The organism is Streptomyces humidus (assembly GCF_014649655.1).
Classification (GTDB): Bacteria; Actinomycetota; Actinomycetes; order Streptomycetales; family Streptomycetaceae; genus Streptomyces; species Streptomyces humidus.
Window position 1 is genome coordinate 1 of record NZ_BMTL01000024.1, and the last position, 56,651, is coordinate 56,651.

Genomic DNA, 56,651 nt, shown 5'->3' on the forward strand with positions numbered 1-56,651 from the left:
ATCTTCGCCGAAGTCATCCGCCCGCCACCAGCACGAGCATCCCGAACCCTACGCACACCAGGCCCGTGACCAGCAATTTCACGATGCACAGTGCTCATTAATGCCAGCTACCTGGCGAGGCATCCGCCTATGCTCGGCTCGTGCAGCCGCTTTCCGACCGCAGCAATCTGTTGATCACGGCGTTCCCAGCCGAGCTTGCAAGCGATGCCGAGGCAGTCCTGGCGGTGATGCCTGATTCTCGGCTCCAGCCGCATGCCTCGTTCTCGGTCGTTGTAGAGGGCCAGCAGGTTTTGATCCCCGGGCGCCTCTATAACGACGAGCCGTCAACTGACAGGGTGGCGTCGCTTTCGTCGCGCCAACAGCAGCTTCTGCACTGCCTGTACTCAAGGCACTGCGACGGGGTGGTCAGGCAGCGACACCTGGAGAAGGTCGTTGGTTCCACGGACCCGTGGGCCGTCCCCTTCGTGGTGCAGCTGGTTGGCGAGTACGTCTTGGAGATCCTGGTCGTCACCTGCGATGAGCTCCGTGATCTCGCCACGCCCGGCACCTGCGGCCACCTCGCTTACGGGCAGTTCCTCGTGGACAACCCTGCCTTCTTCGCGCGCACTCAACGGCGGGTTGTGAGCTACTGGAGCTGCTACTACCGCGGCACCTACGCGAGTTTTCGGGGCTACCCGGGGTGCACGATTCTTGACCTCCTACGGTCTGCTGCCTCCGACAGAGCAGGACATCCCTGGCCCAACCTCGCTCCAGCCGGCGCCAGGGTGAACGGCTACTGCTAGGACCCGGCCGGGCAAGGTCGCCGGGCTGGTCAAGCGGCATCGGCGAGGGGACGTCCGCCCCAACGGATGCCCTTCTCACTGCGGATGCGAGCGCGCTCGCGGCGCTGGGCTGCCAGCACGTCGGGGTGACGGGCATTCGCGTTGCGCCAGCGCAGATAGGCGTGCAGGGCGCGGGTCTGCACGGTGTGGTTGCGGTGGTTGGAGTTGGCGATAGTGAACTGCCGCAGCGGCCCGAAGTGCGCCTCGATTGGGTTGGCCCAGGACGCGTAGGTCGGCGTGAAGCACAGCTCGACACGGTTCTTCTTCGCCCAGCGGCGGATCGTCTCGCCCTTGTGGGCGGACAGGTTGTCCAGGATGACGTAGATGGGGGCGCCGTCCGGTCGGGCAGCCCGGACCGATCTGAGCGCGGCCAGCGTGTTCGCGGCGCCCTTCTTCCGGCGGTTGACGCCCCAGAGCGTGTCGTCACCGACCGAATAGCAGCCGTGGAAGTACCTGACGCCATGCGTGCGGTGGTAGGTCGCCGGGTGCCGCTCGGGGTGACTGGCCGGGGCCCAGCCCGCACCGCCGGTGGGGCGGATGCCGAGGGGGCCGAACTCGTCGATCGCGAAGACCCGGTCCGGGAAGCGGTCCAGGACCTCCTCGATCCGGTCCAGCTTTGCCTCGCGGTCGGGGTCCGGGGACTCCTTCCACGTCTTGGTGCGCTGGAAGGTGATGCCGCGGCGGGCGAGCAGACGGCGTAACGCCTCGCGGCCGATGCGGATGACCCGCCCATGGACTTTCCGCAGGTGGGCCAGCAGTTTGCGGATGGACCAGCGAGTGAAGGGCTGGCCGAGCTTGGTCGGGCGGGTGGTGGCCGTCTGAACGACGAAGTCCTCGTCGTCAGGACTGAGCAGGCGGGGACGGCCTCCCGCCCACCGAGGGTCCAGACAGGCCAGGCCGATCTCGTTGAACCGGTGGATCACATCCCGGACGGTGTCCTCGTCGGCCTGCACCAGCTGGGCGATCACCGGGACCCGGTTCCCGCCGGCCGACGCCAGCAGCATCATCGCGCGTCGGAAGCGGACCGAACTGGTGCTGCCCCGGCGCACGATCTGCTGCAGTTTCTGCCCCTCCTGGTCGGTCAACCTGCGCACGCGGACAGGCTCAGCCACCGCACCCCCAGCACTCGCATCGGACGTCACGCAACATCCAACCGCCCCGACCACCAACCCGGCGAACCAATGTGGTCAGAGCACTAGCCCGACATGACAAGCGCTGCCTCCACCGGCTCGAGGGCTCAGCGGGATCGCCACCGGATACGAGAAGACCGCCGCTTCCTGCGAAGCAGCGGTCAACCTCGCCTCGTTCCCGCGCCGGGCGAGGCCCGTGCGAGGACGGACCCTAGTGCCGCGGCAGGCAATGTTCGCCCGAGAAGGAGCGGCGTCTGGTGCGTGCTGTCGGCGTGCCGGGCGGAAGCACTCGTACTGGACGTACTCGGGCTTTCGCCCGGTGCGGCGAGAGTGCGTGCCAGACGCCGTGACGGGGCGAACATTGCCTGCTGCGGCAATAGGGCGTGTTTCGAAAGTCCCGTCTGCCCTGCGACGCCTGGCACGCACTCCCCCGGAGGGGGCGCCCCCAGCCGCGTTGTCGGGATCACCCCGATACGTCCAGTATCGGGGCGACCCTCCGCCTTGCGATCGCACGCACCAGACGCCGCCGGGCCCGCCCTCCGGGCGGACGACGCTACTTTCGAAACACGCCCTAGCTGAGGGTCTTCAGCGCGGCCGCGTCGTAGGGCTTCAGCTCGTCGAGACGGCCCGCGAGGACCTTGGCCGCCCACTGCGGGTCCTGGAGGAGCGCCCGCCCGACGGCCACCATGTCGAACTCGTCGCGCTCGAGGCGGTCCAGGAGGTCGTCGATGCCCTTGACCGGGGAGCCCTCGCCCATGAAGCCCTTGATGAAGTCGCCTTCGAGGCCGACCGAGCCCACGGTGATGGCGGGCTTCCCGGTGAGCTTCTTGGTCCAGCCCGCCAGGTTGAGGTCGGAGCCCTCGAACTCCGGCAGCCAGTAGCGGCGGGTGGAGGCGTGGAACGCGTCGACGCCGGCGGTGGCGAGCGGCGCGAGGATCGCCTCCAGCTCCTCCGGGGTCTCGGCGAGCCGGGCGTCGTACGCCTCCTGCTTCCACTGCGAGTAGCGGAAGATGACCGGGAACTCGGCCGAGACGGTCTCCCGGACGGCCGCGACGATCTCGGCGGCGAACGTGGCGCGGGCCACCGGGTCGCCGCCGTAGGCGTCGGTGCGGCGGTTGGTGCCGGCCCACAGGAACTGGTCGATCAGGTAGCCGTGGGCGCCGTGGAGCTCGACGCCGTCGAAGCCGATGCGCTCGGCGGCGGCCGCGGCCTCGGCGAACGCGCCGATGACGTCGTCCAGGTCGCGCTGGGTCATCGCCTTGCCGGCGCCCTCGGTGCCGTCCACCCGGATGCCGGACGGCCCGACGGCGGGCGCGTCCGCGAACGGCGGCTCGCCCTGCTTGCGCACCATCCCGATGTGCCACAGCTGCGGCACGATCGTCCCGCCACCCGCGTGCACCGCGTCGGCGACCTTCGCCCAGCCGGCGAGCTGCTCCTCACCGTGGAACCGCGGCACCCGGTCGCTCTGCCCGGCGGACTCGTGCCCGACGTACGTGCCCTCGGTGACGATGAGCCCCACACCGGCGGCGGCCCGGCGGCCGTAGTACGACACGACGTCCTCGCCGGGAATGCCGTCCGGCGAGAACATGCGCGTCATGGGCGCCATGGCGATGCGGTTCGGGACGGTCAGTCCGTTGATGGAGACCGGCCGGGACAGGATCTCGGCAGCGCGGGAGGGGGCGGGCGGGGTGACGCTCATGTGGGGGCTCCTCGGGACGAGACGGTGAACCAACTGGTATGTGCACATGCATTGAGTGCCTCTTCCCTGGAACTCCCCGGGCCCCCACCCCATTCCGAGCCCGAGGAGACCACCCCTGTGATCCCGGCCACCCCGCCCGGCCCCGGACCCGGGGCCCGGACCCGGGGCCCGGACCCGGGCAGCGAGAATGACGCCATGCCCAAGCCCCCGCTGCTCTCCTCGCCCGACCTGGAACGTTCCTCCGTGGTCGCCAACAACACGATGAACCGCGAGCGCGGCCTCACCGGAGTGAACAGCTACGCCCGTGAGCTGGGCATCGACCTCCTGGCGCACCTCGCCGGCCGTCCCGCCCCCGCCTGGCTGGACCTGTGCAGCGGCGAGGGCCGCGCCCTGCGCGAGGCCGCGGCATCTCTGCCCGCCGGGGCGGTCCTGACCGCGGTCGACCTGGTGGGCCCGCTCGTTCCCCGTCCGGTCCAGCCCGCTCCGGAGGAGATCACCGCCTCCGTGTCCTCCTGGACGCCGATCCGGACGTACGACCTCATCACCTGCGTCCACGGTCTGCACTACGTCGGCGACCAGCTCGGCCTGCTCGCCCGCGCCGCGTCCTGGCTGACCGAGGACGGCCTGCTGGCCGCGCACTTCGACCCGGATTCGATACGCCGCGCCGACGGGGCGACGGCCGCGAAGGCGGCGGTGTCGGCGCTGCGGGCGTCAGGCTTCGCGTACAGCTCCCGCCACCACCGGCTCACCCTCCGGGGCCGCCGAGCGGTGAGCCTCCCGTTCCGCTACCTCGGCGCCGACCCGGCAGCGGGCCCCAACTACACGGGCCAGCCCGCGGTCGGCTCCCACTACACCGCGCTCTGACGCAGGCCCGCCTCCCGAGCCGGGTGTCACGGTTCACCGCGCGCACCCGCTCCCGCAGCACCTCCTCCGCAGACGCCTCCCCCACGCCCCCATGCCCCCCGCATCCGAGGGCCGATCCGGGTTGGCGCAAGCGCACCGCGCCGACCGGCTCCCGCGCACCAGAAGCCCCTTCGCGCACCTCCCGCCTGCTTTGCGGCTGATGTCCGGGCCAGAACCTGGGGGCCGTGCCGCGCGACCGACGGCAGAACGGCCGAAGGGCGGTGCCCCCCGTTTCCGGGAAGCACCGCCCTCGGTCTGCAGGACAGACGATCAACCGTGAGGCCGATCAGAAGTCCATGTCACCGCCCGGCATGCCGCCGCCGGCCGGCGCGGCGGCCTTCTCCGGCTTGTCGGCGATGACGGCCTCGGTGGTGAGGAACAGCGCGGCGATGGACGCGGCGTTCTGCAGGGCAGAGCGCGTGACCTTCGCCGGGTCGATGATGCCTTCGGCGATCATGTCGACGTACTCGCCGGTCGCGGCGTTCAGGCCGTGGCCGACCTGGAGGTTGCGGACCTTCTCCACGACGACGCCACCCTCGAGACCACCGTTGACGGCGATCTGCTTGAGCGGGGCCTCGAGCGCGATGCGCACGGCGTTGGCGCCGGTCGCCTCGTCACCCTCGAGCTCCAGCTTCTCGAAGACGGCGGACGCCTGGATGAGAGCCACGCCACCACCGGCGACGATGCCCTCCTCGACGGCGGCCTTCGCGTTGCGGACGGCGTCCTCGATGCGGTGCTTGCGCTCCTTGAGCTCCACCTCGGTGGCGGCGCCGGCCTTGATGACCGCGACACCGCCGGCGAGCTTCGCCAGGCGCTCCTGCAGCTTCTCGCGGTCGTAGTCCGAGTCGCTGTTCTCGATCTCGGCGCGGATCTGGTTGACCCGGCCCGCGACCTGGTCCGAGGAGCCGGAGCCGTCGACGATGGTCGTCTCGTCCTTGGTGATGACGACCTTGCGCGCCTTGCCCAGCAGGTCCAGGGAGGTGTTCTCGAGCTTGAGACCGACCTCCTCGGAGATGACCTCGCCGCCGGTGAGGATGGCGATGTCGTTCAGCATCGCCTTGCGGCGGTCGCCGAAGCCCGGGGCCTTGACCGCGACGGACTTGAAGGTGCCGCGGATCTTGTTGACGACCAGGGTCGACAGGGCCTCGCCCTCGACGTCCTCGGCGATGATCAGCAGCGGCTTGCCCGACTGCATGACCTTCTCCAGGAGCGGGAGCAGGTCCTTGACGTTCGCGATCTTGGAGTTCGCGATCAGGATGTACGGGTCGTCGAGGACGGCCTCCATACGCTCCATGTCGGTGGCGAAGTACGCCGAGATGTAGCCCTTGTCGAAGCGCATGCCCTCGGTGAGCTCGAGCTCCAGACCGAAGGTCTGGGACTCCTCGACCGTGATGACGCCTTCCTTGCCGACCTTGTCCATCGCCTCGGCGATGAGCTCGCCGATCTGGGTGTCGGCGGCGGAGATGGAGGCCGTGGAAGCGATCTGCTCCTTGGTCTCGACATCCTTGGCCTGCTCGAGCAGGGCGCCGGAGACGGCCTCGACGGCCTTCTCGATGCCACGCTTGAGGGCCATCGGGTTGGCGCCGGCGGCTACGTTGCGCAGGCCTTCCTTGACCAGGGCCTGGGCCAGGACGGTCGCGGTCGTCGTGCCGTCACCGGCAACGTCGTCCGTCTTCTTCGCGACTTCCTTGACCAGCTCGGCGCCGATCTTCTCGTACGGGTCCTCGAGCTCGATCTCCTTGGCGATGGAGACACCATCGTTGGTGATCGTGGGGGCGCCCCACTTCTTCTCGAGGACGACGTTGCGGCCCTTGGGGCCGAGCGTCACCTTCACGGCGTCCGCGAGCTGGTTCATGCCGCGCTCGAGGCCGCGCCGTGCCTCCTCGTCGAACGCGATGATCTTGGCCATGTGAAGTGGTCCTCCCGGACTGGGGTGGATTGCTCCGGACCGCGCTGGCGCCCGCGACGGACGGCTCGCCGGCCTCGTGGTTCCTTGCCCCACTTGGCCTGCGGGCCTCACCGACCCGGTCCTCGTTGTCACTCTCACCTGCAGAGTGCTAACGCCAATGATTAGCACTCGACCCATGAGAGTGCAAGCGCCTCCCCGAGACCGGCGTCGTTCCGGACACCCGCACGGACGCCCGCACGGACGCCTGCGCGGCCACTCGCACGGGCATGCTCGCGCGCTCTCCCCCGCAGGCGCCGGCACTCACGCACCCTCCCGACCCAGGTGGCGGCGCTCACGGGCCGCCCGCACGGCGGCGGCCGGGGCAGGCCGGCCCCGGACGGGACGATCCCGGGCAGGACGGTCCCGGGCAGACCGAAGGGCTCGCACCCCGAGGAGGTGCGAGCCCTTCGTCATACGAACAGAAGAACGACGCTTTCAGTCGGCGCGTGCTTCAGCCGGTCGCGAGCCGGACCATGTCCGCCTGCGGCCCCTTCTGACCCTGCGAGATCTCGAAATCGACCCGCTGACCCTCTTCCAGGGTGCGGTAGCCGTCCATCTGGATCGCGCTGTAGTGGACGAAAACATCCGCACCACCGTCGACCGCGATGAAGCCGTACCCCTTCTCCGCGTTGAACCATTTGACGGTGCCCTGAGCCATGCCTAACTCCCCTATTACTGGCCCTTACACGGACCCGCACTTCGCGGATCCGGGTCAGACCTCACCCCCCGGTTGGCTTGGGGGCGTGCGCCGGAACGCGTCGACCGCGGCTGAATGTATCTGTCCAACTGCCGTCTGCAACAGGTCAGTCGGACGAGAATTCCGGACGCACGGGATCCGGAATGTGGCGAGAATTCGCCTGAATTGAGGGCAAGTCGGGCCCCGCAAAGGCCGCAAACGCCACGAAAGAGGCGCACACTTTGGCTGCTTCTTGTCGGGCCGGAGGCGGAAAGAAAAGGCGCCGGAACCGGTGATCGGGACCCGGTTCCCCAACTGTACCGCGCTCAACCACACTGAATTGCCCCCTCCGCTTCTATCGCGGAGAGGGCAATTCGATGAACACTCGGTAATCACTGTTACCGACGGTTACTACCGGTGGGTACTGAACAGCGGTCAGCCACCGGCCACGGCGGGGATGATCGAGACGCCGGCGCCGTCCGGCGTCGCCGTCTCGAGACCCTGCTCGAAGCGGACGTCGTCGTCGTTCACGTACACGTTGACGAACCGGCGCAGCTTGCCCTGGTCGTCCAGGACGCGCGCGGCGATGCCGGTGTGGTTCTTCTCCAGATCGGAGATGACCTCCCCGAGGGTCGCCCCCTCGGCCTTCACCTCGGCAGCGCCGCCCGTGTAGGTGCGGAGGATGGTGGGGATGCGGACGGTGACGCTCATGGCTTTCGACCTCCGGTCAGGCGGAGCGCCCCCGAGGGGCGCGGGTCTGTCTGTTTCGTGCAGCTGCCGCCGCGTGGACGCGACCAGCCGTCGCGGCCGGACGGGCAGCGGATCCCTCAGCCGAGACCGGCGTCCCGGAACGACTCCAGGGTCGGGCGGATGGTCGCGCTCAGACCGGTGTCGGCCACCGCGTCCAGCGTCTTCAGGCCGTCGCCGGTGTTCAGCACGACGGTGGTGAGCGTCGGGTCGAGAAGGCCGTTCTCGATCAGCTTGCGGGTCACCCCCACCGTCACCCCGCCGGCGGTCTCCGCGAAGATGCCCTCGGTCCGCGCCAGCAGCCTGATCGCGTCGACGACCTGCTCGTCGTTCACGTCCTCCACCGCGCCGCCGGTGCGCCGGGCGATGTCGAGGACGTACGGGCCGTCCGCCGGGTTGCCGATGGCCAGCGACTTGGCGATGGTGTTGGGCTTCTGGGGGCGGACCACGTCGTGCCCGGCCTTGTAGGCGACGGACACCGGGGAGCACCCTTCCGCCTGCGCGCCGAAGATCTTGTACGGCCTGTCCTCGACGAGCCCGAGCCTGATCAGCTCCTGCAGCCCCTTGTCGATCTTCGTGAGCTGGGAGCCGGAGGCGATCGGCACCACCAGCTGGTCGGGGAGCCGCCAGCCGAGCTGCTCGCAGATCTCGTACGCCAGCGTCTTGGAGCCCTCGGCGTAGTACGGCCGCAGGTTGACGTTGACGAAGCCCCAGCCCTCGCCCGCCGGGTCGCCGATGAGCTCCGAGCAGAACCGGTTGACGTCGTCGTAGTTGCCCTCGATGCCGACGAGCTCGCCGCCGTAGACCGCGGCCATGACGACCTTGCCCTGCTCCAGGTCGTGCGGGATGAACACGCAGGAGCGGAAGCCGGCGCGGGCCGCGGCGGCGCCCACCGCTCCGGCCAGGTTGCCCGTGGAGGAGCAGGAGAGCGTGGTGAAGCCGAAGGCGCGGGCGGCCTCGATGGCCTGGGCGACGACGCGGTCCTTGAAGGAGTGCGTCGGGTTGCCGGAGTCGTCCTTGACGAACAGCTTGCCGGCGTCGACGCCGAGCTCGCGGGCGAGGTTGTCGGCCTGCACGAGCTTGGTCCAGCCGGGGTTGATGTTCGGCTTGTCCGCCACGTCGGCCGGGACGGGCAGGAGCGGCGCGTAGCGCCAGATGTTCGCCGGACCCGCCTCGATGCGCTTGCGCAGCTCCTCCGCGTCGTAGGAGGAGAAGTCGTACGCGATCTCGAGGGGGCCGAAACACTCCTCGCACGCGAAGACCGGGCCGAGGGGGACGCGGTGGCCGCACTCGCGGCAGCTCAGCGCCGCGGCGGGACCGAGGTCCACGGAAGAGGTCGGCGTAGAGTCGGTGGTGCTTGCAACAGTCTGCGCAGCCATGTGAGGCGAGGCCCTTTCTCCTCATCTTCCTCACGGCGCATCTCGCCGTGAGACGGATTTGGCACCTTCCCGAGCCGGGAGCCCCGCGGAGCGAGCACCGGAACGGATCGGTGATCGTCACGAGACCGGCTGGAGGGTTGCCGGGGCTTCATCGGGCCGTGTCCCTCTGCCCCTCTGGATGAGCGGTGTGAAGTTGTGAACGGGGACGCCCTCGGACATGCGATGGTCATCCGCGTTGTTCAAGACTGTAACCGAAGGCCAGGACAGTTGAGATAGTCGTCCGAACCGCGAGATGGATCACACGGTCACCTGCCGTGCACCGGGTGTGATCACGACAGTGAGGAGCCGTGGACTGTGCTGGAAGAAGTCGAGCGCTGGCTGGCCACCCGCTCCTGGTCGGTGGCCGATCGCCCGCTGCACCGCGTCCTGGCCGCGAAGCGCGCCACGAACCAGACGGTGTCCGTCGTCCTGCCCGCGCTGAACGAGGAGGAGACGGTCGGCGACATCGTCGCCGTCATCCGTCATGACCTCATGCACCAGGCCCCCCTCGTCGACGAGATCGTCGTCGTCGACTCGGGATCTACCGACCGCACGGCGGAGGCGGCCGCGGCCGCCGGCGCGCGGGTCGTCCACCGGGACGACATCCTGCCGCGCATACCAGCCGTCCCCGGCAAGGGCGAGGTCCTGTGGCGCTCGCTGCTGGTCACCACCGGGGACATCGTCTGTTTCGTCGACGCCGACCTGCGGGAGTTCTCCTCCGACTTCGTCTCCGGAATCGTCGGCCCGCTGCTCACCGACCCGGACGTGGACCTCGTCAAGGCCATGTACGACCGTCCTCTGCGGGGCGCCGCGGGCCAGGGCGGGCGGGTGACCGAGCTGATGGCCCGGCCGCTGCTCAACATGCACTGGCCGCAGCTGGCCGGGTTCGTGCAGCCGCTCGGCGGCGAGTACGCGGCCCGCCGCGCCCTGCTGGAACAGCTGCCCTTCCCCGTCGGCTACGGCGTGGAGCTCGGCATGCTGGTCGACGCCCTGCACCTGGCGGGCCTGGACGCCCTCGCCCAGGTCGACGTCGGCGTGCGCAAGCACCGCCACCAGGACGGCCAGGCGCTGGGCCGGATGGCGGCGGCCATCTACCGCACCGCGCAGCTCCGCCTCGCCCGCGGCCACCTGGTCCGCCCGGCCCTCACCCAGTTCGAGCGGGGCACGGACGGCTTCGAGCCGCGCACCTACTCCGTGGACACCGAGGAACGCCCGCCGATGACGGAGATAACGGAGTACGCCACCCGCAGGGCGGCCTGACCGTCCGGGGCGCGTCGCGGCCCCGCGCCGCAGGTGACCGAATGGCACGGGGCGGGCCCGGTGCGCACGTTTGGGCGTCTGGAGGCCGGGCTAGGTTGAGGGCTATGTCTACCACGCACGAAACGGCTGCCCCGGGTACTGCTCAGGTGCTGGTCGCGTCCAACCGCGGCCCGGTCTCCTACGAGGTGGGCGAGGACGGCTCGCTGCACGCGAAACGCGGTGGCGGCGGGCTGGTGTCCGGTCTCTCGGCCATCGGCCCCGACGCGGGCGCCCTCTGGGTGTGCTCGGCGCTCACCGACGGCGACCGGGAGGCGGTCGCGCGCGGCGTCGGCGAGGAAGGCGTGCGGATGCTGCCCGTCCCGGCAGACGTGCACGCCGACGCCTACAACGGCATCGCCAACTCGGTGCTGTGGTTCGTCCACCACATGCTGTACCAGACGCCGCTGGAGCCGGTCTTCGACGCGGAGTTCCGCCGGCAGTGGGCGGCCTACGAGACGTACAACCGGGCGTTCGCGCAGGCGCTGGCACAGGAGGCGGCGCAGGGAGCTGCGGTCCTCGTCCAGGACTACCACCTGTGTCTGGTCCCCGGGATGCTCCGCGAACTCCGCCCCGACCTGCGCATCGGCCATTTCTCGCACACGCCCTGGGCGCCGGTGGACTACTTCGGCCTGCTGCCCGACGACATCCGCGCACAGCTGCTGACCGGCATGCTCGGCGCGGACCGCCTGGGCTTCCTCACCCGCCGCTGGGCGGACGCGTTCAGCGCGTGCTGCACCGAGTTCGCCGGGGGCACGGGCAAGACACGGGTGGGCGTGCACGGCCTGGGCGCGGACGGGGAGTTCCTGCTGGAGCGCTCGCACCGGCCGGACGTCGACGAGCGCATGGCGGCCCTGCGCGAGGAGATCGGCGCCGCTCCCGACGGCGGCGCCCGCAGGACGATCGTCCGCGTCGACCGCACCGAGCTGTCCAAGAACATCGTGCGCGGCCTGCTCGCCTACCGGCAGCTCCTCGACGACCACCCGGAGTGGCGCGAGCGGGTGGTCCACGTGGCCTTCGCCTATCCCTCGCGCCAGGACCTGGCCGTCTACCGGGACTACATGGCGGACGTGCAGCGCCTGACGCAGGAGATCAACTCCGCCTACGGAACGCCCGGCTGGACGCCGGTCCTGCTGAACCTCAAGGACGACTTCGCCCGCTCGCTGGCCGCCTACCGGCTGGCCGACGTGGCCCTGGTCAACCCGATCCGCGACGGCATGAACCTGGTCGCCAAGGAGGTGCCGGTCGTCTCCGACGAGGGCTGCGCGCTGGTCCTGTCCCGGGAGGCCGGCGCATACGGGGAGCTGCGCGACGACGCGATCGTCGTCAACCCCTACGACGTCCTGGAAACCGCCCGCGCCCTGCACGAGGGGCTGACGATGGACCCGCGGGAGCGGGCCGAGCGCACCGGACGCCTGTCGGCGGCGGCGACGGCCCTCCCCCCGGCCCGCTGGTTCCTGGACCAGCTGAACGCCCTGCGCGAGCCTCACCCCAACTGAGCGGCAAGCACCCGCAGCAGTTCCACGACCGCTGCGGGACCGCTCTTCACCTGCGCACGACGCGGGCCCGCCCCTGCGTCCTGAACCCGAGTGCGTGCCGATAGATCTCCGGCAGCCGGTAGCGGCCGTCGGAGTCCCTGGCCAGCGCGCCTGCTTCGACGAGCGCGGCGATTCCGGGAGCGTCCAGTCCGACGTCCTCGGCGCTGAAGGGGATCAACACCTCTGGCGCATACCGTTCCAGCCCCCGCAGCAGTTCGCCGAGCCGTTTGTTCTCCTGGCCGATTTCCTTGACCTTCTCCGAACTGCACATGGCGAGGGCGTCACGCATGGCGATCGGGACGAGCAGGCGGTCCGTCTGTTCGTCTCCCGCGGAGAGGTCCGCGGCCTGCCGGAGGAAGCGCACGACGTCCCGGGCCTGCACCTGGTTGTTGAAATCGGCCAGTGCTGCGGGCACCCAGCGTTCCGACCATGCCTCGTGCGAACTGTCCGAGCCGAGCTTGGCCCCCCACACCGGGCGGAGCGCCTGGGCGATGTCCTCGTACGAGAGTTCCATGAGCTCCCGGTCGGGTTTCGCCACGGCCCGGGCGGTCACGGCCACCCACAGGGCGAGCCGGAGCGCCTCCTGGGCGTCCCACCTCAGCGCATAGGCCTCGTACCGATCCAGGAACTGGCCGAGGTTCTGCCGGATCGCCCACGTCGCAAGGTCACGCCGAACGAACACGACCACGCCGAGCGGACGTCCGCGCAGCGAACGCAGCCAGTCGGGCACCTCGACCAGCAAGGTGCGCAACGCCACGCGCTTCGCCTCGCCCTCGAGTTCCTGAAGGAAGTCCTCGAGTCCGTCGAAGACGAAGAGCAGTTTCCGCTGTCCGCCGAGTGCCAGGAGTTCCCGTTCCGCGTCGAAGTCGTCAGCCGGGGCCGCCTCGCTGCCCCCCGCGATCGCCATGCAGCGCAGCCAGACGTAGGAGTCCGTGCTGCCGTCGGCGGATCTCAGGGCATCGTTGAGCACCCTGAGGATCTGGCTGCGTGTGGCCCCCCGCCCTCCCGCGGCAGCACGGTCGCGCAGATCCTGTGGCCCGGTGCGCCCGTCCCCGGTGGGCTGCTGATCAAGGTTGGCGGGATCAAGGACCGGCACGACCAGCGCGTCGTCCATGACCCGCATCCTGGCTTTGCGGGCAAAGTCCGACCAGGTCCCGGCCGCGCACATCCGTGCGAACGTAAAGGTCTTTCCCGCGCCCTTGGCCCCGACGACCACGGTGACGGGCAGTGAACTACGGTGATCGCCGATCAGGCGCTGCAACGGTTCGGTGGACAGAAAGCCCAGTGCGCCGTCCAGACCCGTCCGTTCGGCGAAGACGAGCGACGCCGCGCGTTCGCGCAGAGCGCCTCTGCGCTCCTCGACGCTCGTGGGAACATCCGCCTGGTCACCCACCGCCTCGGCCGGCAGAGGCTGCGGCGCGAGTTCGGCGACCCTGTCCCCCAGCCCGCAGCGGCGTACGACGTCGACCACGTCGTCCCAGCTGCGTGGCAGCGCGATCAACTCGTCCCGGAACGGGCTGACGAGAGCGACTTTCACCGCCTGCGAGTCCAGCTCGAACTCGAGCTCATGCTCGTCGCCCTCCGTCACGCCGAGCACGTCGTCGAGGGCCTGTGCCAGGACGTGCCGAGCCGCCTCGGCGTCGGCGTCGTGAACGTCCATGCGGTACTGCGTCACCACGGCGGCCGGGGCCGGGTCCCGGCCCAGGAGCGCGGGGGCCTTGGCGCCCAGCTGCCGAATCATGCGGACCGTTCCGTCCAGGGACTGGCTGCTCAGGGTGGTGACGAACACCCGCTGCACGCGAGGATCCAGGAGCACAGGCGCGGACAGCTCCGATGCGCCGGCGCGCAGATCCACGATCACGACGTCGAAGTCGGCCGCGGCCGCGACCGCTGCCAGGGACTCGGTGAGGAAGTAATCGGACCGATCGGGAGTGAGCAGGTCGACCGGCTCGATACGCGGGGGCCCGAGCCGGGAGCGACGCGTGGCCGGCAAGATCGCGAGTGTCCCCGGGCCGGTAGCGCCGAGGACGTACTGGCCTGGCAGGCAGTCGCGCACGATGTCGACCACGGAGGAGAGATCTCCGCCCGTCGTGCCGTGCAACAGCGCGAGCACGTCCTCATAACCGATGTCGCAGGTCCCGCCCTGGGCCTGGTGCATCCAGGTGATGCCCGGCGCCTCGAGGTCCGCGTCGATCAGCAGGACTCGTCGCCCCAGCCGGGCCAGGTGATCCGCAAGGGCGACCGCATGCACCGTGCGGCCGACTCCGCCCTTGAAGGAGTGGAATGCGATCAGCTGGACATCGCCGGTGAAACCGTCCGTGAGCGGCCGGGCAAGGCTCATGGCCAGTTCGGCCGTGGTCCGGCGCTCCGCCAGCCGGGGAACCCGCCGCTTCGCCACCCGTCCTTGTGACCGTTGGAGGGTGACGGGGATACCTTCCGTGCCCAGCCCGCTCGGCCGGTCCAGGGCCAGCACCAGGTCGCCCTCCGCGCCACGCACCGATCCTCGCCCCAAGGCATGGTCCAGCCACTCACGGACCTGGTCTTCGGTCGTCCCCGGGGAGATCGTCAACACCAGTTGGTCCCACCAGGCGTCCGCCTCGAGCAGCCAGGCGGGCCAGCGCCCGCCGGCCGCCAGAAACGCAAGGTGTTCGTCGACGTCCACTCAGGTGAAGAGACGACCGGGCACGACTCCGGCGTGATCGCCAAGCTCTGGTTGCGCTCCGACTCCGCTGTTCACGCCGTCCATCACTTCCGCGACTCCGAGATCAAGGTACGCAGCGCGCCCAGGGCGAGATTCTGATCGTCCGCTTCCAGATCCGCACCGTACCGCCACGCCTCGTGCAATGCGTGGGACTCGACCTTCTGGAGCGCGCGGCCGTTGACCCTGGGCCGGGCGCACCCTTTCAGTGCGTCCTGAGCCTCTGGAGACAGCCTCAGTTCCTGGGCCAGAGCCCGCAGGTCATGGGTGCGCAGTTCTTCACTGAGCTGCGACGTGTCCCGCAGGCCCCGCTGACGCATGACCTCTGCCTTCAGGCCGCACTCCGCGCTGTAGAACAGGAGAAGTCCTCCGGTCGCGTGATCGTCGCATTCCGCCGGCCGCTCTCCCCCCTGCTCGAGCCGGTCCCGGCTGCGCTCCAACTGCCTCACCCCTACGTCGACCATGTGGGTGATGTCACGGCGCACAGTGGCGACTCTGCGTGACGGTTGCTCGGGGACGCGAAGCCGGAACCGGTGGTCCAACGCCGGGGATTCTGGCTTCAGTCGGCCATTCTGGCCGCCAACGAGGCCAGCAGTTCCACGACTCCGTCCGGTCCGGGCACGACGAGGTCGGCTCGGGCGGCCAGTTCGCCGACCTCGGTGCTGCCGCTGCACACCAGCAGGCCGGGGACGCCGTCGGAGCGGAGCTTCTCCACGGCGGCGAAGGCGGGCAGGTCGCCGAGGTCGTCGCCGGCGTAGAGGACCGAGCCGGCGCCGGTCTCGCGGACGTGTTCCAGCAGGGCCACACCCTTGTCCATGCCCGGCGGGCGCAGTTCCAGGACCATGCGGCCGGGCTCGACGATCAGGCCGTGCCGGGCCGCGAGGTCGGTGAGGGGGGCGCGAAGGGCGTCGAAGGCGGCCTGGGGGTCGTCGGCGCGGCGGGTGTGCACGGCGACGGCGCGGCCGCCCTTCTCCTCGATCCAGATCCCCGGCCGGTCGCCGGCCGCCGCCAGGACGGCGGGGAGCTCGGCGCGGACGGCGGCCACTCCCGGATGGGGGGCGGGCGCGGTCAGGGCGCCGGTGCGGGCGTCCCAGCGTTCGGCGCCGTAGTGGCCGAGGACGGCGAGGTGCGCCAGCCCTTCGACCCCGGCGAAGCCGCCGTTCCGGACGGCGACCTCGGCGGGCCGCCCGGTGACGACGGCGACCGCGGCGACCCTCGGCGCGAGGGCCGCGAGCGCGGGGACGGCGCCGGGGTGGGCCCGGGCGTCCTCGGGGTTCTCGACGATCGGCGCGAGGGTGCCGTCGAAGTCGAGGGCGACCAGGGCGGCCGACGGCCGTGTCACGATCGCGTCGAGCGCCGCGCGGCCCGCCGCGGTGACGGGAACGGGGAGAGGAGCGGGAGCAGGTGGGGATCCGGGTGCCGTGGAGTGCGTCCCGTGGTGCGTCTCTTGGGTGCCCATACGGCGACCATAGCCAACGGGCGGTCCGGCTACCGCTCCGCCCGCCGCGCTTCGCGCACCCTGCGCAGCCTGTTCACCGTGACCGGGTCGTGGGCCAAGGCCCGGGGGTCGTCGAGCAGGGCGTTGAGGAGCTGGTAGTAGCGGACCGGGGACAGGTCGAGTTCCTCGCGTATCGCCCGTTCCTTCGCACCGGCCCCGGCGAAGCCGCGCCGTTCCAGGGCGAGGACGCCCCGCTCCCGCGCCCCCAGCCCGTCCGTGTCCGCTCGCCGCTCCATGTCCGCACGGTAGCGCCCCGCACCGACATCCGGCTCACTCGCCGGAGGCGCTCTCCGCCGTCGTGGCGGTGGTCTCCAGCGCGCCCAGCACGTCGGCCGGGCTGCCGTTCGCGGTCACGGCCCCGCCGATGCGCTTCTTGATCTCCGCGCTGACCCCCGCCCAGGAGGTCCGTCCGACGGGGTAGCTCTCGGACAGCGGGAGTTCCTCCAGGAACGGCCGGAGGCCGGCGTCCTGCGGGGCCGCGCCCATCACCTGGGAGGCGGAGGTGGTGACGGGCAGCAGGTCGTATTCGCGCGAGAAGGCGAGGACGTTCTTCTTGCTGTAGACGAAGTCGAGGAAGTCGCCGATCTGGTCGCCGTGCCCGTTCTGCTTGAAGGCGGTCATCCAGTCGGCGACGCCCAGGGAGCTCTTGCTCGGGCCGTCGAGGCCGGGCATCGGCACCATGCCGAACTTCACGCCCTTGCTCTCGGCCGCCTTCATCAGCGAGGGATGCCCGTTGAGCATGCCCACGTCGCCGGCGGTGAAGGCGGCGAACGCGGCGGCCCGGTTCAGCTTGCCGGGGGCGACCGGCCCGGTGAGACCCTTGCCGACCAGTTCGTCCTTCAGCCAGTCGAAGGTGGCGACGTTCTCGGCGGAGTCGAGGCTGTAGCTGCTGACGGTCTGCGTGTAGCCGCCCCCGCCGCTGAGCAGCCACTGCAGGCTCTCGGCCTGCGCCTCCTCGGGCCCCAGAGGGAGCGCGTAGGGGTACTTCACGCCCCTGGCCTTGAGGGCCTTCGCGTCCTTCGCGAGCTCGTCCCAGGTGGTGGGCGGGGTGATGCCGGCCTGGGCGAAGAGGGTCCAGTTGTAGAACAGCAGCCGCGTGGAGGAGGCGAACGGCATGCCGTACTGCACGCCGCGCACCTTGCCGGCGTCGGCGAGCCGGGGCACGAAGTCGGCCTCGACGGGGATGGAGACCACGTCGCCGGCCTTGTAGAGCCGGTCGGCGGCCGCGTAGTCCGCGTACGCGCCGATCTGCGCCATGTCGGGGGCGTCGCCCGCGTCGACCATGGCTTTGACCTTGGCGTCGACGTCGTTCCAGGAGTACACGGTGACGTCGACGGTGACGCCCGGGTGGTCCTTCTCGTACGCCTCGACGACCTGGTCCCAGTACTTCTTGGAGCTGTTGGCGGCGCTGTCGCCGTAGTCGGCGGCGACGAGTCTGAGGGTGACGTCGTCGGAGCCTCCGGTCGGTCCGCAGCCGGCGAGGACCGCCGACACGCCGAGGGCGGACGCCGCCGCGATCGTCCCTGACTTCCGTGCCCGCTGCACCGAACCGCTCCCCATCCCTGTCCGACCGATTGCTCATACCAATGGATCCGCTATCCGGAGTAAGGTCTACACCACGCAAGTGGACTAGACCTCTTGTGGGTCCTCGGGCCACACTGTTCCCGTGAGACATGTCATCGCCCTGGACGTGGGCGGCACCGGGATGAAAGCCGCCCTCATCGGCGCGGACGGCGCCCTGCTGCACCGCGCCCGCCGGGCCACCGGCCGCGAGAGCGGCCCCGACGCCGTGGTCGCCGCCATCCTCGGCTTTGCCGCCGACCTGCGCGAACTCGGCGTCGAACGGTTCGGCGAACCCGCCGCGGCGGCCGGCGTCGTCGTCCCCGGCATCGTCGACGAGGCGAACGGCGTCGCCGTCTACGCGGCCAACCTGGGCTGGCGGGACCTCCCGCTGCGCGCCCTGCTCGCCGAACGCCTCGGGGTTCCCGTCGCCCTCGGCCACGACGTGCGCACCGGCGGCCTCGCCGAGGGCCTGATCGGCGCGGGCCGGGGCGCCGACCGGTTCCTGTTCGTGGCCCTGGGCACCGGCATCGCCGGCGCGATAGGGGTCGACGGCCGGGTGGAGGCCGGCGCGCACGGCTTCGCGGGCGAGATCGGCCACATCGTCGTACGCCCCGGCGGGCCCCGCTGCCCGTGCGGGCAGCACGGCTGCCTGGAGCGGTTCGCGTCGGCGGCGGCGGTCGGCGAGGCGTGGGCGGCGGCGAGCGGGGCCCCGGACGCGGACGCCGCGCGCTGCGCCGAGGCCGTGGCGGCCGGCGACCCCGACGCCGTACGGGTCTGGCAAGGGGCCGTGGACGCCCTCGCCGACGGCCTGGTCACCGCCGTCACCCTGCTGGACCCGCGCACGCTCGTCATCGGTGGCGGGCTCGCGGAGGCGGGGCACACCTTGTTCACACCGCTGCGGGAGGCGGTCCGCCGGCGGGTGACCTTCCAGAGGCTTCCGGAGATCGTCCCCGCGGCCCTGGGCGACAGCGCGGGCTGCCAGGGGGCGGGCCTGCTCGCCCGGGAACTCCTCGACACGACCGACGCTTTGGAGGTAACCCCCTGATGGCCACCCCCCTAGGGGCGCGGAGAACTGCGCGACCAGCCACGACGCACCCGCTGCCCGCGACCGGCGCACGCAGGCAGGTGCTCGCCGGCGCCCGGGTGGTGCTCCCCACCGGGACAGTGGCCGACGGCCGCGTCACGATCGAGGGCACGAAGATCGCCCCCGAGGCTCCGCACGGGGCCCCGCAGGGCGCCCTCGTCGACGTGTCCGGGCACTGGCTGGTCCCCGGCTTCGTCGACCTGCACAACCACGGCGGCGGCGGAGCGTCCTTCTCCGGCTCGGCCGAGGACGTCCTCAAGGCCCTCCACACCCACCGCCTGCACGGCTCGACCACCGTCGTCGCCTCGACCGTCACCGACGACATGGACGTCCTCGTCCGCCAGGCCGGCCTGCTGAGCGAGCTGGCCGAACAGGGCGACCTGGCCGGCATCCACTTCGAGGGCCCCTTCATCTCGCCCTGCCGCAAGGGCGCGCACTCCGAGGCGCTGCTGCGCGACCCGGACCCGGCCGAGGTCCGCAAGCTGATCGACGCGGCGCGCGGCCGGGCCAGGATGCTCACGCTGGCGACGGAACTCCCCGGCGGCCTGGACTCCGTGCGTCTGCTCGCCGAGCAGGGCGTGATCGCCGCCGTCGGGCACACGGACGCGACGTACGAGCAGACGGTTCAGGCCATCGAGGCCGGAGCCACCGTCGCGACCCACCTCTTCAACGCGATGCCGCCCCTCGGGCACCGCGCCCCGGGGCCGATCGCCGCCCTGCTGGAGGACGAGCGGGTCACGGTCGAGCTCATCAACGACGGCACGCATCTGCATCCGGCCGCCCTGGAACTGGCGTTCCGTCACGCGGGCCCAAGCCGGGTCGCGTTCATCACGGACGCGATGGACGCCGCCGGCATCGGCGACGGCCGCTATCTGCTCGGTCCGCTGGAGGTCGAGGTCAGCGAGGGCGTGGCCCGCCTCGTGGAGGGCGGCTCGATCGCCGGCTCCACCCTCACCCTGGACCGCGCCTTCCGGCGGGCGGTGACCGTCGACCGCATCCCGGTCGAGGACGTGGTCGCGGCCCTGTCCGCCAACCCGGCCCGTCTGCTGGGCGTGGACGACAGCGTCGGTTCCCTGGAACCCGGCAAGGACGCCGATCTGGTCCTGCTCGACGAGGACTTCGAGCTCAAGGGCGTGATGCGCAAGGGGGTTTGGGTGCTGGATCCCCAACTGGCCTGAACCGCACGCCCGTACCGGGACGGTGGCCGGCCCGGGCGACACCCGGGCCCCTCGACCGGGCGGGCGGGAAGCGCCGGGTGGCGGATCAGTGCGCGGGATTCGGCCGTATCGGTTGGTGTGAAACCGTCATGTGGTCCGTCGGCAGCCTCCGACGGACCACACGCCGCGAGGCGGGGGCCGTCTCCCTGCTCGGACGCCGTACCCGTCCGCTGCCGACGTGCTCAGTTCTTCCAGCCCGCCTCGAGCGACAGCTGGTCGAGGTTGGCGTCGCAGGAGTTGCCCTGCTCACAGGAGATCTTGATGACGTTCGTGCCCTTGTTGAGGGTGATGTTCCCCCAGGTGTTGGTCCAGCCCTTCTCGTAGTCGCCCTCCGGAGCATGGGCGAAGTTCGTCATGTTGAGAGGGCGGCTCTGGGGCGTGCCGTTGATCGTGAGGGTGGCGTTCCCGTCCTTGCCGGGCACCCCGTAGGTGACGTTCAGGGTGTACTTGCCGTCTTCGGGGATCCCGCTGACGTTCCAGGTGACGGCCGCGCCGACATGGTTGAAGTTGCCGACGTAGGTGCCGCCGGCCGCCTTCGCGCCCTTGACGTCCGAGGCCAGTACGGTGCCGCCTTCGAGGCTCAGCGCCTTCGCGTCGCTCGCCGGCAGTTCCGGGCTTTCCGCGTCGCCGGAGGCGGACGCGCTGGGCGACGGGCTCTGCGGGGCGGAGGACGACGCTCCGCCGCCCGCCTGGTCGTCGCCCTTCTTGTCGTCGTCGCCGCCCGCCATGGCCACCGCGATGCCGATCACGACCGCGGCGACCACCGCGACCGCGCCGATCAGCAGGCCCTTGGTGTTGGGGCCCCGGCCGCGGCCGCCGCCGTTCTGCGCGGGCTGGCGGCCGGTGGAGGGGCCGCCGCCGGCGAAGTTCTCGGGCGCGGCGTAGTGCGCGTTCGGCTGGCCGTACGCGCCCTGCTGCGGAACCGCCGGCGGCTGCCCGTACTGCGCCGTCTGCTGCTGCGGCTGCTGTCCGTACTTGCGCTCGCCGACCGCGCGCACTCTGCTGACCGAGTTGGGGTAGCCGTAGCCACCACCGGACGGCGGCTGGGCGCCGTTGGCCTGGCCGTCGGCGTAGAGGTAGCCGAACGGGTCGTCGTCCTCGGGCGTGCTGGCCCCGTTGTTGCCGGACGTCATCCCTTGGTACTCCTCAGCAGGTGCGGGTCGGATGCGAACATGCGGTCAGACTCGCGAGCCTACCCGCTCCGGATGGCCCAAACAGGTGACTCTTCCCGCATCGAGTCGCTGACCTGGAGATCATCCCGCCCGTCTGTGCTGTTTGGGACGAGATCGTTTCTCGACGTACATGCGCTCGTCCGCGGACTTCAGCACTTCGTCCGCGGTCATCCCGCAGTGCGCCCAGCCGATGCCGAAACTGGCGCCGACCCGGACGGCACGGCCCTCGGCGCGGATGGGCTGGATGATCTCGTTGCGCAGACGGACGGCGAGGTCGGCGGCGTCGGCGCGGCCGAGGCCGTCGGCGAGGATCACGAACTCGTCGCCGCCGAGCCGGGCGACGGTGTCGCCGTCGCGGACCTGGCGGGAGAGCCTGCGGGCGACCTCGATGAGCACCGCGTCGCCCGCGTTGTGCCCGAAGCGGTCGTTGATCGACTTGAAGCCGTCGAGGTCGCAGAAGAGGACCGCGAGCCCCTTGGCGCCGTCGTCGCGGCCGTCCTCGGGGGCGGCGGTGTGCACGTGGTGGTCGTAGCCGTCCAAGGACTCCGCGCCGGAGGGCCGGTAGTCGAAGCCGTGGCCGTTGGCGTCGAAGGCGGCCTGGCCGAAGGCCGAGTCCATGGCGTCGACGACCGCGGGGTGGGTGGACTGCGGGCGCCGGCAGAGCCGGGCGGACAGACGCGAGCGCAGTTCCGCGGAGTTCGGCAGGCCGGTGAGGGAGTCGTGCGAGGCACGGTGGGCGAGCTGGAGTTCGCGGCGCTTGCGGTCCTCTATGTCCTCGACGTGGGTGAGGAGGAAGCGCGGCCCGTCGGCGGCGTCGGCGACGACGGAGTTGCGGAGGCTGACCCAGAGATAGGTGCCGTCACGGCGGCCGAGGCGGAGTTCCGCGCGCCCGCCCTCCGCCGAGGTGCGGAGCAGGGTGCCTATGTCCTCGGGGTGGACCAGGTCGGAGAACGAGTAGCGGCGCATCGCGGAGGCGGGGCGGCCCAGCAGCCGGCAGAGGGCGTCGTTGGTGCGGAGTATGCGCCCGTGCTGGTCGCCGCCCATCTCGGCTATCGCCATGCCGGAGGGGGCGTACTCGAAGGCCTGCCGGAAGGACTCCTCGCTGGCGCGCAGGGCCTGCTGCTCGCGTTCGAGCCTGACCAGTGCCCGCTGCATGTTCGCCCGCAGACGGGCGTTGGTGATCGCGATGGCGGCCTGGAACGCGTACATCTGGAGCGCTTCGCGCCCCCAGGCGCCCGGACGACGTCCGTTGCGCGGGCGGTCCACGGACAGGACGCCGACCAGTTCGCCGCAGGCGCCGCCGCTGCCGGGGGCGGCGGGCGTGTACATGGGGGCGAAGAGCCGGTCCGAGGGATGCCACTCGTCCTCGAAGCGGGGGGCGGGCCCGTCGGTGTACCACTGCGGGACGTCGTCGTCGTCGAGGATCCAGCCCTCGGTGTGGGGGATGAAGATGAGGTCGCCCCAGGTCTCGCCCATGGCGAGGCGGCGTTCCCAGGAGTCGCGCGAGCCGACCCGGCCCGCGATGAGGGCCTCGGCGGCCGGATTGCCGGAGAAGGCGGCGACCACGAGATCGCCGTCGGGACGCACCAGGTTGACGCACGCCAGCTCGTAACCGAGTGCCGTGACCACGCCGTCGGCGACGGTCTGCAGGGTGTCGGCCAGGCTGCGGGCCGTGTTCATGTCGGCCATGACCTGGTGCAGCTGCCGCAGGGACGCAAGGCGGACGTACGGCTCCGACTCGGTCTCCATGTGCTTCGCCCTCCCCCCGAGACTTCGCAGCGAATCAAGGGTTGTCTTCGGCGCAACGTCGTTTCTGGTGCTCTGTTGTCGGTGTGTGTCTCCTTGTGACGCCTCCGCCACTGAATCACAGCGCGCTGCCCACTCGGTACACAGGGTCAACAATTAATACATCTTGTGACTCAAGTCACATATGAACATGAACATTTGAGTGGAGTTTCCGCGTTTTCCCGCATGTTTTACGACCACGGAACGCACACGGAACGCGCACGAACCACACACGGATACACACGGACCGCGCACGGACAGAGGCCGGATATCGGTCCGCGGTCCTAAGACCCTACTCGGGCGGAGGTCCGATGCGGGATGCATCGATCGGACACTAGCGTTCAGGACGTGTCCCCCGATGTGCTCAAGACCGCGCTGAAGACTCCCTCCGGGCATGCTGAGGGAGTGAGCAACGACGAGTTCCGCGCCGCCATGTCCCGGCTCGCCGACGGCGTGGTCCTGATGACCGCGCGCGAACCCTCCCTCGACCCGGACGACCCCGCGGCCCCGGACGGCGAGGACGTCGGCATGACGGCGACGTCCTTCGTGTCGGTCTCCCTCGACCCGCCGCTGGTCCTGGTCGGGCTGCGCACCGGGTCCCGCATGGACGACCTCCTCGAGGAACAGCCCCTGTGGGCGGTCTCGGTGCTCTCCGAGAACCAGCGCCAGATCGCCGGCCGCTTCGCCATGAAGGGACGCATCAGCGACCGACTCCTCTTCGAGGACCTCCCCTGCGTCCGCGGCGAGGCCGGCGGAGCGCTGCTGGTCGGCGGCGCGCTCGCCACCCTGGAGTGCCGCACCGAACGACGCGTGCCCGCCGGCGACCACACCCTGGTGATCGGCCGTGTGCTGACCGCGTCGACGCCGGGCGCGGACGACGGTCCGCTGGTCTATTTCCGGGGCCGTTACCGGCAGTTGGGCTGACCTCGCCGGAAATACGTGGCCGGTCCGGGAAGCCCCGGCCTAGGGTGCCAGGCATGACAGGCACGACAGGAACCGGCGCCGCCGGGACGGCCGCCACGAGTTCAGCCCTGCGTCTCGTGGAGATAACCCCCGAGAATTTCGACGCGGCGACGGGCATTCGCGTCCACCCCGACCAGGAGTTCGCCGTCGAGCCGGTCATGCAGTCCCTCGCGGAGGCCTACGTCCACCCGCCGGGCGTCGCCTGGCCACGACTGATCATGGACGGCGACCGCCCCGTCGGCTTCCTCATGGCCTTCCTCGACATCGACTGGAACGGCCGCGGCGACCGCAGCCTGATCCGCTCCGGCCTGTGGCGGCTGAACATCGCCGCCGCCGAACAGGGCTGCGGCTACGGCCGTTTCGCCGTGGAGTCCGTCGCCGCGGAACTGCGCCGCCGCGGCGCCACCGAGATGTACGTGACGTGGCACGAGGGCGAGCACGGCCCCGAGGACTTCTACCTGCGCCTCGGGTTCCGCAAGACCGGCGAGAAGAGCGAGGGCGAGACCGTCGGCGTCCTCGCCCTGGACTGATCCCGCTCCCCGATCCGGTCGACCTCGTCGGGGCCGTCGACCTCGTCGGGACCGTCGGGACCGTCGACCTCGTCAGGACCGTCGGGACCGTCGACCTCGTCAGGACCGTCGGGGCCGTCGGGGACGTCGGGGCCGTCGGGGACGTCGTCCGACTCCAGCAGCTCCACCTCCAGGCGGGCCAGGCGCCCGGGATCGAACGTGACGTCGATCAGCGCGATCCGGTCGCCGACGAAGGTGAAGGCGAGCGTGCGCTCCACGCGGCCGTCCACCAGCACCGCCAGACCCGTCGCCCCGCCCACGAGGGCGGGCCGGGCCACGAACGCGAGCCGGGCGAAGCCCGACGCGCCGCGTGCGACCGCGGACGCGCCCGTGGTCACCACAGCCCCCGAGCGGGCCATGACGTCCGGATCCAGCACCGCGAGCAGCCCGTCGAAGTCCCCCTCCCGGGCGGCGGCGAGAAAGGCGTCCACGACCCTGCGCCGCCGGACCGGGTCCACGGCGGGCTCCCCGGCCCCGCGCACCCGGCGGCGGGCCCGGCTGGCCAGCTGCCGGGCGGCCTCCGGAGTCCGGTCGACGATCCCCGCGACCTCCTCGTACGGCACCGCGAACAGGTCGTGCAGGACGAACGCCAGCCGCTCCGCGGGGGTGAGGGTGTCCAGGACGACGAGGAGGGCCATCCCCACGGAGTCGGCGAGCAGCGCGTCCTGCGCCGGGTCGGGCACGGCCGACGCCGTCGGCGTCCAGCTCTCCAGCGGCTCCTCGGCCCGCGAGCGACGCGAGCGGAGCATGTCCAGGCAGACCCGGCCGACGACCGTCGTCAGCCACCCCCCGAGGTTGCCGATGCCCTCGGCCTCGCCCCGGCGGGCGCTCCGGCTGAGCCGTACCCACGCCTCCTGCACCGCGTCGTCCGCCTCGGCGCCGGAACCCAGCATGCGGTGCGCCACGGCGCGCAGCCGCGCGCGGTGCGCCTCGAAGGAGTCCGCCAGGAACTCGTGGTCACCCGTCGTCGTCATCGGTCGCATCCCTCGTCACGGTTCGGACGCCGGTCACGGCCGTCGAGCCCGGCCGGCGCGGACGTCGCACTCACCGGGACGACGTACGGCGCACGTGAGATGTGACCGCCCCGGAGAACCGGGGGCGGGCGCGGCTCAGCCCCAGTCGCGCCCGGTCCTGCCCCGCTTGGTCTCCGAGCGCTGCTTCTTCTGCCGCAGCCGGCGCTCGTTGATCCCGCGCGGGATACGGGTCGGCCGGCGCGGCTTGGGCGGCGGGGCGCTCGCCTCCGCCAGCAGCGCGGCCAGGCGCACCGCGGCGGTCTCCCGGTTGCGCCACTGGGAGCGGTGCTCGGAGGCCCGCACGGTGACGACGCCGTCGACGAGCCGCCCGGCCAGCCGCTCCAGCGCCCGCGCCTTCCACACCTCGGGCAGCGCCTCGGTGCGCGCGAGGTCGAAGCGCAGCTCCACCTGGGAGTCGCTGGTGTTGACGTGCTGCCCGCCCGGCCCCGAAGAACGCGAGAAACGCCACATGAGCTCGGCCTCGGGAAGGGCCACGGAGCCACGGACGACATAGGGACCAGACATGCCGACCATGTTCCCGCTCCGGGCCGCCCCGAGTCACGCGAATATCCCTTGGTAAAGAAAGTAAAGAAACGCGAGGTCGCCGGGAACCTTGACCGGCCTTCGCTGCGTTCATAGGGATAGCTGTAGCTTCGTGCCCGCGAAGCCGTACACAACGAGGGAAGGACTCCCGACCATGGCTGTAAGCCTGTCCAAGGGTGGCAACGTCTCGCTCACCAAGGAGGCACCGGGCCTGACCGCCGTCACCGTGGGCCTCGGCTGGGACGTCCGCACCACCACCGGCACGGACTTCGACCTCGACGCCTCCGCGATCGCGGTCAACACCCAGGGCAAGGTCTACTCCGACGCCCACTTCGTCTTCTTCAACAACAAGCAGACGCCGGACCAGACCATCGTCCACACCGGTGACAACCGCACCGGCGAGGGCGCGGGCGACGACGAGGCGATCAACGTCAACCTGGCCGGCCTCCCCGCCGACATCGACAAGATCGTCTTCCCTGTCTCGATCTACGACGCGGAGAACCGCTCGCAGAACTTCGGCCAGGTCCGCAACGCCTACATCCGCATCGTCAACCAGGCCGGCGGCGCCGAGATCACCCGCTACGACCTCTCCGAGGACGCGGCCACCGAAACGGCCATGGTCTTCGGCGAGCTCTACCGCAACGGCGCCGAGTGGAAGTTCCGCGCCGTCGGCCAGGGCTACGCCTCCGGCCTCGTCGGCATCGCCCAGGACTTCGGCGTCAACGTCTGACGCCCCGGGGCGACACCGCACCCCAGCGACACCCCGGACCGCCCCGCCCAGCACCCTGCCGGGCGGGGCGGTCCGCGTTCCGGGCCCGCGTTCCGGGCCCGTGGACCGGGCTGCTGACAGCCGACGCCGTCATGCCCGGCCAGGGTTCCGGTCCGCGCGACGGCGCTCAGGGGCGCGGCGGCCTGCCCTCCCCGTACAGCCAGTCCGACCAGATCTCGTCGAAGTCCACGTCCGGCGCCCGCTTCTCGACGTACGCCGTGAAGCCGTCCGTGTCGGCGTTGCCATGGCGGTGGGCGGCGGCCCAGCCCCACAGGAGGTCGTAGAAGGCGTCGTCGTCGTCGAGGGCCTGGCGGATGCGGTGGATCACCATCGCGCCCCGCTGGTAGACGGGTGATTCGGAGATGTACGCGGCCGTCGGAGGCTTCGCGGGCGGGAAGTCCCACAGGTCCTCGTACGTCTGCGCGCCGTGGTCGTACAGCTCCGTGAAGTTCTCCTCCGCCGTGGCGCCTCCCTCGTCCTCCGTCCACACCCACTCGGCGTACGTGGCGAGGCCCTCGCTGAGCCACATGTCCCGCCAGCTCCTCGGGGTGACGGAGTCCCCGAACCACTGATGGGCGATCTCATGGACGAACGTCTCGATGTCCGGGGCCCCGGCGAACACCGGCCGGTTCTGCGTCTCCAGCGCGTAGTCCGCGTCCTCGGGACGATTCACGATCGCGCCGACGGAGGAGAAGGGGTAGGGACCGAAATTGTCGCGCGCCCAGTCCATGACCTCGGGAAGCCGGGCCAGCACCGCACGGCTCGCGGCCGCCTGCGACGGGTCGACCGCCACATAAGCCGGCAGACCGTCCGGCATCGAGGAACGGGTGACCGAGTAACGGCCGATCGCGAGCGTCGCCGCGTGACTCGCCATCGGCTCCGCGGTGTGCCAGACGAACGTCGTCCGCCCGTCCGCCGTGGCCCGCTCGCTGCGCAACTCGCCGTTGGAGACCGCCGTCAGCCCCTTCGGAACGGTGACGGCGACGTCGTACGACGCCTTGTCGGCGGGATGGTGGCTGCCCGGGAACCAGGCCATCGAGCCGACCGGTTCACCCAGGGCAAACGCCCCGTACCTGGTACGCAGCCAGCCCTCCTCGGAACCGTCCGAGTCGGTGATCGTCCGCGGACTGCCCGCGTAGCGGACCCGCACCTCGAACGTCTCCCCCTCCGCGAGCGCCTCGGGCGGGCTCACGACCAGCTCCTGGCCGTCCCGGCGGAACTTCGCGCCGGCGCCTTCGACGCTCACCTCCTCGACCTCCATCCCCGACAGATCGAGATCGAACGCGGACAGGTCCTCGGTCGCACGGGCCGTGACCACCGCGGTTCCGCTGAGACGGTTGCCCTCCGGCGTATAGGAAAGGGTGAGGCCGTAGTGCGAGACGTCGTAGCCGCCGTTGCCCGCCTTCGGGAAGTACGGATCACCCACGCCGGCGGCACCACGGGACTCACCCGAGCCGCCCGAGCCGCCCGGCGAACCGCCGTCGCAGGCGGCCGACACCAGGCCGCAGGCCAGTAACGCGGCGACCGGTACGAGACGGGCGGATCGAGGCATGCCGGCGATCCTATGGCAGCCTCCGACACTCGCGCAGGAGCGTGACACCATCGCCTACGTGCTCGACATCGGCTACGCCCTCTCCAACCGCTTCCCGGACCCGCCCCAGACGGACTACCGACGCGCGGACGTCCACACCCTGCGCCACGACCTGTTCTGCGGCGACGTCTACCTCGCCGACACCAAGGCGGACCGCGAGCTGTCCACAGCCTGGGGATGGGTGCCGGTGCTCGACTTCGCCTGGGCCCTGTGCGACATCGCCGAGCACATCGACCAGGACCCGGCCGGCTCGCGCGCCTCCCGCCCCCAGTACGCGGAACTGGACTTCACGGAATCCACCGACCGCATGCTCTTCCGGCGCCGCTTCGGCTGGGTGGACATCGAGGCCGACTGGATGCGGGCCGAGGAACCCCCGCTCACCTTCTCCCACGCCGAACTCCGCCGCGAGGCCCGCGACTTCCTCCACGACCTCCTCGCCGACCTGACCGACCTCCACGAGGACCTGGGCGAGAACCCGGCCGTCTGGACCCTTCAGGCACGGTTCCCCCGGGTGAAGTGAGCACCGGGGCGAAACCCGGCGCGGGCCCGGCAAGCCCCGCCCGAACAGACCCGCCTCACCCCACCCCTCACCACACCCGGCTCAGCCCTCCACCCTGATCCCCAGCTGCACCGCCAGCACCGGTGCCAGATCGAGCAGTTGAGCCGGACTGATCACCGCACCCGACAACCGGTCCACACCCCCCGCGAGACCCAGCTCCACCGCACCGCGAAGGTCCACGTCCGACAACGTCGCCGCAGTGAAGTCGGCCGACTTCAGTACGCAGTCGACGAACTCCACCCGCTCCAGCCGGGCGCCCCCGAAATCGGGCTCCACCAGAACACACCCCTCGAAGACGACGTCCCGCAGCCGCGCCTGACGCAGATTCAGGTAATCGATCTTGCCGCCGCGCACCACGACCCGCTCCAGCACCGCCCCGTAGAACTGGGCGCCCCCCAGACGCGCGTCGACCAGCTCCACGTCACGCAAGGTGGCCTCCGCCAGATCCGTACCGACCCCCCGGAGACCGGACAGCACCGAGTCGAGGAAACGCGCATGCCGCAGCCTCGTCCCGTCCAGCACACAGCCGGTCACCGCGCAGTCCATGAAGCGCGCGCCCCCGCCGTCCTGCCCGGCGAGATCCAGCTCGCGCAACTCCACACCGTCATAGTCTCCGTCGGGCTCCAGTCCCCCGCCTCGGTACGGCTCCAACGCAGGCACCCGCAACTCAGGACGCCGCGCGCCCTTCACCGCCGCACCCGCCCCGCCCCCGGCCCTGCGCGTAGCCCCAGCCCTGCCCGCGCCGCCGGTCCTCCCGGCCCCAGTCCTCGCCATGCCCCCCATGCTGCACCCCACCACTGACAATCCCCCCACGCCGAGCCCGGCCACGCAGATCCCGGCCGCCCGTCACCGTCGGCTGCTCACCGCCGGACGCCAGCCGTCGGAGCCACCCCTCCCCTTCGGGCCCCGCATCCCTGCCCGCCCCCTGACCAGCGGATAACAGCCCAGCCCGATGAGCACGGACGCGAGGTGCCCGAAGTCGGTGAAGGTGGGCGCGGCCATCAGCGGCACACCGTAGAAGACCAGAAGAGCCACCAGATACCCGTACCGCCACGGTGAACCGATCCGGTACACCAGCACCGCCGCCACCCCCGCCAGCGCATAACTCACGCCCACGTCCAAAGTGGTCACCGCCGACCGCGGCGCGAGCCCGTCCTCGACCGCCACCGCCAGCGCGCCCTCGCTGATCAGCGTCGCCAGCACATGCGCCGCCGCACACACGGCCAGCCACCGCGCCGTCCCCAGCCACCGCTCGGCCTGCGCATGGAAGACGGAGTACAGCACCACGTACGGCACCCAGTGCCCGCCGTCGATCCACATCGCGCTCGCCACCAGCACCCGCACCGGATGCCGCGACAGCTCATGGATGTTCGTCGACCGCTGCCGCAGAAACTCCTGCTCGAACTCCGGGGACATGTGATGCAGCGCCACCGTCGTGACGAACAGGACAGCCAGCCACACATAGGCGCCGGGCGCACGGCGCACATAGGCCCACACCGCCCGCACCGCCCGCCGAAGCCGGGAAACCCTTGTGCGCCGTTTCACGCAGCAAGTATCACCCGCAAGACAATCGAGACATTCCGGGCGCACTGGCGACGGCACGAACAAAGATCAGCGCCCTCGCCCCGCCCGGGGACACGAAAAAGGCCCGGGCCAGAAAGGGTCTGACCCGGGCCTCTCCTCGAGCCCCCTGTCGGATTCGAACCGACGACCTACGCATTACAAGTGCGTTGCTCTGGCCGGACTGAGCTAAGGAGGCACCGCGCGCCCTCCCGCGCGCGAGGGCGGCTCCACTGTACACAGGCCCCCATTCCCCGGGCCACGCACTTCTCCTCGGGCCGGGCCGGGCGGTGCGGCAGGGACCGGGGTGAGGGGTGCGATGCTCCGCCCCGTTCGAGAGTTCCCGCGAAGTTCACATGCCTCCAAGTGCTGACAGACGGGGAAACGCCGGGTACCGTCCTGACCCAGTTCGCTCATGTGGACTACACCAACCACCTTCCTACAACGGATCGTCCGGCACGTTCCTGCCGGTAGAAGGGGGCCTTCGAGCCATGGCCACTGTCACTTTCGACAAGGCGACCCGGGTCTACCCGGGCTCCACCAAGCCCGCCGTCGACGGACTCGACATCGAGATCGCGGACGGCGAGTTCCTCGTCCTGGTCGGTCCGTCCGGTTGCGGCAAGTCCACCTCGCTGCGGATGCTCGCGGGACTCGAGGACGTCAACGGCGGTGCGATCCGCATCGGCGACCGTGACGTCACGCACCTGCCGCCGAAGGACCGGGACATCGCCATGGTGTTCCAGAACTACGCGCTGTACCCGCACATGACGGTCGCGGACAACATGGGCTTCGCGCTCAAGATCGCCGGCGTGAACAAGGCGGAGATCCGGCAGAAGGTCGAGGAGGCCGCGAAGATCCTCGACCTGACCGAGTACCTGGACCGCAAGCCGAAGGCCCTCTCCGGCGGTCAGCGCCAGCGTGTGGCCATGGGCCGCGCCATCGTGCGTGAGCCGCAGGTGTTCCTCATGGACGAGCCGCTGTCCAACCTGGACGCCAAGCTGCGCGTGTCGACGCGTACGCAGATCGCGTCGCTGCAGCGCCGTCTGGGCATCACCACCGTGTACGTCACACACGACCAGGTCGAGGCGCTGACCATGGGCGACCGGGTGGCGGTCCTCAAGGACGGCCTGCTGCAGCAGGTCGACACCCCGCGCAACATGTACGACAGGCCCGCGAACCTCTTCGTGGCCGGCTTCATCGGCTCCCCGGCGATGAACCTGGTCGAGGTGCCGATCGCCGACGGCGGCGTCAAGTTCGGCAACTCGGTGGTGCCGGTGCAGCGTGACGCGCTGTCCGCGGCCACGGACAAGACGGTCACCGTGGGCGTCCGTCCGGAGCACTTCGACGTGGCGGGTCCCGACGGCGACCAGGGTCTGGCGGTCGTGGTGAACGTGGTCGAGGAGCTCGGCTCGGACGCGTTCGTGTACGGCACCGCGAAGGTCGGCGACGAGTCGAAGGACCTCGTGGTCCGCGTCGGCGGCCGTGCCGTCCCGGAGAAGGGGAGCACGCTGCACGTCGTCCCGCGCGCGGGCGAGACCCACGTGTTCTCGACGTCGACGGGCGCGCGTCTGTCCGACTGACGCCCAGGATTGAATCCGGGTGATTCACCCGGATGGGCGAAGAGGGCCTCGCAGCCTGCTGCGGGGCCCTCTTCCACGTCCACAGAATCCCCGGCACAGCGGACATTTCGACGGGTGCCCGTCAACCCCTCACCCCATAGGGGGCACGACTTCATCCCCCGTCCGGGTGACTAAATGTCGCCAAATCATTACTGCGCGCTACCCTCTCACGCGTGAAGCACTCCGCGAACCACTCCACCACCCAGCGCACGCGCCGCGGCCGGGGCGGCCCAGCCCGCCGGATCGGCCGCTCGCTCGCCCTCGTCCTGCCCGTCGTCATGGTGCTCTCCGGGACCCTCGCGGTCACCCGGGTCAACTGGTCGGGGAACCCCTCGGATTCGGTGCTCACCGCCTCCGACGTCTCCGCCGCGCACCAGTCCTCGCGTCAGGCCGCCAAGGCCCCGCAGGACGTCCTGCGCGACCGGCTGCTGGCCGAGCTCCAGGAGAAGGATCCGGGCGTCGCCCTGACCCACCTCCAGGCCGCCGTGAACGGCAGGCCGTCGCTGGCCGTGCACTGCTCGTCCATCGCCCGTGCCCTCGGCCGCGCCGCGGTCCGCATGTACGGCCCCTCGCGCGCCCAGTCGTACGCCCGCCCCGTGTGCGACACGGCCTTCGCCTCGGGCGTGCTGGCGGCACGGGGCTGAGGCACAGGGCCGAAGCTCGGAGGCCGAGACACAGGCCGAGACACGGGCCGAGCGCCGGGCACAGTGCTGAGGCGCCGGCACCGGCACAGGCGGCAGTCCCCGGCACGGGGCCCGGTCGCCGGGTCCTGACATCCGCACCGGGACGTGCGGCTCCTCCTCCACCGGGGGAGCCGCACGTCCCGTATCACGCGGCACGTACAGTGCGGGCATGACCGATCCGCACGCCGCCTCCCGCCCCACGCAAGCCGTCATCCTGGCCGGCGGCCAGGGGTCCCGGCTGCGCCCGTACACCGACGACCGGCCCAAGCCGATGGTCGAGATCCCCGGCACCGGGACGCCGATCATCGGGCATCAGCTGGGCTGGCTGGCCGAGGAGGGCGTGACCGACGTCGTCGTCTCGTGCGGTCATCTCGCCGAGGTCCTGCAGGACTGGCTGAAGTCGGCCGACCTGCCCGTGGCCGTCACCACCGTCGTGGAGACCGAGCCGCTGGGCCGCGGCGGGGGTCTGAAGTACGCCGCCGCGCACCTCCCGCACCCCGACCGGTCCTGGTACGCCACCAACGGCGACATCTGGACCCGTTTCTCGCTGCGCGAGATGGCGGACTTCCACACCGAGCGCGACGCCACCGCGACGCTGGCACTGGCGCGTCCGCGCATTCCGTGGGGTGCGGTGCAGACGGACGGGTTCGGTCACATCACCGACTTCATCGAGGCACCGCCCACGACGTACGAGATCAACGCGGGCGTGTACGTCTTCTCGCCGGAGTTCGCCGGGCTGCTGCCGGAGCGCGGCGATCACGAGCGGACCACGTTCCCGCATCTGGCCCGCGAACGGCGGCTGGCCGGCTTCCCGATCCCGCAGGGCGCGTACTGGCGGGCCATCGACACGGCGAAGGACCTCACCGAGGCGGCGAAGGAACTGGCCGCGGTCCGTCGCTGAGAGACAGCCCCGCCGCTCCCGCGTCCCGTAGGAAACGACCAGGGTGCCGTGCGCTGTGAAGCGCACGGCACCCTGGTCGTTTCGGACGACCGCCCTGCCTGGGCCGGCCGGCCCGAGCAGGCCCGGCCTACCCGAGCAGGCCGCCCACCAGGCCCGGCCGGCCCGAGGACGACGAGCCGCCGTCCGAGCCGCCGCCGCCTCCGGTGGAGCCTCCCCCGGAGGCGGCCGAGCCCCCGGAGGACGGGCCGGAGCCGGTGGAGGGGGCGTGCTCCTGCGGGGTGGACCGCTCGGGCGGGGCCTGGCCCGCGGTGCCCTGGGTCTGGCTGGGCGCACCCGCGCCGGAGTCTCCGGCGGCGCCGGGTTCGTGGGCCTCGGAGGGCTCACTGTCCGCGCCGGCCGTCGGGGACGCCGAGGCCTCGCCGTGGGTGGGCGAGGTGGACGCGGAGGGCTTCCGGGAGGTCTTGTGCGAGCCGGACCGCTCGGGGAGCGGCGAACCGGGCAGCTCGTTGCGCGGGGGCTCGCCGGGGCCGGGCACGACCACGCGGTCGGCGTCGCGGACGGCGCCGCCCAGCAGGGAGCCGACGAGCAGGGTGAGTCCGACGGCGATCGCGGTGACGAGGGCGCCGCGGCGCAGGACGTGGCGGCGCAGGTCCCAGATGTCGGACCGCGGGCCGAGGCGGCGCCAGGCGCCGGCGGCGAGGCGGCCGTCGACGGAGTAGACGGGGGCGCCGGCGATGATCAGCGGCGACCAGGCGGCGAGGTAGATGATGTCGGGGGTGTCGTAGACGGGGACGGTCTTCCAGCTGACGGTGACGAGGAGCGCGGCCGAGAGTCCGGCGCCGACGACCGCGACGACGCGCTGCCAGCACCCCAGGACCGTGAGAACGCCGACGACCACCTGGAGGAAGGCGATGACGAGGCCGGAGCCGACGGGGTGGTGCAGGGCGAACTGGCGCAGTGGCTCGGCGACTTCCCAGGGGTGCAGGGTGTCGAGCCACTTCACCATGGAGCCGCGTTTGCCGCCTTCGAAGTAGACGGGGTCGCACAGTTTGCCCATGCCCGCGTAGATGGAGATGAAGCCGAGGAACACGCGCAGCGGGAGCAGGACGACGCCGAGGTTCATCCGGCGGCCCGGGTAGTAGGCGTGCCGGGCGAGGTCGTCGTGGTGACGGCGGCTGCGCCGGGTGGGCCGGGCGTCGGGGTCGTCGTCGTGGTAGGCGTCGCCGAAGTCGTCGAACCGGGCGTCGTCGTAGGCGGGTTCGTCGTACGCGCTGCCTACGGTGCTCATGTTCGGCAGGAGGCGGTGTTCGCCGGCGGCGGGTGTGCGCTGGGCGCCGACGAGCGGGGTCTCCCGGGTCCGGGCGGCGGGTGGGCCGTCGTAGCCTCCCTCGTCGATGCCGACGCGGGGGATGACCTGGGTGGCTCCGGCGTCGGCGGCCGACGGTTCGCCGTGGCCGACGCTGCCTGCCCGCACGGCCTGCAGCAGTCGGTGGGCGCCGGTGTCGTCGGGGGCCGATCTGCCGCTCCAGACGACGGGCCGCCGACGGCCGCCGGAAGCGGCGCCCGCTCTGCTCGCCGCCCCGACGGAGGGGAAGCGCGCGGTGTCGTCGATGGCGCTCACGTGCCGGGCGATCCGCGGGGACGCGTTACGCCGCGCCGACGCGCCGAGCTGCACGCGGAAGCTCGCATGGTTGACGATGATCTGCGCCGGGTCGCTCGGCACCTTCACCATGCTCAGCGCGGGAGCGTCGTCGAACGCCGACGAGCGGTCCCCCGTGGGTGTGCGGGGTGTTCTGGTGTCCACACTCATCTAACCGAGTGACGTGTCGTTAGGACACTGCTTTGACCCGGCGGATCTGTCCGGACTCCGTCAAGGTTGCACTACGCGCCGCGGTTGCCCCTTCCGGGTGGGCTTGCGGACGTCTGTGCGACCGGTCCGCAAGCCCGCCCGGCCGGCGGTCAGCTCCTGCGCCGGGCCGCCTCGTAGAGCACGATGCCCGCCGCCACGCCCGCGTTGAGGGATTCGGCGCCGCCCGGCATCGGGATCCGCACCCGGAAGTCGCAGGTCTCGCCGACGAGCCGGGAGAGCCCCTTGCCCTCGCTGCCGACGACGATGACGACCGGGCCGTCGAGGGCCGGCAGTTCGCCGATCTCGTGCTCCCCGTCGGCGGCCAGGCCGACGATCGCGATGCCGGCCTTCTTGTAGGCCTCCAGGGCGCGGGTGAGGTTGGTGGCGCGGGCGACCGGGGTGCGGGCGGCCGCGCCGGCGGACGTCTTCCAGGCGCCGGCCGTCATGCCGGCCGCACGGCGCTCGGGGACGACGACGCCGTGGCCGCCGAAGGCGGAGACGGAGCGGACGACGGCGCCGAGGTTGCGCGGGTCGGTGACGCCGTCGAGGGCCACGATCAGCGGGTCCTCGCCGCCGTCGTAGGCGGCGGCGGCCAGGTCCTCGGGGTGGGCGTACTCGTACGGCGGGACCTGAAGGACCAGGCCCTGGTGGTTGAGGCCGTTGGTCATGCGGTCCAGCTCGGGGCGGGGAGCTTCCATGAGGTGGATGCCACCGCGCTCGCCGGCGAGCTGGAGCGCCTCGCGGACCCGCTCGTCGTTGTCGATGAACTGCTGGACGTACAGCGTCGTCGCGGGGACGCCCTCGCGCAGCGCCTCGACGACGGGGTTACGGCCTACGACCATCTCGGACGTGCCCTTGCCGCCGCGGCCGCGCGGCGCCGGCCGGCGGGCGGTCTGCTTCGCCTTGGCGTTGGCGATGCGGTTCGCCTTGTGCTTCTTGCGCAGCTCGGCGGGCGGGGTGGGACCCCTGCCCTCCAGGCCCTTGCGTCGCTGGCCGCCACTGCCGACCTGCGCGCCCTTCTTGCCGGACATGCGGCGGTTGTTGGCTGCCATGAGTCTCTCGTCTCCGTGAGCTTCGTTGGAACGTCTTATGCAGTGTGCCGCCCGGGAGGCCGGGCGGCACAGTCGATCAAGGACGGGCCGGTGGCCGTCTAGCGCGCACCGAGGGTCCAGCGCGGGCCCTGCGGGCCGTCCTCGATGATCAGGCCGGACTGGGTGAGCTGGTCGCGGATGGCGTCCGCGGTCGCCCAGTCCTTGCGGGTGCGGGCGGACTCGCGCTGGTCGAGGACGAGTCGCACGAGGCTGTCGACCACGCCGTGCAGGTCCTCGCCACGGCTCTCCTCGTCGGCCCAGTGGGCGTCGAGCGGGTCCAGGCCGAGGACGCCGAGCATGGCGCGGACCTCGGCGAGGCGGGCCACGGCGGCTTCCTTGTCGTCGGCGGCGAGGGCCGAGTTCCCCTGCCGGACCGTGGTGTGCACGATGGCCAGCGCCTGGGGAACCCCCAGGTCGTCGTCCATCGCCTCGGCGAACGCGGGCGGCACCTCGGCCGCGGGCTCGACGACCTCCCCGGCCTTCTCCACGACGCGCTGCACGAACCCCTCGATCCGTGCGAACGCCGACTCGGCCTCGCGCAGCGACTCCTCGCTGTACTCGATCATCGAGCGGTAGTGGGGGGTGCCGAGGTAGTAGCGCAGGACGATGGGACGCCACTGCTTGACCATCTCGGAGACGAGGACGCTGTTGCCCAGGGACTTCGACATCTTCTCGCCGCTCATGGTGACCCAGGCGTTGTGCACCCAGTACCGGGCGAACTCGTCGCCGTAGGCCTTGGCCTGGGCGATCTCGTTCTCGTGGTGGGGGAAGATCAGGTCGAGTCCGCCGCCGTGGATGTCGAAGGCGGAGCCCAGGTACTTGTGCGCCATCGCCGAGCACTCCAGGTGCCAGCCGGGACGGCCGCGGCCCCAGGGGGTCTCCCAGTCGGGCTCCCCCGGCTTGCCGGCCTTCCACATCGCGAAGTCGCGCGGGTCGCGCTTGCCGGTGATGCCCTCCTCGGAGGGCTGGCGCAGGTCGTCGAGGTCCTGGTTGGACAGCTCCAGGTAGCCGGGGAAGGAGCGCACGTCGAAGTAGACGCTGCCGTCGGCCTCGTAGGCGTGGCCGCGCTCGATGAGGCCGCGCATCATCTCGATCATCTCGGGGACGTGCCCGGTCGCGCGCGGCTCGTAGGTCGGCGGGAGGCAGCCGAGGGCGTGGTAGCCGTCGTTGAACGCCCGCTCGTTCTCGTACCCGATGGACCACCAGGGGCGGCCCTGGTCGTGCGACTTGGCGATGATCTTGTCGTCGATGTCGGTGACGTTGCGGATGAACGTGACGTCGTGGCCGCGGTGGGTGAGCCAGCGGCGCATGATGTCGAAGTTCAGGTAGGAGCGGACGTGCCCGATGTGCGGGGCTGCCTGCACGGTGGCGCCGCAGAGGTAGATCGAGACGCAACCCGGTGTGAGCGGAGTGAAGTCACGGATCTTCCGGGCGCTGGTGTCGTACAGGCGAATGGTCACCCCACCAGGGTAGTGGGCGCGGGGCAGTGCCCCGGGCCCCTTTCGCCCAAGGACCGCGCATTCGTGACATGCCGGGGCACGGACCGGTGCGGGCCGGTCCGGTGCGGCGCGCCGGGATTCAGCCGGTGCGCGCCACCAGCGCCGTGGCGATCGCCATCAGTCCTTCGTCGCGCCCGGGGAAGCCCAGGCCGTCCGTGGTCGCGCCGGACACCGACACCGGGGCTCCGGCCGCCGCCGAGAGGATCTTCTGGGCCTCGTCGCGCCGCTTGCCGATCTTGGGCCGGGGGCCGACGACCTGGACGGCGACGTTGCCGATGACGAAGCCGGCCGCGCGCACGATCCGGGCCGCCTCGGTGAGCAGGGTGACGCCCGAGGCGCCGGACCACTCGGGGCGGCCGGTGCCGAAGTGCTGTCCGAGGTCGCCGAGCCCGGCGGCGGAGAAGAGGGCGTTGCAGGCGGCGTGGGCGACGACGTCCGCGTCGGAGTGCCCGGCCAGTCCGGGGCCCTCGCCTTCCCATTTCAGGCCCGCGCACCACAGCTCACGGCCTTCCTCGAAGGCGTGGATGTCGGTGCCGATGCCGACCTGGGGCAGCATCACCCCCCGGTCGGACGGCGTCTCAGAAGCCATCGTTGAGCCTCCTGCGGGCCAGGACCGCCTCGGCGAGGACCAGGTCCAGGGGGCGGGTGACCTTGAAGGCCTCCTCGTGGCCGGGGACGACCACGACCGTCAGGCCGAGCCGCTCGACCATGCCGGCGCAGTCGGTGACGTCGTCCTCGACCGTCTCGTGGGCGCGGACCAGGGTGGCGCGGTCGAAGCCCTGCGGGGTCTGCACGGCGCGGAGGCGGGAGCGTTCGGGGGTGGCGACGACCGGTTCGGGATCGCCGGGCACGGCGGCCGGGACGACCTCCTTCACGGTGTCCGCGAGCGGCAGCGCGGGCACGACGGCCGGGGCGCCCTCGCGGACGGCCTCGATGACGGCGTCCACCGTGTCGACGGGGACGAGGGGGCGGGCCGCGTCGTGGACCAGCACGATGTCGTACTCGGGCGGCAGCGCTTCCAGGCCCAGCCGCACCGATTCCTGGCGGGAGTCGCCGCCGGGGACGACCAGGAAGTCGGTGCGGTCGGGCAGCGCGTGGGCGTCGAGCAGGGACTTGACCTCGGCGGCGCCGTCGGGCGGGGCCACGACGACCACCAGGGAGACGGCGCGGGAGGCGGCCAGGGCGCGTACCGCGTGGATGAGCATGGGCGTGCCGCTCAGTGCGCGCAGTGCCTTGGGGGCGCCCGGACCGAGGCGGACGCCCCGGCCTGCGGCCGGAATCACCGCGGCCGTGCGGGCGGGCGCGGGGGAGGGACGCGAATCGTCAGACATCGGTTCCTGTCAGGTTTGTGTGCTGGCCTGCCGTGGGTATGGCCTGGGAAGTGCCGGGCGCGACGCCTTGACCGACCCTTCCGTGACGCACCGGTCGAGGCTGCAGCCCGAGCCCGGCACACCAAGTATCGGGGGGTCACCCCCGTGGGGCGGGGCATGGGGGCAGGCTGCCGGGGCGGTTCGGCCGGGACGGGCGGTTCGACGGCGTCCGGACATCCGGGCGTGTCCAGGCATGAACATGCCGCAGCGCCCGGCGACGGGAATACGTCATCGGGCACCGCGGCAGTTCAGTGTTCCTCGGTGTGCCGAGGCCGGTGCAGGCCGGCGTCAGGACGCGAGAACCGTCAGGACGCGAGAACCTCGTCGAGCAGGGCTTCGGCCTTGTCCTCGTTGGTGTTCTCCGCGAGGGCGAGCTCGCTCACCAGGATCTGGCGGGCCTTGGCGAGCATGCGCTTCTCACCGGCGGAGAGTCCGCGCTCGCGCTCACGACGCCACAGGTCACGCACGACTTCCGCGACCTTGATGACGTCGCCGGAGGCGAGCTTCTCCAGATTTGCCTTGTAACGACGCGACCAGTTCGTGGGCTCCTCGGCGTACGGCGCGCGCAGCACCTCGAAGACCCGGTCCAGCCCGTCCTGACCGACCACATCACGCACGCCGACGAACTCCGCATTGTCCGCTGGCACACGTACCGTCAGGTCGCCCTGGGCGACCTTCAGCACCAAGTAGGTCTTGTCCACGCCTTTGATCTGGCGAGTTTCGATAGCCTCGATCAGCGCGGCCCCGTGATGGGGATAGACCACGGTGTCGCCAACCTTGAACGTCATGTGACAGGTACCCCTTCCGTGGCTATCCAGGGTAACACGGAAACTCCGGGTTCTGAATGGCGTTTTCGCAGGTCAGGGCATATCTCGGGGCTTGACAACACCAACACGAACGTGCTGCGGAGGGCCCTCGGGGGCAGGTATTCGCAGGTCGGAGCCGCTCTCCGAGGGGGGAGAAACGCGTACGTTACACGCATCCGAAGCCCCGCCCGAACGGCTGAACGTCCACATATGTCCGCTTCCACATGTGCGACTTCCGCTACTCCGTTCGGTGCGACCGGCCGGATACGAGCCGTTTCCGGAATTGATCACCGGCCGTTCGACCGGGGCGGTGATCAATTCCGGAACGGACGCGCATTCCTTCCCGGAAAATCCGCGGGCGGACGCGGACCGCGATTTTGGGAATGGCGTGCGAGCAGGTGGACCACGGGTGAAGCCAATGCGGCTCACGGGTCGCGGGCGGCCGTCGGGACGGTGCGAGGAAGACGGGCCGGGAGCGGCCGGGAGGTCGGCCCGGAGGTCTGTGGGTCCCGAGATCGCTCGAGAGGCGGGTCGGGTGCGGCGGCGCGGGAGGGGCTCGGTAACCTGAGGCTGCTGACAGACCCTTAGGACGGCTTTGTTCAAAGGAAAGCCGCCCGCGTGTACCAAAGGAGTTGCCGCCGCCGTGAGCAGCAGCCTTCGACGCGGCGCCCTCGCCGCCTCCGCCATCGCGTTCTCGATCGCCTCGCTCGCCGCCTGCGGCGCCGGCAACGACGCCCAGACGCTGGGTGTCAAGCCGGACAACGCCGCCACTCACGTCGGCCAGATCAAGCTGCAGAACGTGGTCGTCATCACCCAGCCCGACCTGAAGTCGACCGGGCCCGCGGTGATCTCGGCGACGGTCTTCAACGGCAGCGACAATCCCCAGACCCTGGAGTCCGTCACCGTCGACGGCACGGGCAAGTCCGCCGAGCTCAAGCCCGCCAAGGGCAAGGGCAAGCTCACCGTCCCGGCCCACGGCTCCGTCGTCATCGGCGGGGCGAACAACGCCTCCGCCGTCCTGCCGAGCAGCCGTGAGGCCGTTCAGGACGGCAACGCGCAGAAGGTGACCTTCACCTTCAGCGAGACCGGCGCGGTGACCCTGAGCGCCTTCGTCGTCCCCGCCGAGAGCTACTTCTCCTCGTGGGGCCCGAGCTCCGTCCCGAGCGCCTCGCCCAAGCCCTCGCAGTCGCCGTCCGGCAGCGCCTCCCCCTCCGGCAGCGCCTCCCCCTCCGGCAGCGCGTCGCCCTCCGGGAACGCCTCGCCGTCCGGTGCGGCGTCGGGAGCGGCGTCCGGGTCGGGCGCGCCGTCCGGCACGGGCTCCCCGAGCGCGTAGGCGCCGACGGCCGGCCGCCGAGCCCGGCGGTTCCCAGGACATGAGGGAAGGGCGGCGCCCCCCGCGCGGGGGGCGCCGCCCTTCCCTCATGTCCGTCCGTCGGCCTACGGCTCGAACTTGTAGCCCAGACCGCGGACGGTCACCAGGTAGCGGGGTGCTCCCGGGTCGGGCTCGATCTTGGCGCGCAGGCGCTTGACGTGGACGTCGAGGGTCTTGGTGTCGCCGACGTAGTCGGCGCCCCACACCCGGTCGATGAGCTGCATGCGGGTCAGGACGCGGCCGGCGTTGCGCAGCAGCATCTCCAGGAGGTCGAACTCCTTCAGCGGGAGGTCGACCTTGGAGCCGGAGACCGTCACCACATGGCGGTCGACGTCCATGCGGACCGGGCCCGCCTCCAGGGCCGCCGGCGTCACCTCCTCCGGCTCGCCGCGGCGGCGCAGCACGGCCCGGATGCGGGCGACGAGCTCGCGCGAGGAGAAGGGCTTGGTGACGTAGTCGTCGGCTCCTATCTCCAGGCCGACGACCTTGTCGATCTCGCTGTCCTTGGCGGTCACCATGATCACGGGGACGTTGGAGCGGCCGCGCAGCTGACGGCACACCTCCGTGCCGGGCAGGCCCGGCAGCATCAGGTCGAGGAGCACGAGATCGGCGCCGTTGCGCTCGAACTCGTCGAGTCCGTCGGGGCCCGTGGTCGCGACCGCGACCTCGAAGCCCTCTTTGCGGAGCATGTACGACAGGGCGTCGGAGAAGGACTCCTCGTCCTCGACGACGAGCACTCGGGTCACGGATGGACCTCCGGGGCGGAAAGCGTCTGGTACGCGGTCGAATTCGGGGCTGAGGCGCGGGGTGGCGCCGGGGGTGAGGGTCGGGACGAGGAAGGAGTGACCTCGTCGAGGTCGTCGGCGGAGGTGTCGGTGTCGTCGAGGTCGTCGAGGTCGTCGGCGTCGTCGGCCTCGTGGGGGTCCGGACGCGGGTGCGCGCGGTCGCGGGCGACGCCCGCCTCCGGCAGCCGCAGGGTGAACGTGGAGCCCTGGTTCTCGGCGCTCCACACCGTGACCTCCCCGCCGTGCGAGGCGGCCACGTGCTTGACGATCGCCAGCCCGAGGCCCGTGCCGCCGGTGGCACGGGAACGGGCGGGGTCGACCCGGTAGAAGCGCTCGAAGATGCGCTCCTTGTCCTTGTCGGAGATGCCGATGCCCTGGTCGGTCACGGCGATCTCGATCAGGTCGCCGCCCGGCGCGCTCACGCGGCGGGCGGCGATGCCGACGCGGGTGCGGGCGGGCGAGTAGTTGACCGCGTTCTCGACCAGGTTGCCCAGGGCCGCGGCCAGCTGGCCCCGGTGGCCCCAGACGCGCAGGTCGGCCGGGCCCCCCGCGGCCATGGTGATCTGTTTGGCGCCGGCTTGGTGCCGGCAGCGGTCGACGGCCTCGGCGACCAGTTCGTCGACGCCGACCGGTTCGGCGTCCTCCAGCGGGTCGTCGTTCTGGACCCGCGACAGGTCGATGAGCTCCTGGACCAGGCTGGTCAGCCGGGTGGCCTCGATCTGCATACGGCCGGCGAACCGTTCCACCGCCTCGGGATCGTCCGAGGCGTCCATGACGGCCTCGGAGAGGAGGGAGAGCGCGCCCACCGGCGTCTTCAGCTCATGGCTGACGTTCGCCACGAAGTCCCGCCGGACCGCCTCGATCCTGCGGGCCTCGGTGAGGTCCTCGACGAGCAGCAGAACGAGCCGCGAACCCAGCGGGGCCACTCTGGCGGACACGGCGAGGGCCTCGCCACGCCCTGTCCCGCGACGGGGAAGGTCCAGCTCCACCTGGCGTATCTCCCCGTCACGCCGGGTGTCCCGGGCCATCTTCAGCATCGGTTCCACGCTGAGCCTGCCCCCGCGGACCAGCCCGAGGGCGTAGGCGGCGGAGCTGGCCTTGACCACGGCGTCGGCCTCGTCGAGGACGACGGCGGACGAGCGGAGCACCGACAGGACGGTGTCCACGCCCGGCGGAAGCACCGGGTCCGTGTGCAGGGAGGTGCGCGTGGGGCGCTTCTGCTCCCGCTCGCTCCAGCGGAACGCCAGCATGGCGATGACACCGGTGAGCACCCCGGCGATCGCTGCCGCTGCGGCGACCGCCGCGTTCACGTCCATGCCCCCAGGTTAGGCACGGGTTCCGTCCCGGCCACAGCCATCGAGGTGCGACCTCGAACACTCGTCGCCCAGAGTTCACCTTGGAGCCAGTGGTGGTTCATTTGGGGTGACGGAAATCGACGCGTACGGGGCGGAGCGTGGCACCGTGGGGTTCGCAGCTCCGGTCACAGGGCCGGTCGGCGCCGGTCCGAATACCGGCTCCGACCTGGTGTCGCGGCCGGTTCTGGCCCCCGGAACCGAACCCGAACCCCAAGCACGACGTACGAGAGGGAACCCTGATGCGGGACGCGTACCACGAGGAACTTGACTCGATCGGCGACAGCCTGGTGGAGATGGCCCGGCTGGTCGGGTCGGCGATCGGACGCGCCACGACGGCCATTCTCGACGCCGACCTGAAGCTCGCCGAGAACGTCATCGAGGCCGACAAGAGGGTCGACGAGCTGCAGCACGACCTGGAGGCGCGGGCGATAGCGCTGCTGGCGCGGCAGCAGCCGGTGGCGACGGACCTGCGGATCGTCGTCACGTCGCTGCGGATGTCCGCCGACCTGGAGCGCTCCGGCGACCTCGCCCAGCACGTGGCGAAGCTGGCCCGGCTGCGCTTCCCCAACCGTGCGGTGCCGCACGACCTGCACGCCACGATCCTGGAGATGGGCCAGCTCGCGCAGCGCCTGATGGCGAAGGCGGCCGAGGTCATCATCACCAAGGACGTCGACCTCGCGCTCCAGCTGGAGCAGGACGACGACGAGATGGACCTGCTGCACCGCACGCTCTTCCAGCACCTGCTGGACGACAAGTGGAAGCACGGGATCGAGACGGCGGTCGACGTGACCCTGCTCGGCCGCTACTACGAGCGGTTCGCCGACCATGCGGTGGCCGTCGCCAAGCGCGTGGTGTTCCTGGTGACCGGCGAGCACGCGGACGAGCTCCAGCAGGACCTGCCGCCGGAGATCCAGCCGGCCGCCGGGACGGGAGCGGGAGGCGAGAGCGTCTGAGGCCAGGGCGCCCGCGAGGCGCCCGGCGGGGCCCGGGGCCACGAGGCGGGGCGTCCGGGGCGCGGGTGTCCGGGGCGCGGGTGTCCGGGCGGGCCGGGTGGTGCGCGGGGGATCCGGCCCGCCCGCGTGCGGTCGCCCGCCGGGGGCGTGGCGGATCCCTCCCGGGCGTGCGCAAGACACTGTGCGCCGTTGATGCGCCCAGCGGAACGGGCATGCAATGGGCACAGGTCCTACGCCTCCGGGAGGAACCCATGGCCGAGTCCCCCAGCGCTCCCACGCCCGACCCGACGCAGCAGCGCCCGACCGAGCAGCCCGCCGAGATCAGGAACCTGATGCTGATCGGCGCGTGCGGCTGCGGTTCCGGGTGCGGCTGCGGATGCCAGTCGGGCAGCCCCTGCCAGTGCGGTTGAGGACGCACCTGACGGACGTGAGCGGACGCGGGGCCCCGGCGCCGACAGGACGCCGGGGCCCTTCGTCGTGCCCGGGACGCGTCACGGCTTGGCGGCCGCCACGGCCGTGACGGTCACCGTGTCGTCGCACTCGGCGAACAGGCCGTCGTCCAGGGCGACCTGATGCGCCCCGGAACCCGGCAGACCGACGACGATCGTGGGGTACACGGAGGGGTCCGCACCGGACACGCAGTACCCGTCGGCCTCCCCCTGCACCTGCACGAAGGTCAGCTTGACCCATGCCCTGCCGCCGGGAGTCACCGTGACCGGCACGGCCGGCCCGACGGGGGTGACGGCGAGCGGGGAGTTGTGCTCCGGTGAGCCGTTGCCGGCCCCGGCGACGGACGCGTGCCCCTTGAGGACGCAGGACCGGGCGGAGACGTTGGTGAACGTGACGACCGCGGCGCCGGTCCCGGTGCCGACCGGCCGGTCGGCGGCCTGCCGGGCGGTGACTTTGAGACTCTTCGCCGCGCAGGTCGGCACGATGCCGCCCGTCGAGCCGCCGGCGGTCGACGCCGAGGCGGTGACGGGGGCGGAGGCGCGGGCGGACGGCGACGAAGTGCCGGGGGCCGAGGAAGAGGACGAGGAGGACGGGGCCGAGGATGCGGTTCCGCCGCCGGCGTCGGAACCGGGCGAGGCGGAGCTTCCGGCGGAGGAACCCCCGGCGGCGGGACCGGTGACCGGGGCGGAAGTCCCGTCAGGGGAGGGCGCATCCGTCGGCTGACACCCCGCCACCGCCAGGGCCGCCGTGACCACGACGGCCGCCGCCACCGAACCCCGGCGCGCCTGCCCGAACGCCCCGCGAAGGACACCCCCGCTCCCGGTCCCGCCGCTCGTCACGCTCCCGCCCGCACGTCCGCCTCCGCTCCGGACCCCGTTCTCCCGTCCGCCGACGCTTCCGTCCGTGCTTCCACCCGTGTGACGCATGCCGTTCCCCCGATTCCGGATCGGCGCGGGCCTCCGCCTTCGCGCCGTTGCTCTCCGGGGCAGACGGAGCGGACGGTCACGAAGGTTCTTCCGGCCGACCGTCTGTGACCCACCGGTGACGAAAGGCGGCCCGTCGCGCGTGCGGGCTAGGATCCCTGCCATGGCCCTGACCGTGAGCGACGTGACCCGCTTCGAGGCGTCGAGGCCCCGTCTGGAGGCCATCGCCTACCGCCTGCTGGGCTCCGCGAGCGAGGCGGAGGACGCGGTGCAGGAGACGTTCCTGCGCTGGCAGGCGGCCGACGTCGAGCGCGTCGCGGTTCCCGAGGCCTGGCTGACGAAGGTGCTCACCAATCTGTGCCTCAACCAGCTCACGTCGGCCCGCGCGCGGCGCGAGACCTATGTGGGCGAGTGGCTGCCCGAGCCACTGCTCGCCGGGGACTCGATGCTCGGCCCCGCCGACACCGCCGAGCAGCGCGAATCGGTGTCGTACGCGGTGCTGACCCTCCTGGAGCGCCTCTCCCCCAACGAGCGTGCGGTGTACGTGCTGCGGGAGGCCTTCGACTACCCGCACCGGGAGATCGCCGAGATCCTCGACCTCACCGAGGCCGCCAGCCAGCAGATCTTCCACCGCGCCAAGAAGCACGTCGCGCAGGGCAGGGTCCGCACCGAGATCGACGAGGCCGCCGCCCGGCGCGTCGTCGAGGAGTTCCTCGCGGCCGCCACCAGCGGCCGGACCGAGCCGCTCGTGCGGCTGCTCACCCAGGACGCCATCGCGGTCGGCGACGGCGGCGGGAAGGTCCCGGCTCGTGCCAAGGCGTTCGAGGGCGCTGTCGCGGTCGCGACGTTCATGCGCGGCCTGTTCAAGCCCAGCCGGGCCAAGCAGGCCATCATCGGCGGCTCGCCCGACGTCTACGCCTGGAGCGCCAACGGCGCCCCGGCCCTCGTGGTGGTGCTCGACGGCCGGGTCGTCGGCGTCATGAGCCTGGAGATCGGCGCCGACGGCATCGCCGCGTTCCGCAGCCAGGTCAACCCCGACAAGCTCGAGCGCGCGACCCGGCACTGGGCCGCCGCCGACCACGGGGAACCGCTGCTCCGCGGCATCTGACCGTGATGTGAGGTGGTTCACATCGCGCTGCTGTCAGGAATCGGCGGGCCGCCCGGTTCAAGTGGCGAATCCGCTCAAGACAGGAGCAGCGACATGCAGCACCGCATCATCGTCCTCGGGGCCGGATACGCGGGAGCCATCGCCGCCGGGCGCCTCGCCAGGCGACTGCACCGCGAAGACGTCGCCATCACCCTCGTCAACGCCGAGCCCGACTTCGTCGAGCGCATCCGGATGCACCAGCTGGCGGTCGGCCAGGAGCTCAGGCCCCGGCCGCTCAGCGAGATGTTCGCGGGCACCGGCGTCCGGCTGAGGATCGCGAGGGTCACGCGCGTCGACGTCGACCGCAGGACCGTCGCCGTCCTCGCCACCGACGGGACCGACGGCACCGACAACGCCGACAGCGCCGAGGAGTTGACGTACGACACCCTCGTGTACGCACTCGGCAGCGGCTGGAACGACCAGGGCGTCCCCGGAGCGGCCGAGCACGCGCACCAGATCGCGAGCCGGCCCGGAGCGCTCCGGCTCCGCGAGCGGCTGTCCGGCCTGGCCGCCGGACAGCCCGTGGTCGTGGTGGGCGCGGGCCTCACCGGCCTGGAGGCCGCGACCGAGATCGCCGAGGCCCGCCCGGACCTCGACGTCGCCCTCGCCGCCCGCGCCGGCCTGGGCGACTGGCTCTCGCCCAAGGGCCGCCGGCACCTGCGCAAGGTCGTCGACGATCTCGGCGTCACCGTGCACGAGCACACCGCCGTCGCCGCCGTCGAGGCCGGCCATGCCGTCACGGCCGACGGCAGGTCCCTCCCGTCCGCGGCCACCGTCTGGACGGCCGGGTTCGCCGTCCACCCCATTGCGCGGGCCACCGCCCTGGAGGTCGGCGACGCCGGCCGGATCGTGGTCGACCGGAGCATGCGCTCGGTGTCGCACCCGGACGTGTACGCCATCGGCGACGCCGCCCTGGTGACGGGCCCCGGCGACAAGCCGCTGCGGATGTCGTGCGCCTCGGGCGTCCCCATGGCCTGGCAGGCGGCCGACGCCATCGCGGGCCGTCTGACCGGGGGCAAGGTCCCGAACGTGCCGCTGCGTTACTTCAACCAGTGCGTCTCGCTGGGCCGCAGGCAGGGCCTGATCCAGTACGTCACCGCAGACGACCGCGCCGTCGACGCGGCCCTCACGGGACGCCTCGCCGCGGTCTACAAGGAACTGGTCTGCAAGGGCGCGGCCTGGGGCGTCGCCCACCCGCTCCTCGTACCCACCGGGCGCCGCCACACCGTCCGGAATCTCCCGCGGACGAGCCAGCCGCACGTCCCCGACACGGCGGCGGCGACGGCGACGGCCGCGACCGGCTCACCGGCCGGCACCCCGCCGGCGGCCTGACCCGGCACGCCGCACCGCCGACCGCGGAAGACCGCGCCCCCGGCCCCGGCCGGGGCCGTGGCCACGCAGAGGAGAGGGGGCGGGGAGGGGACGGGGAGGCGGAGGCGGAGGCGGCGCTCCGGGAGGCGGGGGCAAGGGCGGGACAGGGGGCCGAGGCAGGGGCGGGGGCAGGGGCAGGGGGCAGGGGGACGTCCGCTGCCGGGCGCTCCCGTCGGTGACGTCGGCGAACTCCGCGAAGCACGCGGTCCTGCCGTCGTCTCCCGCCGGGGCCCCCGAACCTCGTGGCCGTGGCCGCGTCTGCCGGCGTTGCGTCAAGAAGACGCGTCCATAATGGCGTGGGGATTCAAGCCCGGCCTCATGGGCCGTGGCACACGGCCATGTCATTCTGGCGCAGGTCTCGTCATCGCAGGGAACACCTGCTCAGGCAGACCTCCGTGGGTTTTTCCGTCCGTTCCCGAACACGGATGTCCAGCTGCGGCAAAGGGGGTTGCGGATGATCTCCGGGCCCGAGTCGAACCGTGGAAGGGCCGAGGGGCCGGAAGAGCGTGGAGAAACCCCGGTGAGCCCGGAACCCGCCCCTGCGGCGCCACGTGGTCCCCGCCCGCCGTTCGGCGGCTCCCCCTCGGAGGGGGCACAGGAGGATTGTCCGTTCTGCCGCATCGTCGCCGGAGCAGCCCCGGCGCAGGTGCTTCGGGAGTGGCCCGACGCCCTGGCGATCGTCCCACGTCATCCAGTCACACCCGGTCATGCTCTGGTCATTCCTCGGACCCATGTGGCGGACGTCGCCGTGGATCCGGCCGTATCGGCCAGCACCATGCGACGGGCGGCGGAGATGGCTTTCAACCTCGGTGAATGCAACATCATCACCTCGCGCGGAGAAAGTGCCACCCAGTCGGTTTTCCATCTTCACATGCACGTTCTCCCCCGCCGCCCCGAAGACGGCTTGGCACTTCCGTGGACCCCTGCACCGCGATACCGGTAACCCGCTTCGCCATTTGTGGAGCCCTCGTGAAGACCCTTGGTTTGAGCGTGAGCCGGCTGGATAAAAAGAGGGTCAGACGATCTGCGCGGCTCACTTCCGCCCGCCGCTGTCGTCAAGGGGGTTCAGTGAGTTTAATCGTAAGGGCGTTCGGCCCCGAGTTGCGTCGACGCCGCCAGGAAGCCGAGTTGTCGCTGTCCGAGCTGGCAACTCTTGTGCAGTACTCCAAGAGTCACTTGAGCAAGGTGGAGAGAGGCAAACGGCCGAGTGTCCAGCTCGCCCGCGCCTGCGACCAAGCGCTCGACGCCAAGGGGGCGTTGAGATCACTGGTCGGCGCGGAGGAGGCCGGGACCTCGGCGTCCGACTCGGCCGCCGAGGGATGGGTGGCCCCGTGGACGCTCCACCTCTCGGTGGATCGCGGAAACGACTTTCTCTCATTTCGCCCGAGGGCACTCACCGATCCGAGCGACAAGCCCGCGATGATGACCTGGCGACTTCCGGAAATCGTCGGCAGAGAAGACTCGTTCAGCCTCGCCTTACCTAATTTCCGGAGTCTGTACGACGAGTGCCGGGCAATGGGACAGTCATTGGGTCCCGGGGTGGTCACTCCCCTTCTCGTGACCGCGACGAATGCTTTACGGACCATCGCCGTGTCAGCGAACTCCACCGACCGCATTGCCGCGCTTCGGCTGGCCGGTCATTTCGCCGAGTACGCCGGCTGGATGTGCCAGGAAGGGGGCGATGATTCCGCCGCCCTGTGGTGGACGGACCAAGCCGTCGCGCTGGCGACCGCGGGCGCGGATCACGATCTTGCCGCCTACTCCCTCGTCCGGCGCGCGGAGATAGCCCTCTATGCCGGGGACTCCCGCAGCACCATCGAACTCGCCCGGTGCGCCACACAGCAGAGCGGCAACCCGCGTGTGCGGGGTCTCGCCGCGCAACGTGAGGCACAGGGATACGCCCTGCAGGGCTACGACGCCGAGTGCCGTGGCGCACTGGACCGGGCCGCCTCGCTGATGTCCGTCGCGGCCTCCGGCAGTCCCGCGGAGTCCGAGGGCGCTCCCGTGCTCGGCAGCCTGCACATGAGCGACCCCACAGGATTCGTCTCCGGATGGTGCCTGCTCGACCTGGGGCGGCCCCGGGAGGCGGCGGAGACCCTCGACGCAGGTCTGGACGCGGTGCCCGAGACGGCCCGCAGGGCACGCGCACGGCACGGTGCGCGACTGGCGCTGGCCCTCGCCGACTGCGGCGAACTCGATCACGCCTGTGCGGTCGCCGAGCTCGTCACGGCCTCCCTGCCCCTGGTGGACTCCGCCACCATCCGCTCCGACCTGCGACGGCTCAATCACGCCCTGCGCAGGTGGCACCACGACCCCCGAGTGCGGTCGGCCGCGGCGAACATCGCCGCCGTTCTGCAGACGGAAGCTCTCCGCCCGTACGGCGGCCCCGTCGTCCGGGGGCGAGCTCTCTCCTGACCCCGCGCCAGGCGAAATCCGTGTCCCGTTGCCCCCGTCGGTGGGCGCGGGCAACCGATTGACCTGCCCTGACACGGCTGAAAATCTCATCAACCCCGGCCTCGGCAACACCTGCGTCCCGGTGCTGCCCTGCGCCTCGCGTCCCTGGGCCGCGTACTCACGCGGCCGGTTCCCGGCTCCGAAGGAGTTCCGATGACCGGCATCTTCATCAACTACCGCACCGGCGACGGAGAGAAGGCCGCCGTGCTGATCGACAACGAGCTGCTCCGCGTCTTCGGGGACGACCAGGTCTTCCGGGACCGGCGTGCCATGGAACCCGGCACTCACTTCCCGCCGGAGCTCGAGCGCCGTCTGGAGGCGAGCACCGTCGTCCTCGTGCTGATCGGCCACGACTGGCTGAAGGTGACGGACCGGGCGGGCAACCGCCGGATCGACGACCCGAAGGACTACGTGCACTACGAGATCCGTCGCTCACTGGACCGGGGGAAGAAGGTCGTCCCTCTGCTCCTGGACGGCGCCCCGCTGCCCACGCGGGAAGAACTCCCGCCGCCGCTGGCGCAGTTGGCGGAACAGCAGATCAGTCAGCTCTCCATCCCGTACGCGCACGAGCAGATGGAACCGATCGTGCGCTTCCTGAAGCGACACGTCCCGCCCCTTCCCGCGGAGCAGGGGTCCCCGCAGCCGGGGGCCGCGCCCAAGTACCAGGTCGGCTCGGTGGACCGTGGCGTCGTCGGTGACGGAGGCATCTACATCGAGCACGACCACTCCGGCGCACACCGCCCGGACGGCGCCCCCGGCGGCAGGCCGGCATGAGCGTGGAGGAGGAGACGGGCGCCACGCCGTCGGCGGAGCCCGACACGGCAGCCGAGGCACAGACCGATCCGGTGCGGTCCGCCCCGGAGCCGCAGACCGACGAGGCGCGTGCGGACGGGGCCCGGACAGACCAGGCACGGACGGACGAGGCCCGGACGGACGAGGCAGGCTCCCGTGGCGAACCGCCCCCCGGACCGACACCGCGCGCGAACCGGGCCGGCGGCAGGGAGAACGGCGGCGGAGGGACCGGCGGCGGAGCGAACGAGAACGCCGGGAACAGCGGCGATCCCCTCCTGGGCGAGGAGACCACCGACTTCGGCGCCCACCTGCGGGAACGCCGGCACGGCATCAACGCCCACCGCGCCGCCGTCAGCGGCGCCGGCATGGCCATGTACGTGGAGAACCTCAACTCCGACGGCCGCCAGCCCGTGGGAGTCCGCGTCAGCCCCTTCACCCAGGACCGCGTCCTCGAACTCCACGAGGACGTGCCGCACCAGGCCGAGATGGCCCGGAGCCTGAAGGAGCACCGCGTCGTCGTGCTGTGGGGCCGCCCCGGCAGCGGCCGCCGGTCGACGGCCGCCGTGCTGCTCGCCGAACAGGTGCCCCGCTACCAGATCCGGGTCCTGCACGCCGAGGGCGGCGGCGACCCGCTCCGGGGCCTGTGCGAACAGCCCGGGAAACTCACGGAGGACAACGGATACCTGCTGGACGCGGGAGACCGCCCTGTCACCCCGGAGCTGCTGGACAGGCTCGTCCAGTCGGCGACCGACCGACGCGTCTGTCTCGTGGTGTTCGGAACGCGGGCGGCCACCGGCACGGACCCGATGCGGGGGCAGGTCTTCGAACACATACACCCTCCGTTGCGGGACGTGCTCAGGAGACATCTGGTCGCCCTGCTGTCGGACCACGGCGACCACTGCCCCCGGGCTCGCGAGGGAGAGCCTCCCCGGTGCGACGCGGCGGTGGTCGACCGGTACGTGACCCAGGTCCTGGACCACCCCGAGGTGCAGCCGCTCATCAAGGCGCCCCCCGTGGGGCAGGTCGTCGAACTGGCCCGCTACCTCGCCGGCAAGGTCCACTCGGAGGACCCGGACCTCCTCGGCATCTGGCGGGACCGCATGCGCCACCTCGCCCGCCGGATGCTCTCCTCGGAGGGCGAACTCGAGGAGGGCACGCCGGTCAACCCGCACGTGCAGTCCTTCCGCATGGCCTACGCCATGTTCCACCTGCACCCCCTGGCGGACGCGTTCGCCGCCGGCGAGGTCCTCAGCGCCGAGATCCTGCCCCTGTTCGAGACCCGTGAGTCCACGCCCCCGAACCATGTGTTCAACCGCGACCTCGCACGTCTGATCCCCGCCGACATGCGCTCGGCCGAGGACCAGGAGGCCGACACACCACGCCGTGCCCACCTCGTGGACGTCGATCTGCTGCACGCCTTCCTGGAAGTGGCCTGGCACGACTACGACAGCCTCCGCCGCCCGCTGCTGAACTGGCTCACGGCGCTGCTGGGGCGGTCCGACCTCGACCTGGAACGGGTACGAGTCCGCGTCGCCGAGATCGCGGGCATCCTGCTGCGCCACGATTTCGACGGGGTCTACCGGCAGTTGATCCGCCCGTGGGCGAACGGCCGGTCGGCGGTGTACCGGCAGTGCGCAGCGGTCGCCATGGAGGCTGCCTTCCTCGACGAGGAACTCCGGGACCGGGCGGCCGGTCAGGCCGGGGCCTGGGCGAACAGCCCCCGCAGGCTGCTCCAGGACACCGCGGCGCGCACCTACGGCACCCAGATCGGCCTCGCCGACGTGCCCGCCGCGCTCCGCCGGCTCACCGCTCTGGGCAGCCGACCGGAACTGGCGGCCAGCAGCTCCGTGGCCTTCTCCACCTCGTGGCTGTTCCTGCACGGAGCCACCGCTCCCGTGATCGCACAGGTGCGTGCCTGGCTCGACGCCCCCAGCGATCACCTGCCCCGGCACGCCATGCGCACGATGATCACCCTCGGCCGCTTCAGCTCGGGCCCCGGCCGCCAGGGCAGGCCCGCCCTCGCGGAACAGGCCCTGGTGGACGAGAAGCTCCCGGATCTGCTGGCCGACCTGTGGACCAGGACGATGCTCTCCTCGGAGACCTCCACCCGGGCCTGGGATCTGATGCGGCAGTGGCTGGTGGCAGCGGACGGCCACGAGGACCTCGCGGCCCTCTTCGAGACCCTCGCTGTGCGGATCTTCTCGGGCCCGCTGAACCGCCGTGCCCTGTGGCACCTCAGGGTCTGGCGCATGCGCCACACCACCTCACCGACCCTCCGACGCATCGAGCATGCCGTGCGCTCGTCCGGCGGCTGAAAGGGGACTGTCATGGCAGACCGAAAGGGCTTCTTCGCCCGGCTCCGCGACCGGTGGCGCGCACGCCGCACCGCGAACCGGGAAGTCGTCTACGAACCGGAACCGACCGAGATCACCACGCCCCTGGCCGAGGCCGAACCCGCCGAACCCGATCAGCAGTCCGAGTCGGTGGAATCGCTCTTCGACACCTCCGACCTGCTCGTGCCCGCCGCGGGCGACATGTTCGACTTCCGGCTCCTGCCGTACTTCCGGTGGACGTGCAGCACACTGAGCTACACCGAACTGCGTGAGCGCGTGAGCGGGCTGGAGCCTGGCGCCCGGGCCAAGCTGGTGCGACGGGCCTGGACGGTGTCCCGCCACCACCCCCCGGAGGACCCTGCGGGGGTGGAGAAGGCCATCAACCGCGAAGTGCGGCCCGGCTGGTGCTACAACGACGGCAAGCACATGATCTGGTGCCGCCCCAAGGTCGGGGTCCGGCTGGATCCGGCACTGCGCGATCTGGTCCAGCCGTTCCGTCTGACCGAGCGGCGCATGCGGGAGGAACACGAACTGCGCCGGCTGAAGGCCGAGCAGGCCCGGGCGCTGACCGGCGTCTGGCTCGATGTGATCGCCGGCCTGGAGGAGCTCGGCGAGCTGCGGCCCTCGACCGACGGGGCGCCGGCGAAGCGCGAACTGAACCCCGCCCAACTCCAGTTCCTCGTGCCCTTCGCCTCCGTGCTGGCCGACAAGGAGTTCGCCACGATGATGGGCGGCCTCCAGGAGGCCCGCCAGTCGGGTACCCGTGTCCTCGCCGACGTGCTGGCCGAAGCGACCAGGAACCACGAGCGGGTCGGCCTCTTCGAGTTCGCCAACGCCTACGACAAGGCCCTCAGCAGCTTCTGCCAGCACATGGGGCTGGAGCCGTTCTCCTGGGTGGACAAGGCCACGGCCGAGCAGAAGAAGGACAGCGCATGAGCATGAGAAGGGCCGCGTCACCCACGGGGCCGGTGCACGGTCGCACGCGGACCGCGGCATCCGCCGCCCGCAGGCGTGCCCTGCTGTCGCCGCTGCTGCTCGCCCTGACGGCCGTCGGTCTGACGTCGTGCGACACGCCGCCGCCCCTGGACCTCTGCGCCTGGACGGCCGAACCGGCGAAATCCGGCCTGGGCCGGACGGTCGTCCTGGTGGACACCTCCGCCTCCTTCCACGATGGCGCCGCTTCGACCTCGGTACGCGACCCGCGCGAGGCCGTGGCGGACTACGTCGAGAAGGCGGTGGCCCACAAGGAGTCCGTCTCGGTCGCGGCGTTCGGCGGCGGCGGCCCCACCGGCCTGCGCTGGCAGAAGACCCGGTCGACGGACTGGGCGGCCGAGGACGACAACCCCGACAGCCGGTCACAGCTGCGCACGGACGCCGTCGCCTGTGTCCAGAAGGACGTGGCCGCCGCCGCCAGGTCGACGCCCGTCACGAACGGCACGGACGTGCTGGCCGCCCTGCGAGCCGCCGGCGGCGTTCTCGCACGCACCAGCGGGCCCCGCCGGCTGGTCGTCGTCAGCGACGGGCTGCCGACCACCGGCTGCGCCGACCTCACCCGCGCTCTGTTCCGCAACGACGCGGAGATCGACGCGATCGCCCAGGTGTGCCACGACCGCAAGGAGCTGACGGAGCGTTCACTGAGCGCCGTACGGGTCGTGTTCGTGGGACTCGGGCAGCCCGCCGCCGACCAGCCCGTCCCCACCGCGGCCCAGCAGCAATGGCTCGGCGCGCTGTGGAAGCGGCTGTGCGACGGGGCGCACCCGCCGGGCGATCACACGGCCGGCTGCGACGTCGTCGACACCCAACTCACGGTGCAGCGTCCCGCCAGGACGCCGTCGAGCGCTCAGCCCACGAACGCCGCAGACCCGGTCGTCACCTACGGCGACAAGCACCGGCAGCGCTACCGACTGCCGGGCGCGGCCCTGTTCGACAAGGATTCGGCCGTGCTGCGGCCCGGCGCGAAGACCGTACTGACCCGGATCGCGGTGACCGCGCGCAGTCTGCCGGGCGCCCGGGTCAGCGTCGACGGCTACGTCGACCCCCGGGGCGATCCGGCAGACGACGGACCGCTGTCACAGGCCCGCGCCGATGCCGTCAAGGACATGCTGCAGGAACTCGGCGTCACCCGGATCACGGCGCAG

General features: G+C 71.4%; 51 protein-coding genes, 1 tRNA gene, 1 pseudogene and 1 riboswitch (1 of these 54 running past the window's edge). Of the genes and pseudogenes, 25 read left to right on the top strand and 28 right to left on the bottom strand.

The window, feature by feature from the left end; all coding sequences use genetic code 11:
- The first annotated feature begins 140 nt into the window (after positions 1-140).
- The gene (locus IE239_RS26090) at positions 141-782 is read left to right on the top strand and encodes a hypothetical protein (RefSeq protein ID WP_190151844.1); all 642 of its coding nucleotides are present in this window, start codon (positions 141-143) and stop codon (positions 780-782) included.
- A 29-nt stretch (positions 783-811) separates the two neighbouring features.
- On the opposite strand, the gene IE239_RS26095 is transcribed toward IE239_RS26090, so the two are convergent.
- A complete protein-coding gene (locus tag IE239_RS26095; RefSeq protein ID WP_308435421.1) occupies positions 812-1,933 on the bottom strand; it encodes an IS630 family transposase in 1,122 nt (373 codons plus the stop codon).
- A gap of 589 nt (positions 1,934-2,522) precedes the next feature.
- Positions 2,523-3,650, bottom strand: a complete 1,128-nt coding sequence (locus IE239_RS26100; protein ID WP_190151846.1) for an NADH:flavin oxidoreductase — start codon at positions 3,648-3,650, stop codon at positions 2,523-2,525.
- A gap of 195 nt (positions 3,651-3,845) precedes the next feature.
- On the opposite strand from IE239_RS26100, the gene IE239_RS26105 reads away from it, so the two are divergent.
- Complete coding sequence (locus IE239_RS26105; protein ID WP_190151847.1) at positions 3,846-4,514, top strand: class I SAM-dependent methyltransferase; 669 nt, start codon at positions 3,846-3,848, stop codon at positions 4,512-4,514.
- A gap of 325 nt (positions 4,515-4,839) precedes the next feature.
- On the opposite strand, the gene groL is transcribed toward IE239_RS26105, so the two are convergent.
- The 4 genes from groL to thrC form a co-directional block, all read right to left on the bottom strand.
- A complete protein-coding gene (gene groL, locus IE239_RS26110; RefSeq protein WP_079661499.1) occupies positions 4,840-6,462 on the bottom strand; it encodes a chaperonin GroEL in 1,623 nt (540 codons plus the stop codon).
- Between the two features lie 490 nt (positions 6,463-6,952).
- Positions 6,953-7,159, bottom strand: coding sequence for a cold-shock protein (locus IE239_RS26115; RefSeq protein WP_007493268.1), 207 nt, complete (start codon positions 7,157-7,159; stop codon positions 6,953-6,955).
- Between the two features lie 453 nt (positions 7,160-7,612).
- A complete protein-coding gene (locus IE239_RS26120) occupies positions 7,613-7,888 on the bottom strand; it encodes a MoaD/ThiS family protein (protein WP_190151848.1) in 276 nt (91 codons plus the stop codon).
- A gap of 116 nt (positions 7,889-8,004) precedes the next feature.
- Positions 8,005-9,303, bottom strand: coding sequence for a threonine synthase (gene thrC, locus IE239_RS26125; RefSeq protein WP_190151849.1), 1,299 nt, complete (start codon positions 9,301-9,303; stop codon positions 8,005-8,007).
- 18 nt (positions 9,304-9,321) lie between these two features.
- Positions 9,322-9,488: riboswitch (SAM riboswitch) on the bottom strand.
- 169 nt (positions 9,489-9,657) lie between these two features.
- Here thrC and IE239_RS26130 point away from each other — a divergent pair.
- Both IE239_RS26130 and IE239_RS26135 read left to right on the top strand, forming a co-directional pair.
- A complete protein-coding gene (locus tag IE239_RS26130) occupies positions 9,658-10,602 on the top strand; it encodes a glucosyl-3-phosphoglycerate synthase (RefSeq protein ID WP_190151850.1) in 945 nt (314 codons plus the stop codon).
- 104 nt (positions 10,603-10,706) lie between these two features.
- Entirely contained in the window at positions 10,707-12,137 is a 1,431-nt protein-coding gene (locus IE239_RS26135; protein ID WP_190151851.1) for an alpha,alpha-trehalose-phosphate synthase (UDP-forming), read from the top strand.
- A 46-nt stretch (positions 12,138-12,183) separates the two neighbouring features.
- Here the strand turns inward: IE239_RS26135 and IE239_RS26140 are convergent, their stop codons facing one another.
- From IE239_RS26140 to IE239_RS26160, 5 genes are all read right to left on the bottom strand, one after another.
- Positions 12,184-14,838 (bottom strand): KGGVGR-motif variant AAA ATPase, encoded by a 2,655-nt coding sequence (locus tag IE239_RS26140; protein ID WP_308435422.1) that lies wholly within the window; start codon positions 14,836-14,838, stop codon positions 12,184-12,186.
- Between the two features lie 83 nt (positions 14,839-14,921).
- Positions 14,922-15,359 (bottom strand): hypothetical protein, encoded by a 438-nt coding sequence (locus tag IE239_RS26145; RefSeq protein WP_190151852.1) that lies wholly within the window; start codon positions 15,357-15,359, stop codon positions 14,922-14,924.
- Positions 15,360-15,433: 74 nt separating this feature from the next.
- Positions 15,434-16,333 (bottom strand): trehalose-phosphatase, encoded by a 900-nt coding sequence (otsB, locus tag IE239_RS26150; protein ID WP_190151853.1) that lies wholly within the window; start codon positions 16,331-16,333, stop codon positions 15,434-15,436.
- Positions 16,334-16,362: 29 nt separating this feature from the next.
- The gene (locus tag IE239_RS26155; RefSeq protein ID WP_190151854.1) at positions 16,363-16,608 is read right to left on the bottom strand and encodes a DUF3263 domain-containing protein; all 246 of its coding nucleotides are present in this window, start codon (positions 16,606-16,608) and stop codon (positions 16,363-16,365) included.
- Positions 16,609-16,642: 34 nt separating this feature from the next.
- On the bottom strand, positions 16,643-17,932 hold the full coding sequence (locus tag IE239_RS26160) for an ABC transporter substrate-binding protein (protein ID WP_190151855.1): 1,290 nt from the start codon (positions 17,930-17,932) through the stop codon (positions 16,643-16,645).
- Between the two features lie 106 nt (positions 17,933-18,038).
- Between IE239_RS26160 and IE239_RS26165 the strand changes: the two genes are divergently transcribed.
- Positions 18,039-18,980, top strand: coding sequence for an ROK family protein (locus tag IE239_RS26165; protein ID WP_190151856.1), 942 nt, complete (start codon positions 18,039-18,041; stop codon positions 18,978-18,980).
- Positions 18,981-19,060: 80 nt separating this feature from the next.
- Positions 19,061-20,197, top strand: coding sequence for an N-acetylglucosamine-6-phosphate deacetylase (gene nagA, locus IE239_RS26170; RefSeq protein ID WP_491591159.1), 1,137 nt, complete (start codon positions 19,061-19,063; stop codon positions 20,195-20,197).
- A gap of 221 nt (positions 20,198-20,418) precedes the next feature.
- Here nagA and IE239_RS26175 read toward each other — a convergent pair whose 3' ends face one another.
- Positions 20,419-21,369, bottom strand: a complete 951-nt coding sequence (locus tag IE239_RS26175) for a CBM35 domain-containing protein (protein WP_190151858.1) — start codon at positions 21,367-21,369, stop codon at positions 20,419-20,421.
- Positions 21,370-21,489: 120 nt separating this feature from the next.
- A complete protein-coding gene (gene cdgB / locus IE239_RS26180) occupies positions 21,490-23,157 on the bottom strand; it encodes a diguanylate cyclase CdgB (RefSeq protein WP_190151859.1) in 1,668 nt (555 codons plus the stop codon).
- Positions 23,158-23,511: 354 nt separating this feature from the next.
- On the opposite strand from cdgB, the gene IE239_RS26185 reads away from it, so the two are divergent.
- On the top strand, positions 23,512-24,117 hold the full coding sequence (locus IE239_RS26185; RefSeq protein WP_190151860.1) for a flavin reductase family protein: 606 nt from the start codon (positions 23,512-23,514) through the stop codon (positions 24,115-24,117).
- 53 nt (positions 24,118-24,170) lie between these two features.
- Entirely contained in the window at positions 24,171-24,686 is a 516-nt protein-coding gene (locus tag IE239_RS26190) for a GNAT family N-acetyltransferase (protein ID WP_190151861.1), read from the top strand.
- A 155-nt stretch (positions 24,687-24,841) separates the two neighbouring features.
- Here IE239_RS26190 and IE239_RS26195 read toward each other — a convergent pair.
- Both IE239_RS26195 and arfB read right to left on the bottom strand, forming a co-directional pair.
- Positions 24,842-25,699: pseudogene (locus IE239_RS26195) on the bottom strand (sigma-70 family RNA polymerase sigma factor); the annotation flags it as partial.
- A 135-nt stretch (positions 25,700-25,834) separates the two neighbouring features.
- A complete protein-coding gene (gene arfB, locus IE239_RS26200; protein WP_190151862.1) occupies positions 25,835-26,272 on the bottom strand; it encodes an alternative ribosome rescue aminoacyl-tRNA hydrolase ArfB in 438 nt (145 codons plus the stop codon).
- A 163-nt stretch (positions 26,273-26,435) separates the two neighbouring features.
- Here arfB and IE239_RS26205 point away from each other — a divergent pair, with 163 nt between their 5' ends.
- Positions 26,436-27,011: a TerD family protein gene (locus IE239_RS26205; protein WP_190151863.1), complete on the top strand. Its 576-nt coding sequence runs from the start codon at positions 26,436-26,438 to the stop codon at positions 27,009-27,011.
- Between the two features lie 166 nt (positions 27,012-27,177).
- On the opposite strand, the gene IE239_RS26210 is transcribed toward IE239_RS26205, so the two are convergent.
- Positions 27,178-28,602, bottom strand: coding sequence for a M1 family metallopeptidase (locus IE239_RS26210; protein ID WP_190151864.1), 1,425 nt, complete (start codon positions 28,600-28,602; stop codon positions 27,178-27,180).
- On the opposite strand from IE239_RS26210, the gene IE239_RS26215 reads away from it, so the two are divergent.
- Complete coding sequence (locus tag IE239_RS26215) at positions 28,601-29,161, top strand: hypothetical protein (protein WP_373308146.1); 561 nt, start codon at positions 28,601-28,603, stop codon at positions 29,159-29,161. The two genes, IE239_RS26210 and IE239_RS26215, sit on opposite strands and share 2 nt — an antisense overlap.
- A gap of 81 nt (positions 29,162-29,242) precedes the next feature.
- Here IE239_RS26215 and IE239_RS26220 read toward each other — a convergent pair whose 3' ends face one another.
- The 3 genes from IE239_RS26220 to IE239_RS26230 all read right to left on the bottom strand — a co-directional run bounded on the left by IE239_RS26220 (position 29,243) and on the right by IE239_RS26230 (position 30,959).
- Entirely contained in the window at positions 29,243-29,974 is a 732-nt protein-coding gene (locus IE239_RS26220) for a pentapeptide repeat-containing protein (protein ID WP_190151865.1), read from the bottom strand.
- Between the two features lie 72 nt (positions 29,975-30,046).
- A complete protein-coding gene (locus IE239_RS26225; RefSeq protein ID WP_190151866.1) occupies positions 30,047-30,745 on the bottom strand; it encodes a rhomboid-like protein in 699 nt (232 codons plus the stop codon).
- 139 nt (positions 30,746-30,884) lie between these two features.
- Positions 30,885-30,959, bottom strand: a tRNA-Thr gene (locus IE239_RS26230).
- Positions 30,960-31,251: 292 nt separating this feature from the next.
- Between IE239_RS26230 and IE239_RS26235 the strand changes: the two genes are divergently transcribed.
- The 3 genes from IE239_RS26235 to IE239_RS26245 all read left to right on the top strand — a co-directional run bounded on the left by IE239_RS26235 (position 31,252) and on the right by IE239_RS26245 (position 33,963).
- Positions 31,252-32,340, top strand: a complete 1,089-nt coding sequence (locus tag IE239_RS26235; protein WP_190151867.1) for an ABC transporter ATP-binding protein — start codon at positions 31,252-31,254, stop codon at positions 32,338-32,340.
- A gap of 212 nt (positions 32,341-32,552) precedes the next feature.
- The gene (locus IE239_RS26240) at positions 32,553-33,023 is read left to right on the top strand and encodes a hypothetical protein (RefSeq protein WP_190151868.1); all 471 of its coding nucleotides are present in this window, start codon (positions 32,553-32,555) and stop codon (positions 33,021-33,023) included.
- A 208-nt stretch (positions 33,024-33,231) separates the two neighbouring features.
- On the top strand, positions 33,232-33,963 hold the full coding sequence (locus IE239_RS26245; protein WP_190151869.1) for a nucleotidyltransferase family protein: 732 nt from the start codon (positions 33,232-33,234) through the stop codon (positions 33,961-33,963).
- A gap of 127 nt (positions 33,964-34,090) precedes the next feature.
- On the opposite strand, the gene IE239_RS26250 is transcribed toward IE239_RS26245, so the two are convergent.
- From IE239_RS26250 to IE239_RS26275, 6 genes are all read right to left on the bottom strand, one after another.
- Entirely contained in the window at positions 34,091-35,773 is a 1,683-nt protein-coding gene (locus IE239_RS26250; protein WP_190151870.1) for a DoxX family membrane protein, read from the bottom strand.
- Between the two features lie 149 nt (positions 35,774-35,922).
- Positions 35,923-36,864 carry a 23S rRNA (guanosine(2251)-2'-O)-methyltransferase RlmB gene (rlmB, locus tag IE239_RS26255; RefSeq protein WP_190151871.1) on the bottom strand — a complete coding sequence of 314 codons (942 nt, stop codon included), beginning with the start codon at positions 36,862-36,864 and terminating at the stop codon, positions 35,923-35,925.
- A 98-nt stretch (positions 36,865-36,962) separates the two neighbouring features.
- Positions 36,963-38,363: a cysteine--tRNA ligase gene (gene cysS / locus IE239_RS26260; protein WP_190151872.1), complete on the bottom strand. Its 1,401-nt coding sequence runs from the start codon at positions 38,361-38,363 to the stop codon at positions 36,963-36,965.
- Positions 38,364-38,481: 118 nt separating this feature from the next.
- Positions 38,482-38,991 carry a 2-C-methyl-D-erythritol 2,4-cyclodiphosphate synthase gene (ispF, locus tag IE239_RS26265; protein ID WP_190151873.1) on the bottom strand — a complete coding sequence of 170 codons (510 nt, stop codon included), beginning with the start codon at positions 38,989-38,991 and terminating at the stop codon, positions 38,482-38,484.
- Positions 38,981-39,733, bottom strand: a complete 753-nt coding sequence (gene ispD / locus IE239_RS26270; protein WP_190151874.1) for a 2-C-methyl-D-erythritol 4-phosphate cytidylyltransferase — start codon at positions 39,731-39,733, stop codon at positions 38,981-38,983. The genes ispF and ispD overlap by 11 nt, the downstream gene beginning before the upstream one ends.
- A gap of 344 nt (positions 39,734-40,077) precedes the next feature.
- Positions 40,078-40,560 carry a CarD family transcriptional regulator gene (locus IE239_RS26275; protein WP_003953493.1) on the bottom strand — a complete coding sequence of 161 codons (483 nt, stop codon included), beginning with the start codon at positions 40,558-40,560 and terminating at the stop codon, positions 40,078-40,080.
- Between the two features lie 661 nt (positions 40,561-41,221).
- Between IE239_RS26275 and IE239_RS26280 the strand changes: the two genes are divergently transcribed.
- Positions 41,222-41,911 (top strand): copper chaperone PCu(A)C domain-containing protein, encoded by a 690-nt coding sequence (locus IE239_RS26280; RefSeq protein ID WP_190151875.1) that lies wholly within the window; start codon positions 41,222-41,224, stop codon positions 41,909-41,911.
- Positions 41,912-42,015: 104 nt separating this feature from the next.
- Here IE239_RS26280 and phoP read toward each other — a convergent pair whose 3' ends face one another.
- Both phoP and phoR read right to left on the bottom strand, forming a co-directional pair.
- A complete protein-coding gene (phoP, locus tag IE239_RS26285; protein WP_004000192.1) occupies positions 42,016-42,687 on the bottom strand; it encodes a two-component system response regulator PhoP in 672 nt (223 codons plus the stop codon).
- A 5-nt stretch (positions 42,688-42,692) separates the two neighbouring features.
- Positions 42,693-44,051, bottom strand: coding sequence for a two-component system sensor histidine kinase PhoR (gene phoR / locus IE239_RS26290; protein ID WP_190151876.1), 1,359 nt, complete (start codon positions 44,049-44,051; stop codon positions 42,693-42,695).
- A gap of 278 nt (positions 44,052-44,329) precedes the next feature.
- Here phoR and phoU point away from each other — a divergent pair, with 278 nt between their 5' ends.
- Positions 44,330-45,043, top strand: coding sequence for a phosphate signaling complex protein PhoU (phoU, locus tag IE239_RS26295; protein ID WP_190151877.1), 714 nt, complete (start codon positions 44,330-44,332; stop codon positions 45,041-45,043).
- Between the two features lie 251 nt (positions 45,044-45,294).
- The gene (locus tag IE239_RS26300; RefSeq protein WP_190151878.1) at positions 45,295-45,453 is read left to right on the top strand and encodes a hypothetical protein; all 159 of its coding nucleotides are present in this window, start codon (positions 45,295-45,297) and stop codon (positions 45,451-45,453) included.
- A gap of 81 nt (positions 45,454-45,534) precedes the next feature.
- Here the strand turns inward: IE239_RS26300 and IE239_RS42360 are convergent, their stop codons facing one another.
- Positions 45,535-45,975, bottom strand: coding sequence for a DUF4232 domain-containing protein (locus IE239_RS42360; protein WP_229878314.1), 441 nt, complete (start codon positions 45,973-45,975; stop codon positions 45,535-45,537).
- Between the two features lies 1 nt (position 45,976).
- Here IE239_RS42360 and IE239_RS42365 point away from each other — a divergent pair, with 1 nt between their 5' ends.
- From IE239_RS42365 to IE239_RS26345, 9 genes are all read left to right on the top strand, one after another.
- Positions 45,977-46,216 (top strand): hypothetical protein, encoded by a 240-nt coding sequence (locus tag IE239_RS42365; RefSeq protein ID WP_229878315.1) that lies wholly within the window; start codon positions 45,977-45,979, stop codon positions 46,214-46,216.
- Between the two features lie 363 nt (positions 46,217-46,579).
- The gene (sigJ, locus tag IE239_RS26310; RefSeq protein WP_190151880.1) at positions 46,580-47,524 is read left to right on the top strand and encodes an RNA polymerase sigma factor SigJ; all 945 of its coding nucleotides are present in this window, start codon (positions 46,580-46,582) and stop codon (positions 47,522-47,524) included.
- A 93-nt stretch (positions 47,525-47,617) separates the two neighbouring features.
- The gene (locus tag IE239_RS26315) at positions 47,618-48,895 is read left to right on the top strand and encodes an NAD(P)/FAD-dependent oxidoreductase (protein ID WP_190151881.1); all 1,278 of its coding nucleotides are present in this window, start codon (positions 47,618-47,620) and stop codon (positions 48,893-48,895) included.
- Positions 48,896-49,388: 493 nt separating this feature from the next.
- A complete protein-coding gene (locus tag IE239_RS26320) occupies positions 49,389-49,877 on the top strand; it encodes an HIT family protein (RefSeq protein WP_190151882.1) in 489 nt (162 codons plus the stop codon).
- A 125-nt stretch (positions 49,878-50,002) separates the two neighbouring features.
- Positions 50,003-51,349, top strand: coding sequence for a helix-turn-helix domain-containing protein (locus IE239_RS43530; RefSeq protein WP_491591147.1), 1,347 nt, complete (start codon positions 50,003-50,005; stop codon positions 51,347-51,349).
- A 192-nt stretch (positions 51,350-51,541) separates the two neighbouring features.
- Complete coding sequence (locus tag IE239_RS26330) at positions 51,542-52,162, top strand: toll/interleukin-1 receptor domain-containing protein (RefSeq protein WP_190151883.1); 621 nt, start codon at positions 51,542-51,544, stop codon at positions 52,160-52,162.
- Positions 52,159-54,495 carry a hypothetical protein gene (locus IE239_RS26335; RefSeq protein ID WP_190151884.1) on the top strand — a complete coding sequence of 779 codons (2,337 nt, stop codon included), beginning with the start codon at positions 52,159-52,161 and terminating at the stop codon, positions 54,493-54,495. The genes IE239_RS26330 and IE239_RS26335 overlap by 4 nt, the downstream gene beginning before the upstream one ends.
- 12 nt (positions 54,496-54,507) lie before the next feature.
- Positions 54,508-55,449 (top strand): hypothetical protein, encoded by a 942-nt coding sequence (locus IE239_RS26340; protein ID WP_190151885.1) that lies wholly within the window; start codon positions 54,508-54,510, stop codon positions 55,447-55,449.
- Positions 55,446-56,651: the 5' portion of an OmpA family protein gene (locus tag IE239_RS26345; RefSeq protein ID WP_190151886.1), read on the top strand. Its footprint extends 111 nt past the window's final position; 1,206 of the gene's 1,317 nt are visible here — the first part of the coding sequence; the start codon lies at positions 55,446-55,448; its stop codon lies off the right edge, out of view. Before IE239_RS26340 ends, IE239_RS26345 begins: the two co-directional genes overlap by 4 nt.

What these genes read in the sequence shown, in the direction of transcription:
- IE239_RS26100 (WP_190151846.1), bottom strand. Translation starts at nt 3,650, where the DNA reads ATGAGCGTCACCCCGCCCGCCCCCTCCCGCGCTGCCGAGATCCTGTCC.
- IE239_RS26105 (WP_190151847.1), top strand. Translation starts at nt 3,846, where the DNA reads ATGCCCAAGCCCCCGCTGCTCTCCTCGCCCGACCTGGAACGTTCCTCC.
- groL (WP_079661499.1), bottom strand. Translation starts at nt 6,462, where the DNA reads ATGGCCAAGATCATCGCGTTCGACGAGGAGGCACGGCGCGGCCTCGAG.
- IE239_RS26115 (WP_007493268.1), bottom strand. Translation starts at nt 7,159, where the DNA reads ATGGCTCAGGGCACCGTCAAATGGTTCAACGCGGAGAAGGGGTACGGC.
- IE239_RS26120 (WP_190151848.1), bottom strand. Translation starts at nt 7,888, where the DNA reads ATGAGCGTCACCGTCCGCATCCCCACCATCCTCCGCACCTACACGGGC.
- thrC (WP_190151849.1), bottom strand. Translation starts at nt 9,303, where the DNA reads ATGGCTGCGCAGACTGTTGCAAGCACCACCGACTCTACGCCGACCTCT.
- IE239_RS26135 (WP_190151851.1), top strand. Translation starts at nt 10,707, where the DNA reads ATGTCTACCACGCACGAAACGGCTGCCCCGGGTACTGCTCAGGTGCTG.
- otsB (WP_190151853.1), bottom strand. Translation starts at nt 16,333, where the DNA reads ATGGGCACCCAAGAGACGCACCACGGGACGCACTCCACGGCACCCGGA.
- IE239_RS26155 (WP_190151854.1), bottom strand. Translation starts at nt 16,608, where the DNA reads ATGGAGCGGCGAGCGGACACGGACGGGCTGGGGGCGCGGGAGCGGGGC.
- IE239_RS26160 (WP_190151855.1), bottom strand. Translation starts at nt 17,932, where the DNA reads ATGGGGAGCGGTTCGGTGCAGCGGGCACGGAAGTCAGGGACGATCGCG.
- IE239_RS26175 (WP_190151858.1), bottom strand. Translation starts at nt 21,369, where the DNA reads ATGACGTCCGGCAACAACGGGGCCAGCACGCCCGAGGACGACGACCCG.
- cdgB (WP_190151859.1), bottom strand. Translation starts at nt 23,157, where the DNA reads ATGGAGACCGAGTCGGAGCCGTACGTCCGCCTTGCGTCCCTGCGGCAG.
- IE239_RS26185 (WP_190151860.1), top strand. Translation starts at nt 23,512, where the DNA reads ATGCATCGATCGGACACTAGCGTTCAGGACGTGTCCCCCGATGTGCTC.
- IE239_RS26190 (WP_190151861.1), top strand. Translation starts at nt 24,171, where the DNA reads ATGACAGGCACGACAGGAACCGGCGCCGCCGGGACGGCCGCCACGAGT.
- arfB (WP_190151862.1), bottom strand. Translation starts at nt 26,272, where the DNA reads ATGGTCGGCATGTCTGGTCCCTATGTCGTCCGTGGCTCCGTGGCCCTT.
- IE239_RS26205 (WP_190151863.1), top strand. Translation starts at nt 26,436, where the DNA reads ATGGCTGTAAGCCTGTCCAAGGGTGGCAACGTCTCGCTCACCAAGGAG.
- IE239_RS26215 (WP_373308146.1), top strand. Translation starts at nt 28,601, where the DNA reads ATGCCGGCGATCCTATGGCAGCCTCCGACACTCGCGCAGGAGCGTGAC.
- IE239_RS26210 (WP_190151864.1), bottom strand. Translation starts at nt 28,602, where the DNA reads ATGCCTCGATCCGCCCGTCTCGTACCGGTCGCCGCGTTACTGGCCTGC.
- IE239_RS26220 (WP_190151865.1), bottom strand. Translation starts at nt 29,974, where the DNA reads ATGGCGAGGACTGGGGCCGGGAGGACCGGCGGCGCGGGCAGGGCTGGG.
- IE239_RS26235 (WP_190151867.1), top strand. Translation starts at nt 31,252, where the DNA reads ATGGCCACTGTCACTTTCGACAAGGCGACCCGGGTCTACCCGGGCTCC.
- IE239_RS26245 (WP_190151869.1), top strand. Translation starts at nt 33,232, where the DNA reads ATGACCGATCCGCACGCCGCCTCCCGCCCCACGCAAGCCGTCATCCTG.
- IE239_RS26250 (WP_190151870.1), bottom strand. Translation starts at nt 35,773, where the DNA reads ATGAGTGTGGACACCAGAACACCCCGCACACCCACGGGGGACCGCTCG.
- rlmB (WP_190151871.1), bottom strand. Translation starts at nt 36,864, where the DNA reads ATGGCAGCCAACAACCGCCGCATGTCCGGCAAGAAGGGCGCGCAGGTC.
- ispF (WP_190151873.1), bottom strand. Translation starts at nt 38,991, where the DNA reads ATGGCTTCTGAGACGCCGTCCGACCGGGGGGTGATGCTGCCCCAGGTC.
- ispD (WP_190151874.1), bottom strand. Translation starts at nt 39,733, where the DNA reads ATGTCTGACGATTCGCGTCCCTCCCCCGCGCCCGCCCGCACGGCCGCG.
- IE239_RS26275 (WP_003953493.1), bottom strand. Translation starts at nt 40,560, where the DNA reads ATGACGTTCAAGGTTGGCGACACCGTGGTCTATCCCCATCACGGGGCC.
- phoR (WP_190151876.1), bottom strand. Translation starts at nt 44,051, where the DNA reads ATGGACGTGAACGCGGCGGTCGCCGCAGCGGCAGCGATCGCCGGGGTG.
- phoU (WP_190151877.1), top strand. Translation starts at nt 44,330, where the DNA reads ATGCGGGACGCGTACCACGAGGAACTTGACTCGATCGGCGACAGCCTG.
- IE239_RS26300 (WP_190151878.1), top strand. Translation starts at nt 45,295, where the DNA reads ATGGCCGAGTCCCCCAGCGCTCCCACGCCCGACCCGACGCAGCAGCGC.
- IE239_RS42365 (WP_229878315.1), top strand. Translation starts at nt 45,977, where the DNA reads ATGCCGCCCGTCGAGCCGCCGGCGGTCGACGCCGAGGCGGTGACGGGG.
- sigJ (WP_190151880.1), top strand. Translation starts at nt 46,580, where the DNA reads ATGGCCCTGACCGTGAGCGACGTGACCCGCTTCGAGGCGTCGAGGCCC.
- IE239_RS26315 (WP_190151881.1), top strand. Translation starts at nt 47,618, where the DNA reads ATGCAGCACCGCATCATCGTCCTCGGGGCCGGATACGCGGGAGCCATC.
- IE239_RS26320 (WP_190151882.1), top strand. Translation starts at nt 49,389, where the DNA reads ATGATCTCCGGGCCCGAGTCGAACCGTGGAAGGGCCGAGGGGCCGGAA.
- IE239_RS26330 (WP_190151883.1), top strand. Translation starts at nt 51,542, where the DNA reads ATGACCGGCATCTTCATCAACTACCGCACCGGCGACGGAGAGAAGGCC.
- IE239_RS26335 (WP_190151884.1), top strand. Translation starts at nt 52,159, where the DNA reads ATGAGCGTGGAGGAGGAGACGGGCGCCACGCCGTCGGCGGAGCCCGAC.
- IE239_RS26340 (WP_190151885.1), top strand. Translation starts at nt 54,508, where the DNA reads ATGGCAGACCGAAAGGGCTTCTTCGCCCGGCTCCGCGACCGGTGGCGC.